Genomic DNA, 53,365 nt, shown 5'->3' on the forward strand with positions numbered 1-53,365 from the left:
CGTCGATACCAGGAACCCTCGGGACAGCGCCGATTCCGAACGGATTCCGAACGGGGCGGCCGTCAGCGGATCTCGACGCTCGCGCGCAGCGGAATGCGCGCGGGAGGGAAGCACTGCTCGTCGGTGCAGGCCTGGTAGGAGACCTCGCCCGAGAGCGCGACCGGCCCGCGTGAGTCGGGCGGCGCGAGCAGCTCCGCCTCGAACCTTACGACCCCTGCATAGACACTGAGGGGCTTGTCAGAGAAGGCGAACCGCTTCAGCTCCCCTTCCGGGTACTTCACGCGGAGTCGCTGGCCCGAAGAGGTCGTCAGCGTGACGTCGGTCGGGACGAGGAACTCCTCGAGCGGCGTGTGGCCGTTGACGTGCCACTTCGGCCCGAGCCGCAGCTCGACGAACACGGGACCCTTCTCCCCCGGAGAGAGCCGCCCGTCGACGATCCTTGCGGTGACGTCCGGCCGCTCGGCGAGGAGGGAAGCCGGGGCAACGGCGAGGGTCGCCAACATCACCAGGACCGTGCGAGCGGTCACGAAAGAGCTCTCGGTCCTCGTCGGGCTCGTCATGGGGCTTCTTCTCCTCGTGCGCGGCGCGCCCGGGCGGCACGCCGGGCCTGAGAGGCCCGGGCGCCGCCGGCGCGACCATGGGGGAAGAAGCCGAACGGACTCCGAACGGCGTGCCCGGTCCGGGCGGAGCGTCAGATCCTCAGACCTCTCCTTCCAGCATCGCCCGGAAGTACGACTGCGGGTGCGCGCAGACCGAGCAGACCTTCGGCGCCTCCAGCCCCTTCTCGATGTGCCCGCAGTTCGTGCAGTACCAGTAGACCTCTTTCCCCTTCTTGAACACGGTCCCGGACTTCAGCTCCTCGAGGCACTTTCGGAAGCGCATCTCGTGGTGCTTCTCGACCTCGGCGAGCTGCGTGAAGAAGCGGGCGACGGGGACGAACCCCTCCTCCTCGGCCTCCTTCGCCATCCTCACGTACATGTCGGTCCACTCCATGTTCTCGCCCGCGATGCACGTCTCGAGGTTCGCGTCGGTCGCGGCGAGCATGTCGAGGTACTTGAACATCCGATTGGCGTGCTCCTTCTCCTCGTTCGCCGTCGTCTCGAAGACGTTCGCGATCTCGAGCAGCCCGGCCTTGCGCGCCTCGCCCGCGAAGAAGGTGTACTTGTTGCGGGCCATCGACTCGCCCGCAAAGGCCTCCTTCAGGTTCTTCTCGGTCTTCGTTCCTGCCATCTTTCCGGCCATCGCTCTCTCCTTCGGGCCCGCGACTCGTCGCCGTCACCGGCGCCGTCGCCGGGCCAACGGGCTAGGTTAGCGCGGCCGGGACGGGCCGGCAGAACGGTGATTCCACTCACCCTCATCTCCTGCAACGTTGTCGCAAGATCGGTCCGTTCAAGGAGGTGCCGAATGTCCCGGAGCCAGGGAGTTCCCGCCGTTCTCGTGGCATCGCTGGGGCTGGGCGTCGTCCTCGGTGCCTGCGGGACGCAGAAGTCGCCCACGGAGCCGTCCGATGTCCCTGACCCGACAGCGACCTTCGCGCGTGTCCAGGCGGAGGTGTTCACCCCGTCCTGCGCCCTCTCGGGCTGCCACGCCGGGCCGAACCCGCAGCAGGGCCAGGACCTGAGCGCGGGCCGGGCCTACTCGCAGATCGTCAACGTCCGCTCCGCGGAGTCGTCCCGCCTGCGCATCGCGCCGGGCGACCCGGACGCGTCCTACCTGATTTCCAAGGTGAAGGGGGACGCCACGATCACGGGGAACCGGATGCCGCCCGGAAGCGCGCTGTCGCCGGACGAGGTGCAGCTCCTCGTCGACTGGGTTCGGCGCGGGGCCCCGAACGACTGAGGCCGCCATGATGAAGACGACGACGATCGCCCCTTTCGCCCTCGCTCTGACCCTCGTCGCGGCGTTCCCACTCGCCGCCGAGGACCCCCCTCCCGACTTCGACCCGGGCTACGGCGACCGGTTCCTCCAGACGGCCTCGCCTCTCGTCAACGACCAGGGTCTCCTCCAGGCCCTCTTCACGCACCGGTTCAACCAGCCGGTGAACGAGGCCGGCGGGAACAACCTCTTCGGCCTCGACTCCGGCGCCAACATCGGCCTCGGGCTGAGCTGGGTCCCCGTCGACCGCCTCGCGGTCGAGGCCTACCGCGCCTCGTCCGGCGGCGACTACGAGTTCGCGCTGAAGTACACGTTCCTGAAGCCGACGCGGGAGCTCCCGCTCGCCGTGGGGCTCAGGGCCGGTATGAACTGGCTCACGAAATACGAACTCGACGAGAAGGTCGGAGGTTTCGGGCAGGCCCTCATCGCCTACACCTTCGCCGAGAAGCTCACGGTCGCAGCGGCCCCGACGTACGTCTCGAACACGCCGCTCTTCACGGATGTCTGGAACGTCCCGCTCATGGCCCAGCTGAGGCTGGGGAAGGGCTTCCTGGCGACAGGGGAGTACGTCTTCGCCAACGACGATCTCCCCGACTCCGTCGGCCAGTGGTCTTTCGCCCTCGAGAAGAGCGTCTGGCGGCACCGCTTCGCCGTCTGGGTCGGGAACTCGGCGGCCACCACCGTCGACCAGATCATGGCAGCCGACTACGGCGGCGGTGTCACCGACTCGAACCTCCGGCTCGGCTTCAACATCGTCCGCCAGTTCGAGATCGGCAAGAAGCCGTGACCAGAAGGAGCTGCGGAACCACCGCGCGGGGAGACCCGGGGACGGTGACGTGACCGGAACGCCGTTCACGACGGAGGAGGTCGAGGCGCTCCTCGGCGACGCCGGGGTCGCGCTTCTCGCGGAGGCGTGCGTCCGTTCGATCGCACTTGGCGACGTGACGCCCCTGCGGGAAGCCCTTCCGGCGAGCGCGGGGAAAGGCTCGGATGCGCCGCCTCTGCGCAAGGCCGCGTTCGCCGCGGCGATCCAGGGCCTCTCTCCGCGCCTCGCCCGGCTTCCGGATGCGGCGGGGCTCCCCGGCCCGCTCGCCGGGCACCTCGCCCTCGAGGCGGTGCGGTGCGCGGAGAGGGGCCACCGGATCGTCGAGCGCCTCGCGGAGGTCCTCTCTCTCCTGTGGGCCGAGGGAATCGACGTGGTTCCCCTCAAGGGGGCGGCGCTTCTCCTCCGCGGCGAGGCGGCCCCGAGCCTGCGGCCCATGGGGGACCTCGACCTGCTCATCGCCGACCCCGCCCGGGTTCCCGACGCCGCGGCGATCCTCGCGCGCCGCACCCCGTATCGCCCCCTCCTCGACACGCCCCGCCACCTCGTCCTTGCCGAGGAGGACGAGCGCGTTCCCTCCCCGGCGGGCGAGCACCCCGGCAATCCCCTCCGGATCGAGCTCCACCGCTCGTTCCGCCTGCCGGTCCTCGGCGTCGTCCTCGACGCGACCCGGGAGCTCACGGCCGACGCGGTCGAAGTGCCGGTCGGCTTCCGCGTCCCGTCCGAGGCCGCGATGCTCCGCCATCTCTGGCACCACGCCGCGGAAGACTTTGCTGCGAAGGGGCTGCGCGGCATCCAGGCGGTCGACTTCCTCGACCGGGCGCGCGCGGGCGGGCCTCTCTGCGCAGACGCTCCCGCGCCGGACGCGCACGCGGCCGCGCCGCTCCTCTACGCCGCGGACGGCCTCGAGCGCCTCTTCCCGGGGACCTTCGAGGCGGCCTCCCTCGCGCGCCTCGCGGCCCGCGTGCCGGCGCACCTGCGGGCACGAGCCGCCACGCTTCCCGTTCTCCGCCATGCGCGGCCGGCGCGCGGCTTCTCGCGGGTCGCCCTGTCCCTCGCGCCGGGCCGGAGCGAGCGGGCGCGCCTCCTCTTCAGGAGCGCCTTCCCGACGCTCGGCGAGGTGAAGGCGAACGTGGCGCCGGAAGCGGAGGGCTTCGCGCTGAAGCTCGCCTGGCTCAAGGTCCTGGCGCGCCGGGCGGGCGGCTTCGTCCACTGAACCCGGGTTCGGGTCGCGCGACGCGGTTGTAGAGGTCCTCGAACCGGGCGGCCGTCCGGTCCGCGTCGTTCTCCCGTGCCCAGCGGAGCGCGGCGTCTCCCAGCCTCCGGCGTCGCGGCTCGTCCGAAACGAGCGCGACGATCGCGCGGGCGAGCGCGCCGGCATCCCCGACCGGGACGGCGACCGAGCGGATGCCGTCCCCCTCCGCGACGTGGCCGACCGCGGTTCCGACCGTCGGCACACCGCAGGCCGCGGCCTCGACGAGCGCGACGGGACCTGCCTCGTGGCGGGAGGAGACGACGAGGAGGTCGGCTCTGGCGAGCAGCGGGCGCACCTCGTCCGTAGGCAGCCAGCCGTGGAACGTCACGGAGCCGGCGAGGCCGAGCCGCACCGCGAGGTCCTGCATCTCGCCGCCCAGCGTGTCCTCCCCCACGACGTCGAGCCTCAGGGCCGGGTCGCTCTGGAGGGCGATCGCGAAGGAGCGCAGAAGCGTCGCCTGGTCCTTGACGCGGTTGAGGCTCCCGACGTGGAGGAGCCGCACCGGCTCACCCGCGGCGCGGGGCGCGCGCGGAACGAAGCCCGCGGACTCGACGCCGAGCGGAACGAGCTCGGCCGTGAACCCTGCCTCCCGCGCGGACCGGACGATCGGGGCGCTCGCGGCGGTGATCGCGGCCGAGCGTTGGAGCGCGAGGCGGACCTTCACCCGTTCCCTGAGGAAAAGACCGCACCCGTAGCCGATCTCGGGGACCGCCGCCAGCTCTCCCCCGGCGAGCGAGACCACGACGGGTGTGAGGGCCGGCGCGGCGGCCTGCGCGAGGAAGCCGCAGGGGCTCGCCCAGAAGGCGTGGAGCACATCGAACGGACCGTGCCGGCGGATCGTGCGGCCGAGGTGCCACGCCCGGGCGGCGATGCCGATGCCGGGGAGAGCGGCGCGGGCGGCCCGGCCGAGGTCGACGACCTTCGCGCCGAGAAGCGGCCACTCCCCGGAATGCTCCTCCTGCCCGAGGGTGAAGACGACGACCGCGTGTCGCGACGCGAGCCTCTCGACCAGCCAGAGCAGCGCGGGAATGACCCGTTCCCGTCCGCTCCGGTCGAAGCCGCCGGGGACGACGAGGCCGATCCTCACGGCGGGGCCGCGCTTAGCGGCCGAAGGCGGAAAGAGCCGACGGGCCCGGGCCGGACCGGGCCGCCAGCTCGAGCGACCCGGCTTCGCGCCAGAGCGCATCCAGCCGGCGCCGACGGGTTTCCGCCAGGTCCCCTTCGGCGGACGCCGCGACGGCCTCGTCGTGAAGCAGGTCCCGGACGTGCCGGTAGAAGGGCCCCGTGTACGTCCCCTCGAAGAGCATCGCCAGCTCGTCGCTGTCGTTCCAGTGGGTCTTGTCCCCGAGCTGGCCGCGAACGCGCTCGTAGAAGACCGTTCCCGGCAGGGGGTAGGCGACCGACACGCCGACGTCGTCCGGCCGCTCCTCGCGAATGAGGTCCCGCGTCGCGAGAATCTCGGCCCACTCCTCGCCAGGGTATCCGAGCTGGAGAAACCACGACGCGCGGATGCCGTGCGCCTTCAGAAGGCGGGTCGCGTCGCGTACCTGGGTGATCGTCGTCCCCTTGTCCATCGCGTCGAGGATCTTCTGCGCTCCTGACTCGACCCCCATCCAGACCTCCTCCGCGCCGGCACGTCGGAGTGCCTCGACGGCCGAGGGAGTCATCAGGTCGACCCGGGACTGCATCGTGAACGGAATCACGGCGTCGCGTTCGGCGAGAGCGTCGGCGAAGCGCTCGATCCAGCGGTGAGAGAGGCCGAAGATGTCGTCGGCAAACCAGACGTGGTCGGGACCGACGGCTTCCTTGAGCCGCGCCATCTCCTCCGCGACGTTCCCGGGGCTGCGCTGGGCGTAGCGGATGCCGTAGAGCGGCTTGGCGCACCAGTTACAGCGGTAAGGACAGCCCCGCGTCGTCACGACGTTCCACGAGAGGCGCCCGTGCGCCCCCGTCCACGCGGTCCGGTACTTCCCCTGGTCGACGAGGTCCCAGGCCGGGAACGGCAGGGCGTCGAGGTCGTGGACGAACGGTCGTGGAGCCGTCTTCGCCGCGGGCGCGAACGCGCCGACGGCCCGCGCCGGGAGCGCGAGGCCAGGGACGTCCGAGAGGTCGGCGAGCGCGTCGTGCTCCCACCGCTCGACCACCTCGAGGAACGTCCTGTCGGTCTCCCCGAGGATCACGGCATCGGCGCCGGCGCTGATGTAGAGATCGGGTGCGTCGGCGGCGTCGGAGCCGTTGACGGCGACGAGGGCCCCGGCGTTCTTCGCATCCCGGATCATCCGGAGCGAGGCCTCGCGCCGCCGTGTCGTGCACATCTTCGTGAGGAAGTTGAAGTTGTCCTCCAGCATCCCGACGATCGCGGGCCGCGTCGCAGAGACGACCGTGGCGAACTCGTCCTCTCCGGCGGAGAGCATCGCGTCGAAGAGCGCAACTTCCTTGCCGGCCTTCCGGAGGACGGAGGCCGTGATGAGGGTCGCGAGCGGCGGGTACGGTTTCATCTTCCGCACCTGCTTCGCGTCGTGCGCCAGGAAGTAGGGCTGCGCCAGGAGGACCGGTGTTCTTCTCATCGCGGGTTGCGATCGAGTATAGGAATCCGGCCGGCCCGACCGGCATGCCGGGACTGTGAGGTAGCTTACGGGCGCGACGCTTTCCGGGCCGGATCCGGCCCCGGAAATGGAGCCCGGCGCCGCTCGCCGTGGCATCGTGCGATATGGCGACAGGTTTCTTCGGCGTACCCGGTGACGCGATTCGGCTCGCATCGAACGACGAGCGGGTCTTTCGTCTCGCCGGGAAGCTGTGGGAGCGGACCCGCCCGGAAAGCCTGTCTCGGGACGCGATCGACATCCGGGTCACCGTCCGGCCGGGTGGCCATCCGGGGCCGGCACCGGAGAAGCGCCTCGTCTGGCAGCACGGCGCGGACGAGTACTGCGCATCGGTCGAGGGCTTTCTCGAGACGCGCATCGGACTGAGGACTGGACGGGTCGATGCGGAGGTTACGAGCGGGCTTCTCGATGAAGCGCCCTCCTTTGCGGCCCGCACGCTCCTGGAGGCTCCCGCCGCCGTCCTCCTGTCGCGTCGCGGTTTCACGGTCCTCCACGCCGGGGCGGTCGTTGGGTCGGGCGGCGCCGTCGTCGTGCGCGGGGCATCGGGGGCGGGGAAGTCGACGCTCGTCGCCGCGGCCTGGCGGGCGGGGTTCGGGATCCTGGCCGACGAGAGCCTCCTCGTCTCTCGCGAGAACGCGGACCTCCTGGCGGCCTCCGTGCGCGACCTGACCCTCCTCCCCGATTCGGAGCGCCTCCTCTGCCTCGACGGCGCGACCGAGGACGCCTTCACCGGGGGCGAGGACAAGCGGCGGGTCGACCTGTTCCGCGAGTCCGCGCCGGGCCGGCGCGTCGCCCGCAGGGCGGCCACCCTCCTCCTCGGACCGCGATCCCCGGGTCCTGCGCGTCTCGTGACCCTGGGGGGCGAGGAGTTCGTCGCCGCGTTTCGCAGCGGGGAGATCCCGCAGGAGCGGTTCGGGGGCGATCCCGACGCGGTCGCCGCGGCGTGGGCGGGGCAGCGATCCTGGCAGCTCGACGGGGCCGACGACCTCGCGGGCGCGGTCGCGATCCTCGAGGGGCTCACCGCGTGAGCTCGAACGCGTCCGCCCGTCCGGAGCCCGCGCTGCCGCCCGCGGTCCTCGCGTTCGACGCGATGGCGGCGCGATTCGACGAGCGCTTCGGGCCGTGGAAGAGCGTGGCCGCGCAAAGGGCCGCGGTGAGGCGGGAGCTTCTCGCGTCGTTCCCGGCGGGCTCCTCGCTCCTCGAGCTGGGAGGAGGGACGGGAGAGGACGCCCTCTACCTCGCGGAACGCGATTACCGCGTCTGCCTGACCGACGGAGCGCCGGCGATGGTCGAGCGCGCCCGGGCGAAGGTCGAGCGCGCGGGAGCCGGGGACCGCGTGGCGGTGGAGCGCGTCGCCCTCGAGGAGCTCGGCGCCTTCGCGGACTCCCGCGAGAGCTCCGCCGCACCCCTCTTCGAAGGGGGGTACTCGAATTTCGCCGCCTTCAACTGCGTGGAGGAGCTGCGAGAGCCTGCCCGGGCCCTGGCACGGCTCCTGGCGCCGCGGGCGCCGCTCCTCCTCGTCGTGTTCGGACCCTTCAGCCCGGGAGAGATGGTGGTGCTCGCCGCGCGCGGGGACGTCCGCGGCGCTTTCCGCCGGCTCTCGCGCTGCGGCGTGCCGGCGAAGGTCGGCGGACACGCGTTCCGGGTGGCTTACCCGTCGCCCGCCGCGTTCTCCCGCGCCTTCGAACCCTGGTTCACCCTCCGGCGCACGGTCGGGATCGGCGTCTTCGTTCCCCCCAGCTCCGCCGAGCCCTGGATCTCGCGCCACCCGCACCTCCTCGCGCTCCTCGAGCGTCTCGACCGTCTCGCCGGCAGGCCGCTCGCGCTTCTCGGCGACCACGTCCTCGTCGCCCTCGAACGGACGGGAGAGCCGATATGAGCGCGTCCAGGCTGGGACGCTTCGGCGAGGCCTACGCCCGGGTCCGGGAGATCGAGGGGAGGGGGAGCGGCGGGGAGGAGGAGCTCCTCGCCCTGCCGTATCTCGCGAGCGGCCCGCTGGCGAAGCAGTGGGGGGTACGCGCGCGGACTTTCGACGCCTTCACGTCCCGCGTCCTCGCCCCGCTCGAGCGGCAGAGGGCCAGGTCCCTTCGCGTCCTCGACCTCGGGGCCGGGAACGGCTGGCTCTCGGCGCGCCTGACCCGGCGCGGACACGCCGCGGTGGCCGTCGACCTCAGGACCGACGCGATCGACGGCCTCGGGGCGGCGGCCCCGTTCCGGCGGACCCTGCCGCGCATGTTCGCCCGCGTGGCGGCGTCCTTCGCCGGACTTCCCTTCAAGGACCGTCGTTTCGACCTCGCCCTCTTCGACGCGTCGCTCCACTATGCCGAGGACCTCCACGCCACCCTCGCCGAGGCGGTGCGAACCGTTGCCGCGGGCGGGCGCGTCGCGATCCTCGATTCCCCCTTCTACGGGCGCGCCGCCCTCGGCGAACAGATGGCCGCCGAAAAGAGGCGCGCGATCAGGACGCAGCACGCGGATCTCGCCGACGCCCTCCTCTCGATCCCGTCGATCGAGTACCTCACCCGCGAGCGCCTCGACGGCGCGGCGGCCCCTCTCGGCCTCGCCTTCCGCAGGCACCGCGTCCTCTACCCCCTCTGGTACGAAGCCCGCCCGGCCCTCGCCTTTCTCCGAAGGCAGAGGCACCCGTCCCGGTTCGACCTCTGGGAGGCGGAAGTCCCGTGATCCTCCTCGTCAATCCCCGCGTCACGAAGCCGCGAAACCGACGCTTCCCGCTCTCGGTGATGTCGGTCGGCGCGGCGCTTCCCGTCGGAGTCTCGTGGGAGATCCTGGACGGCAACCTCCCGGACGTCGACGTGTCCCGCGCGGTGAGCGAGCGGGTCGAGCGCGGGAGGGCCGGAGGGGACCCCGTGACGGCCATCGCGCTGACGGTGATGCCGGGCCCGCAGCTCGTCTCGGCCGTCCACCTGACCCGTGGGCTCCGTCAGGCGTTTCCCGAGGTCGCCATCGTCTGGGGAGGCTATTTTCCGACGCTCTATCCCGAGCCGGTCCTCCGGTCGGAAGACGTCGACTACGTCGTCCGCGGCCAGGGGGAGCAGACCTTCGTCGAGCTTCTCGAGGTCCTCGAAGGGAAGCGGGAGCCCGCGTCCGTTGCCGGACTCGGCTGGAAGGAGAACGGCGCGCCGCGGGTGAATGCCGAGCGTCCGTGGCTCGGCCCCGACACTTTCCCGACCCCGCCGTACGACCGGATCGACGTGAACGAGTACCTCCACCCGACCTTTCTCGGACGGCGCAACGGCGTCTACCAGTCTTCCATCGGCTGCGCATACTCCTGCAACTTCTGCGGCGTCATCTCCGCATACGGGAGCCTCCAGAAGTTCGAGAGCCCGGCTCGGACGGAAGCGAACCTGGCCTTCCTCGTCGAACGCCACGGGATGGACGCGCTCCACTTCTACGACAACAACTTCTTTGCGAGAGAGGCGCGGGCCGAAGAGCTGTGCGGAAGGATCACGCGGCTGAACCTGCGCTGGTGGTGCGAGGCGCGCATCGACGCCCTCCTCGGCTACTCGGAGCGGACGTGGGAGACGATCCGCCGCTCGGGCCTCGCGATGGCCTTCTTCGGCGCGGAATCGGGCTCCGACGAGCGCCTCAGGAAGATGTCGAAGAACCTCACGACCGAGCAGACGCGCGCCCTCGCGGCACGGATGCGCGGCTCCGGAATCGTCCCCGAGTACTCCTTCGTCCTCGGCGACCCGGACGATCCTGAGGACGACATCGCGACGACGCTCGACTTCATCAGGGAGCTGAAAGGGATCAACCCCGAGCTGGAGGTGATCCTCTACTTCTACACGCCGACGCCGCAGCGGCGCGGGACGTACGGAGGCGTCGACGCGGTCTCGACGACCCCCGCGACCCTCGAGGAGTGGCTCGAGCCCGAGTGGGTGGACTGGATGACCCACGAGAACCCGCGCGTCCCGTGGCTCTCGGGGGCGCTGAAGGCGAGGGTCGACGGATTCGAGACCGTCCTGAGGAGCCGCTTCCCGTCGCTCCAGGACGAGAAGACGGCCCGCTGGGGGAAGGTGCTCGGCCGGATCCTCTCCCGCCGCCGCTGGGAAACGGGCGATTTCGACGACCCGCGCCTCCTGCGCGGCGTGAGGCGCCTCGCGCGCCGGGCTCCACCCGACCGCCAGGAGTACGGCCACCTCAGGCCGCCCGTGGAGGGACGGGGATGAGCGCTGCGGCCGGCATTCCCCTGCCGCCTGGCGAGGCGTACCGCCTCTGGGCCGCCTCGTACGACGGCGAGAACGTCCTTTCGGCGTTCGACGAGCAGGCCGTCGAAGCCCTCACGGCCCCTCTCGAAGGGCTCTCGCTCCTGGATGCCGCGTGCGGCACGGCGCGCCGTCTTCGTTTCCCTGAGGGCACCGGGCCGCGCATCGCCGTCGGGGTCGACCTCGTCCTCGAGATGCTCCGCTGCGCCCGCGGCGAGCCTTCGCGGTCGCGACGGCTCGCCGCCGGCGACCTTCGCGCGCTCCCGCTTGCCGCTGGCGCCTTCGACGTCGTCTGGTGCCGGCTCGCCGCAGGGCACCTCCGGCTTCTGGCGCCCCTCTACACCGAGCTTGCGCGCGTAACGCGACCGGGCGGCGCCGTGATCCTCACGGACTTTCACGCGGAAGCCGCGCGCCGCGGTCACGTCCGGAGCTTCCGCGACGCATCGGGCGTGCAGCACCTCGTCGAGCACACCGTCCACGAGATCGACGCCCACGTGGAGGCGGCCGTCGCGTCGGGGCTGGCCGTCGAGAGGCGCCTCGAACCGGCCGTCGGGCCCGAGGTCCGGCGGCTCTACGAGAAATCCGGCCGCCTCGATCGCTACGAGAGGGACCGGGGCCTCCCACTCCTCGCGGCCTTCCGCTACCGGATGAGGGAGGGGCCATGACGCGCCTCGCCCCGCGGCCGCTCCCCGGAGGGGACGCGCACGGCGGCCCGCTTCCTCTGCCGGACCCCCTCTCGCACCTCCCCATCCTCATCCTCTTCCCGCACAACCGCTGCAACTGCCGCTGCCTCATGTGCGACATCTGGAAGGAACGCCGGACCCTGGAGATCGGTGCCGGCGAGGTCGCGCGCTGGCGGGAGGAGTGGCGGCAGCTCGGCGTCGAACGGGTCGTCCTGAGCGGGGGCGAGGCGCTCATGCACTCCGACCTCTTCTCCCTCTGCGCTCTTCTGCGGGAAGCGGGAATCGGCATCACGCTCCTGAGCTCCGGCCTGCTCCTGGCCAGGCACGCGGAGAAGATCGCCGAGTACGTCGACGACCTCGTCGTGAGCCTCGACGGCCCGCGGGACCTGCACGATGCGATCCGGAACGTCCCGAGGGCCTTCGACCGCCTCGCCGAGGGGGTCCGCGCCGTGCGCGCGGCAGGCCCGGCCGGAACGGTGACCGCCCGCTGCACCGTCCAGCGCCGCAACGCCCTCCGCCTGCGGGACACCGTGGCCGCAGCCCGCGACCTGGACCTCGACCGGATCAGCTTCCTCGCCGTCGACCTCTCTTCAACCGCATTCAACCGTCCGGAAGGGGAGGGGGCGACGCCGCGCGCCGAGCTGGCCCTTGCGAGAGAGGAGCTTCCCCTCCTCGCGGAAGAGATCGACGCGCTCGAACGCGACTGCGCGGCGGAGCTCGCATCGGGATTCGTAGCCGAGAGCGCCGCCAGGCTCCGCACGCGTCTCCTCGCCTACTTCACGGCGATCGCCGGCGACGGCCCTTTCCCGGGGAACCGCTGCAACGCCCCGTGGGTCTCGAGCGTCGTGGAGGCCGACGGCACCGTCCGCCCCTGCTTCTTTCATCCGGCGATCGGCAACCTCCGCGAGGCCGGGAGCCTCGGCGCCGTCCTCGGCTCGCCCGAGGCGCGTGCCTTCCGGGCCTCGCTCGACGTGGCAGCGGACCCGGTCTGCCAGCGCTGCGTCTGCTCGCTGGCGCTTCGATGAGGTCACCGGCCCCGGTCCCCGCCTCGATCCGGGCGAGGATCGTCGAGGAAGGGCTCGCGTCGGAGAGGACGCTCCTCCTCGCGGACGGGCTCGTCGTCGAGTGCATCGCCGCGGGCGTCCCGCGATACGCGGTCGACCTCCCGGGCCATCTCGTCTTCCCGGCTCTCGTCAACGCTCACGACCACCTCCAGCTCAACGCGTTCGCGCGCCCCGAGGGAATCGGCCCGAAGGCGAACAGCTACGACTGGATCGACGCGTTCCGTCCGCGGCTCGACGAGCCGGCGGTGAAGGCGGTGCGGAGGATCCCCTCCGCCACCCGCGCGTGGCACGGCGGACTGAAGAACCTCCTCTCCGGAACGCTCCTCGTCGCGCACCACGACCCGTGGGAGGAGGTCTTCGACGCCCCGGATTTCCCCGTCGACGTTCTCCGCGCCTTCGGCTGGAGCCACTCGCTCGGCCTCGCCGGCCATTACGGGCCGGCCGTCGCCGAGAGCCTCGCCGCGACGCCTCCGGCCGATCCCTGGTTCATCCACCTCGCCGAAGGCGTCGACGCCGTCGCCGCCACGGAGCTGTCGCGTCTCGAGGAGCTGGGTGCGTTCGGGCCGAACGGCGTCTTCGTCCACGGCCTCGGCCTCGGGCCCGCCGACGTCGCCCGCGTCGTCGAGCGAGGCGCGGGCGTCGTCTGGTGTCCGTCGAGCAACCTCTTCATGTTCGGCCGGACGCTCGACCCGGCCCTCCTCGCCACGAACGGGGCGCTCGCGCTCGGCACCGACTCCCGCCTCACGGGAGCCTTCGATCTCCTCTCGGAGCTGCGCACGGCCGCAGCGAACGGCGCGCTCTCTCCGCTCGCGGTCCTCCGCCTCGCCACCTCCGGCGCCGCGAGGCTTCTGCGGGTCCCGGGCGCCGGAGGCCTCGCGCCGTCGCAGCGCGCCGACCTCGTCGTCCTCCGCGACCCGGGCGGCGACCCGTCGGCGGCGCTCCTTTCCGCGAGTCGGGCCGATCTGCGCGCCGTCATCCGGCGTGGCGCTCCCGTTCTGGCCGACCCCGATTTCGCCGGGTGGTTCGAGGCTGCGGGGGTCCCGGTGGTCGCCATCCGTCTCGACGGTCACCCCAAGCTCTGTGCCGCCTCGGCCCTCCGGCTCCGCGAGGCCGTCGTGCTCGAGCCGGGGCTCGTCGTCGAGAGCCCCGGCTCCACGTCGTGACCGGCGTCCGGCCCGACGTGGCGCGCCGCGGGTAACATCCCCACCCGATGAGATCCCCCCAGACCCGAGGCCTCCCAGACCGCCGTGCGAGACAGCTCCTGTCGAAGACGAGACTCCACCGGAGCGTCCCCGCCCGCATAGATGTCCTGTCGGAGCTCCTCCTCGGGTCCCCCTACGAGGCGAACGGTCTCGTCGGCTCCGCGGACACGCCCGAGGCTTTCACCGCCTCTCTCGAGGGCTTCGACTGCGTGACGTACGTCGAGACGGTCCTCGCGCTGGCCCGCGCGTCCGACCCGGACGGGTTCGCCGGGGAGCTGCGCCGTGTCCGGTACGACGGCGGGCAGGTCGAGTGGGCGCGCCGGAACCACTACATGACGGACTGGGTCCGCCGGAACGCGAAGGCCGGAGTCGTAAGGCCCGTCTCCGCGGGTGCGCTCGCCACGCGGAAGGAAAGGCTCCTGAACGTCCTGCCGGGGCTCCCGGCCCGCAGGGCGCGGTTCGCCTGCGTACCGAAGGCAAAGCTCTCCTCCTTCGAGCCGCGGCTGAAGAACGGCGACATCCTCCTTTTCGCCTCGACGAAGGCGGGGCTCGACGTCTTCCACTGCGGGCTCCTCGTCCGGAAGGAGGGGAGCTGGAAGCTGAGGCACGCGTCGCGGAGCGCCGGGCGCGTCGTCGAGGGAGAGCTGGCCGCGTTCCTTCGCGCGAACCGGATGGCGGGCGTGATCGCCGTGCGGCCGCTCGAGGAGAGCGCGGCGAAAGGCAGGCCGTGAACGTCCTCCACCCGATGCCCGCCTCTTCCGACGGCCTCGCGGACCTTCTTTCCGCCGCCGGTTCCGACATCCTTTTCCTCGCCGATCCGCGTGTCACGGTGGCTCCCGGACCGAGGCTCTTCGAGCGGATGGCGCAGGTCCTCGAGGGCACCGGCGCGGGCTGGGTCTACTCGGACGCCGTGGGCCACCCGCGCATCGACTACCACCCCGGGAGCCTGCGCGACACCTTCGACTTCGGACCGGTCGTCGCGGTCTCCGTGCCGGCCGCGCGCGAGGCGGGAGTCGAACCGGGCCTGAAGTGGGGCGCCCTCTACGACCTCCGGCTCCGCCTCTCGGAGCGGCGGCCCGTCGTGAGGATCCCCGAGCCGCTCTACGCGGCGAGCCCCGCGGAGACGCGGCCGTCGAGCGAAGCCCAGTTCGACTACGTCGACCCGAGGAACCGGGACTACCAGCTGGACATGGAGCGCCTCGCCACGGAGCACCTCCGCCGGATCGGTGCGCTCCTGCCGCCCCGCTTCGCGGCGGTGCCACGGCCGGACGGGCCGTTCCCCGTCGAGGCCAGCGTCGTCATCCCGGTCCGCAACCGCGAGCGGACGATCCTCGACGCCGTCGGCAGCGCGCTCTCGCAGCAGGCGCCGTTCCCCTTCAACGTCCTCGTCGTCGACAACCACTCCACCGACGGGACGACGGAGATGCTCCGGGGCGTCCGCGACCCGCGGCTCGTCCACGTCGTCCCGGAGCGCCGCGACCTCGGCATCGGCGGCTGCTGGGACGAGGCGGTCTTCCACCCCCGCTGCGGCCGCACCGCCGTCCAGCTCGATTCCGACGACCTCTACCTCGACGAGAACGTCCTCTCGCGGATCGTCGGGGAGCTCGATCGCGGTCCGTACGCGATGGTCGTCGCGTCGTACACCATGGTCGACTTCGCGCTGAACGAGATCCCGCCCGGCCTCGTCGACCACCGCGAGTGGACGCGCGAGAACGGCCGGAACAACGCCCTGCGCGTGAACGGCTTCGGCGCGCCGCGCGCCTTCGACACCGCGGTCCTCAGGCGCGTCGGCTTCCCGAACGTCAGCTACGGCGAGGACTACGCCGTCGCCCTCCGGATGAGCCGCGAGTACGAGATCGGCCGCATCACCGAGTCGGTCTACCTCTGCCGCAGGTGGGAGGGCAACTCCGACAGCGCGCTGCCGCTCGAGACGCAGAACCGCTACGACGCCTACAAGGACTGGCTCCGGACCGTGGAGATCGCCGCACGGCAGAGAGCGCTGGGAGCCCGGCCCTGAAGGTCGACCTCACCCGGGACGTCGACGGGCTCTTCCGGCGGCAGCTCGAGGAGTGGCCGCTCCTGCAGAAGGGCGTGGCCGGACTCGCCGACGCCCTCACGCGTCCCCTCGTCGCGGACGGGTCCGAAGTCTTTCTGCGCCACATCCCCCACCGCGTCGCGAGCACGACCGCGGCGGTGGACCGCGCGTCGATCGCGAAGCGCCCCTGCTTTCTCTGCGCCGCGAACCTTCCGCCGGAGCAGCGGGGCCTTCCGTGGGGCGACGACTTCACGTTCCTCTGCAACCCGTTCCCAATCCTCGAGCGGCACCTCACCGTCGTCCACCGCGAGCACCGCCCGCAGCAGATCGAGGGTCAGGTCGGGACGATGCTCGACCTCGCGGCGGCGCTTCCCGGCACCTTCGTCGTCTACAACGGCCCGCAGTGCGGGGCCTCGGCGCCCGACCACCTGCACCTGCAGGCCGGCTCGCGGGACGGCCTTCCGATCGTGAGGGAGGCGGCCGGCACGGCAGGACCGGCGCTCGAGGCCCGCGGGATACGGGCCCTGCTCTTTCGCGGCCCGGACCGGTCGCGCGTCCTCGGCGATACGGAACGGGCGCTCGCGGTCCTCGCCTCCGTGACGGGCGGGGGGCCCGAGCCGATGTGCAACGTCGCGGTCTGGGCTGAGCCGGCGTCCGGCTTCTCGCTGGTCCTCTTCCCGCGGGGCAAGCACCGGCCCGACGCCTTCCATACCGGCGAGCTGGCGGTGAGCCCGGCCTCGATCGACATGTCGGGGATCCTCGTGGCGCCCTTCCCGAGAGACTTCGAGCGCCTCTCGGGCGAGGACGTGGCGGCCGTCTACCGCGAGGTGACGATTCCGGAGGCGCCGTTCCGGGACGTCCTGGCCCGGCTCGAGGCTTCTCGATGAACGTCGCCGTCGGTCTCGTGGAGGGCCTCCCTTCGGTCGAGGTGGAGCTGCTCGGGGAGTTCACCGACCCGGCGGGGGTCCGCATCACGCCGGGGCGTCGCCGCTTCGCGGCGGAGACGACCCTGACACCCGCCGATCCGGATGCGGCGGCGTTTGCTCTGGACGAGGTGACGATCGGCATCGGCTTCCACTGGGAGCGGAAGGAGCGGCAGGTCTTCCGCGGCGCGTTCCGCGTCCTGAGGCGACCCGCGGGGCTGACGGTCGTCAACGACGTGCCGCTCGAGGAGTACGTTGCGAGCGTCATCTCCTCGGAGATGAGCGCGACGTGCCCCGTCGAGCTCCTGAAGGCCCACGCCGTCATCTCGCGCAGCTGGCTGAAGGGACCGGCCGCGGCCGGCGTCGCTGGGTGCGGCCCCGAGCAGCCGGGCGAGATCCGCCGCTGGTACGGCCGCGAGGCGCACCCCGATTTCGAGGTCTGTGCCGACGACCACTGCCAGCGCTACCAGGGAATCACGAAGGCGGTCTCGCCTGCCGTCGCCCACGCCGTCCGCGCCACCGCGGGCGAGATGCTCTTCTTCGGCGGGGCGATCTGCGACACCCGCTTCTCCAAGTGCTGCGGCGGCCGGACGGAGCGCTACGACACCGCGTGGGACGACCAGGAGGTCCCCTACCTCGTGTCGTTCCCCGACGGCCTGACGGCGCCCGCCCCGCGTGACCTCGAGCAGTTCATCCGTTCCAGCCCGACGGCGTTCTGCAACACGGCGGACGCCACGCTCCTCGCCCGCATCCTCCCGGGCTTCGACCAGGAGACGCGCGATTTCTTCCGCTGGACCGTCGCGTACGCCCCGGACGAGCTGGGCGCGCTCGTGGCCGCGCGCCTCGGCGTCGACCTCGGGCCGATCGTGGCGCTCGAGCCGCTCGCGCGCGGCCCGTCGGGGCGGATCTTCCGCCTCCGCATCACGGGCGAGCGCGGAACGCTCGTCGTCGGCAAGGAGCTCGAGATCCGCCGGGCCCTCTCCCGCTCGCACCTCTACAGCTCGGCGTTCGTCGTGGATCGGGATGCGTCCGGCCGCTTCGTCCTGACCGGCGCCGGATGGGGGCACGGCGTCGGCCTCTGCCAGATCGGGGCGGCGGTGATGGCAGAGAGTGGCCTCGCCTACGGGGAGATCCTCGCGCACTACTACCCGGGGACGACGGTCCGGCGTATGGCCTGACCGTCTCCCCGGGGAGCGCGGAGCGCGGGATTACTGGACGCCTTCGCGGAGAGCCTTGTCGAGGTCTTCCCAGTTCTTCCGGAGGAACTTCTCCTCGTCCTTCGTCAGGATGCGGAAGGGCACGTGCACCTCGCTCGTCGCGAACTTCGTCACGAGCCAGTGCTGCCCGGTCTGGATGCCGCCCGGCACCTTGAAGAAGAGGCGGCCGAGGCAGGCCCGGTTGTCCGTCAGGTCGACCTGGTCGAACGCCGGGGGAGCCCCCGGCCTGCCGAGGTCGGAGAAGAAGAGGAGGGCGCAGGCCTTGTTCACCTCGGGCGGGAAGTAGTTCAGGTTGTCGCGGGTGACCTGGGCCCGCTTGGTCAGGGCGGGGAGGTAGAGCGCCGCGGCGTACTCCTTCTGCGTGGCGAGCGGGATCATCTTGCCGTCGGGCGTCTTGAGCGAGATCGCCTCGCGCTTCAGGTCGTACGACTTCACGCCGTCACGGACGGTGAAGCCCGCGTCGAGCAGCATCCACTCGTCCCCGGCCGAGGCGTTCGCGACGCGGTACCCGAGGGTCACGAAGCCCTCGTTGTTGTAGGCGACGCGGACGAACTCGCCCTGGAGCGAGAAGATCTGCGCCACGGGGGCCACGGGGGCCTTCACGTCGGAGATGGACGTGGGCGCCTGGGCGACCGCGGCAGCCGGTGCGAGGCAGGCCGCAAGGGCCAGCAGGGAAAGACAGACGATCGGTGCGATGCGCTTCATGGGAAAGGTCCCTCCTTCACTTCGGTCGGCGTTGGGGACCGGGAGGAGACGCCGGCTCCGGCCTCTTCTCGTCGACGCGCGTGAGGGGGAATTCTGTCACGGACCCGCGTGCCCCAACGGGGAGACGACGGACTTGCCGGATTTCGATCTCCCGAACGACCGGCTACCGGAACCTCTCGACGTACATCAGCTCGGTCGCGTCGACGTCGAAGCTCGAGAAGAGGACGCAGCTGTCGTCGGGGCAGGCCGCGACGCCGAAGCCGGGCCGCTTCTCGAGGGTGAGCAGGAGCGTGTCGCTCCCATCCGCGAACCGGTGGAGCCGGAGCTCGGCGCCGCGGGACTCTGTCGTGACGTAGTAGACGCCGGTGGCCGTCACGTCGAAGTACCACTGGCGCGCGATGCGGTGGATGAGCTCGGTCTCCTCCCCTCCGCCGGACGGCATCTGCCAGATCGACCAGATGCCTTCGCGAAGCGGCTTCGTGAAGTAGAGGGTCCTGCCGTCGGCGGACTCGCGTGCCCCGTGACCGCCCTCGCGGGTGACGCGCACGGGGACCGCCTCCGGATCGGGCTTCATCTTCCAGACCTGGTAGTCGTCCTCCCGGTTCGAGCCGAAGTAGACCCACGCGCCGTCCCGCGACCAGCTCGGTGCGCTGTCGTGAGCCGGGCTCGAGGTGAGCCGCAGCGGCTGCCGGCCGTTCGGCGTCGTCAGGAAGACGTCCATCTGTCCCTCGGGATTCGAGACGATGGCGAGCCGTTCGCCGTCGGGGGAAAAGCTCCCCCCCGAGGTGTTTCCCGCGACCATCGAGGTCAGCTGGACCTGACGGGACCCGTCGGCCTGGCAGAGCCAGACCTGGCTCGTTCCCGAACGGTCCGAGGTGAAGGCGATCCTCTGCCCGTCGCTGGAGAATCGCGGTCCGCCGTCGGTTCTCGTGGAGGCGACGAGCCGGGTGGGACGCCCGGGCCGTCCTCCGTCGAGCGGAAGGCGCCAGATGTTCAGATCGGTGATGGGGTGAGCGAAGACGAGACTTCCGGTCCGGGAGAACGTCGGGAACTCCCCGCCTTCCCCCCCGATGACGAGCCGGGCCTTCTCGCCGGGAGCGCCGGACGCCGGGATCACCATCAGGGCGGGGTTCGCGGTCCAGCCGTAGCCGCCGACGGAGAAGACGATCCGCTTCCCGTCCGGCGTCCACGCGGGCCGGGTGGCGATCCCGATGTCCGACGTCAGCCCGACCGACTCGTCGGCCGGCGCAAAGTCCTCGGTGAGCGCGAGGACGCGGAGCTCGCTGTTGATCAGGCTCCGGGCGCGGCAATACGCGAGAGTCCGGCCGTCCGGAGAGAGGGCGGGCGACTCGTCGCGCAGGCCCGGGACGTCCGCGGGCGGCCAGGTGAGCTGCGTCATCTCGCCCGTGCCCAGAGACACGCGGAACAGGGCAACCGTGCGGTCGGCCGAGTCGCGACGGGCCGCCACGAGCCACTTCCCGTCCGGCGACCACGAAATCCCCGAGCCGAAGGACGTGGCCTCGGCAACGATCCGCTCGCTCCCGCCGAGTGCCGGTATCACGGCGAGGACCGAGCGTCCCGGCGCCAGGTTCCTGACGAACGCGATCTGGCGGCCGTCGGGCGACCACGCCGGCGAGCTCTCCATGTTCGGCTCGTTCGTCAGTCGGACCGGCGCCCCCGGCCCCACCAGCTTCACGTAGAGGTCGAAGGACTCCTGCGCCTCGCCGTTCCAGGCAAACGCGACCTGGTTCCCGTCGGGTGAGAGTGCGGGCCAGAGGATCCGCCCGCCGAAGCTCGTCAGCGGGAGAGGCCGCGTCGGCTCGACGTCGTCCGTCATCCGGCGGCGGACGAGCCAGGCCCCCGCGACGGCCGCGACGAGAAGGACCGCGGCGGTGGCGCCGATCACGGCCCGCCACGCCGATCCGACCCCGACACCGCGCGTCGTCGACTCCGAGCCCGGCCCATCCAGCAGCTCTTCGAGGGTGACCTTGAGGTCGGCCATCGACTGGAACCGTCTTGCCGGATCCTTGCGAAGGCAGCGGGAGATGACACGGTCCAGCTCCGGCGGAATCTCGCCGGAGACCTCGCGGGCGGGCTTCGGCTCGTCGCGCAGGACCGCGGCGATCGTGGCGGAGGGAGATGCGCGGGCGAACGCCTTCTGCCCCGTCACCATCTCGTAGAGGACGGCCCCGAACGAGAAGATGTCGGACCGTGGGTCGACCCCGCGCCCCTCCGCCTGCTCGGGAGACATGTAGGCGCACGTGCCGAGGACCGCGCCCTCGCGCGTCAGGATCTCCTTCGTCTCCTCTCCGTCGACAAGAGGGGCGGGGTCGACGAACCGCGCGAGGCCGAAGTCGAGGATCTTGACGAGGCCCGAGTCGGTCACCATGACGTTCGCGGGCTTCAGGTCGCGGTGAATGATGCCGGCGGCGTGCGTCGCAGCGAGGGCGTCAGCGATCGGGACGGCGTAACGGAGGGCCTGAAGCGGCGGGAGACCTTTCAGCGGAAGGAGTCGGGCGAGCGTCTGACCCGCGACGTACTCGGTGACGATGAAGTCGACGCCCGCCTCCACGCCGATCTCGTGGACGGTGAGGATGTTCGGGTGGTTCAGAGCGGACGCGGCCTTCGCCTCCTGCACGAACCGCTGGCGGCGCTCGGGGTCCGAGGCCTTGCCGGGCGGGAGGACCTTCACCGCGACGAATCGGCCGAGCCGGGCGTCCCTCGCCTTGTAGACGACGCCCATGCCCCCCTCGCCGAGCCGCTCCAGGAGCTCGTAGTGCGACAGCCGCTCGCCGGTCACCGGAACCTCTCGACGTACATCAGCTCGGTCGTGTCCACGTCGTAGGTCGTGTAGAGGACGCAGCTGTCGTCGGGGCAGGCCGCTAGGCCGAAGCCGGACCTCTTCTCGAGCGTGAGGAGGGGCGTGTCGCTTCCGTCCGCGAAGCGGTGATACCGGAGCTGGCCTCCCGGGAGCGCCGACGTGAGGTAGTAGATGCCGGTCGCCGTCACGTCGACGAACCAGTGCGAGGCGAGATCGGTCACGATCTCGGTCCCCTCCCCGCCGTCGACGGGCATCTTCCAGACCGACCAGGCGTCGCGGCCGCGCTGCCGGACGACGTACAAGGACCGGCCATCGGCGGACTCGTAGGCGCCCCAGGCGTCTCCGCAGGACGTGACGCGCACGGGGACGGCGTCAGCGTCGGGCGTCATCCTCCAGACCTGACGACTGTCTTCCCGGTTCGAGCTGAAGTAGATCCACGCGCCGTCCCGGGACCAGGTCGGATGCGTGTCGTGGGCGGGGCTGAACGTGAGCCGACGGGGCTCGAGGCCGCCGGGGGTCGTGAGGCAGATGTCGAGGTTCCCGTCGGGGTTCGAGAGAAACAGGATCGACTTTCCGTCGGGAGACCAGCTGCTCCCGGAAACGTGCTCCGCGGCCATCGTCGTGAGCTGGACCGGGCGGGATCCGTCGGCCTCGCAGAGCCAGAGCTTCTTGCTCCCCGAGCGGTCCGAGCTGAAGGTGATCCGCTTCCCGTCCGGCGAGAAGTTCGGTCCGCCGTCCTGGCGTGTCGAGGCGACGAGCCGTGCGGGGAGTCCGGGGCGCCCGTTCTCGAGCGGGAGGCGCCAGATGTTCAGGTCGTTGATCGGGCGAACGAAGGCGAGGCTCCCTTTCGCCGAGAACGTCGGCGACTCGCCCCACTCGCCCCCGAGGAGGCGTCGCGCCTTCTCGCCCGGAGCCGGGGAGGCGGGGATCACCATGAGTCCGGGATTCGAGGACCACCCCTGGCCGCCCACGGAGAAGACGATCCGCTTCCCGTCGGGGGTCCAGGTCGGTTGCGCGACGGTCCAGCCCTCGTGCGTCACCTGGACGGGCTCGCCGGCCGGCTCGAGGTCCTTGGCGAGCGGCAGGACCCAGATGTCGTTGGCGTAAACGTTGGACGAGCTGACGAACGCGAGCGATCGGCCGTCCGGCGACACGGTCGGCCAGATGACGTCCAGCACCGCCCCGGCCGGCGGGAGGAGGAGTCGCGTCACCCGGCCTGTGGCGGCCGAGACGATGAGGAGCGTCGGCCGCGTTTCCTCCGTCGTGCGACCCGACACGACGAGCGACTCCCCATCGGGCGACCAGGAGACCCCGGAATAGAAGGCCGGGGCCTCGGCAACGGCCTTCTCGTCGCCTCCGAGCGCCGGGATCACGGCGAGGACCGACCGCTTCCCCTTCGGGTGGCGGAGGAACGCGATCCGGCGGCCGTCGGGAGACCAGGCGGGACAGCTCTTCCGGTCCGGGTCGTTCGTCAGTCGCACGGGCGTCCCGGCGCTCACGAGCTTGACGTAGAGGTCGTAGGAGCCCGGGGGATCGCCGTTCCAGAGAAACGCGACCTGGTTTCCGTCGGGCGAGAGGGCGGGCCAGAGGATCCGCCCGCCGAAGCTCGTCAGGGGGACCGGCTTCGAGGGCTGGGCTTCGATCGGGTCGGAGCGGCGGGCGAGCCAGATCCCCGCGGACGCAACGACGAGGACAGCCGCGACGCCGAAAGCGGTCCGCCGTAGCGGTCCCGCCGCACGGACGCGGGAGGACGCAGCGGAGTCCGATTCCTCCTGGATCTCCTCGAGGGCGACCCTCAGGTCGGCCATCGACTGGAAGCGCTTCGCCGGATCCTTGCGGAGGCAGCGGTGGATGACGCGGTCCAGCTCGGGCGGGACGTTGCCGGAGATCTCGCATGCCGGCTTCGGGTCGTCGCGCAGGACGGCGGCGATCGTGGCGGAGGGCGACTCGCGGGCGAAGGCCTTCGTCCCGGTCACCATCTCGTAGAGGACGGCGCCGAAGGAAAAGACGTCCGAGCGCGAGTCGACCTCGTGCCCCTCGGCCTGCTCCGGCGACATGTAGGCGCAGGTGCCGAGGACGGCCCCATCCTTCGTCAGAATCTCCTGCGTCTCCTCCCCCTCCGTCACGGGCGCGGGGTCGACGAACCGGGCGAGGCCGAAGTCGAGGATCTTGACGAGGCCCGCGTCGGTGACCATGACGTTGGCGGGCTTCAGGTCGCGGTGGATGACGCCGGCGGCGTGGGTCGCCGCGAGGGCGTCGGCGATCGGGACGGCGTAACGGAGAGCCTCGCGCGGCGGGAGGCCCTGCTTCGGAATGAGCTGCGCGAGAGTCTTCCCCGGGAGGTACTCGGTGACGATGAAGTCGACGCCGTCCTCGCACCCGATTTCGTGGACGGTCAGGACGTTCGGGTGGTCGAGGGCGGAGGCGGCCCGCGCCTCCTTGATGAAGCGGGCACGGCGCTCGGGATCGGACGCCTTCCCGGGCGCGAGGACCTTCACCGCGACGAAGCGGCCGAGGCGGATGTCGCGCGCCTTGTAGACGACGCCCATGCCACCTTCGCCGAGCTGCTCCACGAGCTCGTAGTGAGACAGTTTTTCCATGACGGACCGTGGCGATTCCGGGCCGCGGCCGCTACCGGAAGCTCTCGACATACATCAGCTCCGTCGCGTCCAGGTCGTAGCTCGTGAACAGAACGCAACTGTCGTCCGGACAGGCCGCCAGCCCGAAGTGGGACCTCTTCCCGAGCGTGAGGAGCAGCGTGTCGCTCCCGTCGTCGAAACGGCGGAGCCGGAGCTGGGCCCCTGGCAGCGCGGAGGTTGTGTAGTAGAGACCGGTGCCGGTCACGTCGAATCCCCCCCAGTTCGGGATCCCGGAAACGAGCTGGGCCTCCTCTCCTCCGCCGGACGGCATGCTCCAGACGGACCAGATTCCGGGAGCCACCAGCTTCGCGAAGTAGAGGGTCCTTCCGTCGGCAGACTCGAGCGCCGCGAAGCCACCGCCTCGGGTGACGCGCACGGGGAGCGCCGTCGGGTCGGGCCTCATCTTCCAGACCTGGAAGTCGTCCTCCCGGTCCGAGGCGAAGTAGAGCCAGGCGCCGTCCCGCGACCAGCTCGGGGCGGAGTCGTGCGCCGGGCTCGACGTGAGCCGCTCCGGCCGACGGCCGTTCGGCGTGGTCAGGAAGACGTCCATGTGGCCGTCGGGATTGGAGAGGAATGCGATCCGTTCGCCGTCTGGAGACCAGCGGGCTCCCGAGGTGATCCCCGCGACGATCGAGGTCAGCTGGACCGGCTTCGTTCCGTCGGCTTCGGAGAGCCAGACCTGGGTCGTGCCCGAGCGGTCCGAGGTGAACGCGATCCGCGTGCCGTCCGCGGAGAATCGCGGTTCCAGATCCCCCCTCGTGGAGACGACGAGAGCAGACGGGTGCCCGGGCCGTCCCCGGTCCAGCGGGAGGCGCCAGATGTTCACGTCGGTGAGCGAGCGGGCGAATACGAGGCTCCCGGTCCGGGAGAACGTCGGGTAAACCCCGTCTTCCCCTCCGGGGAGATTCCGTGCCTTCCCGTCGGGGCCGGCGGAGGCCGGGATGATCTTCAGCGCGGGGCTCGCGTTCCACCCGTAGCCGCCGACGGAGAAGACGATCCGCTTCCCGTCCGGGGTCCACGCGGGCTGTGCGGAGCTCGTGTTGTCCGAGGTCAACCGGACCGGATCGCCGGCCGGCTCGAGGTCCTTCGTGAGCGGGAGGACGTGGATCTCGCTGTTGGGCATGCTCAGGGCGCGGGCGAACGCGAGGCTCCGGCCGTCCGGCGAAAGGCTCGGCGAGAGGTCCCCGACTCCCGGGAACTCGGCGGGTGGCCGGGTGAGTTGCCTCGTCTCGCCGGTGGCCAGCGAAATGCCGAACAGGGCGAAGGAGCGTTCGGCCGACCCGCGCCGGGAGACGACGAGCGTCTGCCCGTCCGGCGACCACGAGATTCCCCAGAAGGAGGACGCCTCGGCGACGATCCTCTCGTTTCCGCCGAGCGCCGGCATCACGGCGAGAATCGTGCGTCCCGGCGCCAGTTTCCGGAGGAACGCGATCTGACGGCCGTCGGGCGACCACGCGGGGGACGACTCCGTACCCGGGTCGCTCGTCAGGCGTATCGGAACTCCCGGACCGACGAGCTTTACGTAGAGGTCGAACGAGTCCTGGGACTCGCCGGTCCAGACGAACGCGACGTGGTTCCCGTCGGGCGAGAGGGCGGGCCAGAGGATCCGGCCGGTGAAGCTCGTCAGCGGGACCGGCCGCCCCGACCCGGCGTCTTCCGCGGTGTGGCGGAGGGCGCGCCAGGTCCCTCCGAGCGCAGTGAGAACCAGGAGGCTGGCGGCGACGCCGGTCGCGGCGCGCCTTCCCGGCCTCGGCGGAAGACCGGTCGCAGGCGGGCCCGGGTTCGACTCCTCCCGCATCTCCTCCAGAGCCACCCTGAGGTCCGCCATGGACTGGAACCGTTTTGCCGGATCCTTGCGAAGGCAGCGATGGATGACCCTTTCCAGCTCCGGGGAAACGGCGTCGGCGATCCGTCGCGGCGGCTCCGGCTCGTCCCGGAGCACCGCGGCGAGCGTCGCCGATGCGCTCTCTCGCGCGAAGGCCTTCCGGCCGGTGACCATCTCGTAGAGGACCGCGCCGAACGAGAAGACGTCCGACCGCGGGTCGACCGAGCGTCCTTCCGCCTGCTCCGGGGACATGTAGGCGCACGTGCCGAGGACTGTCCCTTTTCGCGTCAGGATCGAGAACGTCTCCTCCCCCTCGGACACGATCGCGGGATCCAGCAGTTTCGCGATGCCGAAGTCGAGGATCTTGACGAGGCCCGAGTCGGTCACCATGACGTTTGCGGGCTTCAGGTCGCGGTGAACGATGCCGGCGGCGTGAGTGGCCGCGAGCGCATCGGCGATCTGAACGGCGTAGCGGAGAGCTTCCCGGGGCGGCAGGCCCTGGCGCCGGATGAGCTGCGCGAGCGTCCTTCCCGGAACGTACTCGGTGACGATGAAGTCGACGCCCGCCTCCACGCCGATCTCGTGGACGGTGAGGATGTTCGGGTGGTTGAGCGCAGAGGCGGCTTTCGCCTCCTGGACGAAGCGCTGGCGCCGCTCGGGGTCGGATGCCTTTGCGGGCGGGAGAACCTTCAGCGCGACGAAGCGGCCGAGGTGGACGTCCCTCGCCTTGTAGACGACGCCCATGCCACCTTCACCGAGCTGCTCCACGAGCTCGTAGTGCGACAGTCTTTCCATGACGGACTGTGGGGATTCTAGGCCGCGGCGGGCTACCGGAACTTCTCGACGTACATAAGCTCGGTCGCGTCGACGTCGTAGACGGTGTAGAGGACGGCGCTGTCGTCGGACGCGGCCGCGAGACCGAAGCCGGAACGCTTGTCGAGCGCGAGGAGGAGCGTGTCGCTCCCGTCCGAGAAGCGACGGAAGCGGAGCTCGCCGCCGGGGAGCTCGGAGGTGAGGTAGTAGATGCCCCGGGCCGTCACCTCGAAGAACCACGGCTGAGCGAGCCGGGGAATCAGCAGGGTCTCCTCGCCTCCGCCCGCCGGCATCTTCCAGACGGACCAGCGTCCGTTGCCGTGTCCGCTGCCCATCTGCCGGGCGACGTAGAGCGTCCGGCCATCGGCCGACTCGCGTAACGTGTAGCCCCCGCCGCGGGTCACGCGCACCGGTAGGGCGCCGGGCTCGGGCTTCATCTTCCAGACATAGAAGCCGTCCTCCCGGTTCGAGCCGAAGTAGACCCAGGCGCCGTCGCGCGACCAGCTCGGCGACGTGTCGTGCGAGGGACCCCGGGTGAGCCGCAGGGGCTCCCGGCCGTTCGGCGTCGTCAGGAAGACGTCCCTGTTCCCTTCGGGATTCGAGGTGAAGACGAGCCGGCTGCCGTCGGGAGACCACCGGCCTCCCGAGGTATTCGTCGCGACGATCGACGTGAGCTGGACGGGGTGGGAGCCGTCGGCGCTCGCGAGCCAGAGCTGCATCGAACCCCCGCGGTCGGAGGTGAATACGAGCCTCAGGCCGTCCGCCGAGAGGGCGGGCGCCCCGTCCATCCGCGTCGAGGAGAGGAGCGGCTCGGGACGTCCGGGCCGGCCCTCCTTCAGCGGCAGGCGCCACAGGTTGAGGTCGTTGATCGGGCGGGCGAAGACGAGACTCCCGTTGCGGGAGAGGGACGGAAACTCCCCGCCCTCTCCTCCGAGAACGCGCCGCGCCTTCTGCCCCCCGGAGGGGGAAGCGGGGATCACCATCAGGTTCGGGCTCGAGCTCCACCCGAAGCCGTCCTCCGTGTAGACGATTCGCTTTCCGTCGGGCGCCCAGGCGGGCTGCGACGATGCGGTCAGGTCCGACGTCAGCGGGACGGGCTCGCCCTCCGGCCCGAGCTCCGCCGTGACGCGGAGCACGTGGAGCGAGCTCGAGACGACGGTCCGGGCGCGGGCGAACGCGAGGGTCCGGCCGTCCGGCGAGAGGGCCGGCGAGAAGTCCCCCAGCCCGAGGAGCTCCGGAGGCGGCCGGACCAGCGCCTTCACTTCTCCCGTGGCGATCAACACCCTGCAGAGGGCCGACACCCGGTCCCCCGTACCCCGGTGCGCCACGACGAGCGAACGCCCGTCCGCCGACCACGCGATGCCCTGGTGGAACACGGGAGCCTCGGCGACGATCCTCTCGGGTCCGCCGAGCGCAGGGATGACCGCGAGGATCCACTCTCCCGACGGCAGGTGCCTGAGGAACGCGATCTGCCGGCCGTCGGGCGACCAGGCGGGGGAGTACTCCGTGCCCGGGTCGGTCGTCAGGCGGACCGGGGACCCGGGGCCGACGAGCTTGACGTAGAGGTCGAAGGAGGCCTGCGTCTCCCCGTTCCAGACGAAGGCGACCTGGTTGCCGTCGGGTGAGAGGGCGGGCCAGAGGATCCGCCCGCCGAAGCTCGTCAGAGGTATCGGCCGGGTCGACTCGACGGCCTCGGGCGCCGGACGGCGGGCGAGCCATCCCCCCGCGCCGGCCGCGACGAGGACGACGGCGGCGGCGGCGAGTACGGCACGCCGTCGCGGCCGCGCCGCTCGAGCCCGCGCCGGCGCGCCGCTCTCCGACTCATCCCGCAGCTCCTCGAGCGCGACCTTCAGGTCGGCCATCGACTGGTATCGCTTCGCCGGCTCCTTGCGCAGGCAGCGGTGGATCACGCGCTCCAGCTCGGGCGGGAGGCCGGGGGAGACCATTCCGGCGGGCTCGGGCTCGTCGCGCAGGACGGCGGCGATCGTGGCGGAGGCGGAGTCGCGCGCGAAGGCCCTGCGGCCCGTCACCATCTCGTAGAGGACGGTCCCGAGAGAGAAGATGTCCGAGCGGGCGTCCACCTCGCGCCCCTCGGCCTGCTCGGGCGACATGTAGGCGCAGGTGCCGAAGACGGTCCCTTCGCGCGTCAGCACGGCTTCCGTCTCGTCTCCTTCCGCCATCGGCCCGGGGTCGATGAACCGCGCGAGGCCGAAGTCGAGAATTTTGACGAGGCCGGCGTCGGTCATCATCACGTTCGCGGGTTTCAGGTCGCGGTGGATGACTCCCGCGGCGTGCGTCGCGGCGAGGGCGTCGGCGATCGGGACGGCCCACCGGAACACCTCGCGCACCGGCAGACCCCGGGGCGGGATGAGCTGTGCGAGCGTCTTCCCGGGGACGTACTCGGTGACGATGAAGTCGACACCGTCCTCGCTCCCGATCTCGTGGACGGTGAGGACGTTCGGGTGCGCGAGGGCCGAGGCGGCCCGCGCCTCTCGCGCGAAACGCTGGCGCCGGTCCGGATCGGAGGCCTTCCCGGGGGCGAGGACCTTCACGGCGACGAAGCGTCCGAGACGGGTATCCCGCGCCTTGTAGACGACGCCCATTCCTCCCTCGCCGAGCTGCTCGACGAGCTCGTAGTGCAACAGCCTGTTCATATCGGGTCCGGTTCCATTCTAGGGTGCCGGCGCGCGGCGTACGATTCCCCGGAATGGACCCGGGTACGACGGACCCGAGGGCGGGCTCAGAAGCACCGCTCGAGCACGCGCTCCGTGATCGCCACGGAGGAGGGGTGGTCGTCCCTCAGGCCGAGCGTGTGGAGCACCTCGTGGAGGACGATGGCGGTCAGCAGCCGCGGCTGGTTCTGGATCCGCAACAGGTCTTCGCGGCAGAGATAGACGACGGTGCTCGCCGGCATCGTGAACGCGAAGACCCTCCTTCCGGCGAACGGGCGGAGGCGCGACGCGCCCCGGAACCAGAGCGATTCGACGTGCTCCGAGGCGGTCCGCCCCGTCGCCGCGAGGCTCTCGGCAAGCGTGAGACCTGTCTGGCTGTCCTGGAAGTCCGAGAGGACGAGGGCGCAGGACGGCGCCTCGAGGCGGCGCGCGGCGTCGGCGACCGCTGCGGCCACGCGCGGTCCGAAGGACGGGTCGACCCTCACGGCGGGGCCGGGCTCGAGGGCGGCGGCTTCGCGCGAGGACGATGCGACGAGGAGGGCGGCGGAGAGCGTCGCGAGAAGAGCGGACGGGCAGCGGTGAAGCATGGGAGCCTCCTCTCGAACCGTTTGGAGATCGGGATCTGTCTGACCCTCAATCTCGGCCCGGTGCGCTGCCATGTCCCAGCGGACTTCTGACGTTCCTCTGAAGGCGGGGCCGACGCTGCGCTTCGGCGACGTCACGTTCGACCCGGGCGCCGCCTCGTCCTGCGCGGCCCGAGCCCGGTCCACCTGGAGCCCCGCGCCTACCGCCTCCTCGAGCTCCTCCTCTCCTGCCGGCCGAAGGCGCTCTCGAAGGCCGAGATCCTCGAGGCCGTCTGGCCCGACGCGTTCGTGACGGAAGGGAGCCTCAGCGCCCTCGTGAAGGACCTCAGGAAGGCGCTCGGCGAGGACGCGCGCTCACCGACGTACGTCCGGACGGTCTTCGGCTACGGCTACGCCTTCGAGGGGACCGTGCACGAGGTCGCGCCGACGTCGCCGTCGTCGGAGCGGCACGTCCTCGTCTGGGGCGGGAACGAGATCCGTCTCGCCGAAGGGCCGAACCTGATCGGGCGGGAGCCTCCGGCCGGGATCGTGATCGCCCACCCGTCGGTCTCGCGCGAGCACGCGAGGATCGAGGTCGCCGGGGAACGCGCCCTTCTCGAGGACCTCGGGAGCAAGAACGGGACGTGGCGCGGCGAGACGCGGATCTCCGGGAGGATCTCGCTCGCGGACGGAGACGAGCTGAGGGTCGGCGTCGTCCGCCTGACGTATCGGGGCCCGGCGTCCTGCCGTCCGGGCGAAACGGCCACGTACGGCTGAGGCGGGCACCGCTCCCGCGGCCGTCAGTCCTCGTCGCGCGCGATGTCCACCGGCTGGCCCGCCGCCCAGCCGATTGCAGCCGGAATCGACGCCGGGTCGAGGCCTCTCCAGTAGACGGTCCAGCCAGGGATCCGCATCAGCCCGTCGCAGAGCTTGGCGTACCACTCGCTGATCGGGTTCGTCCGGCGCGCGCGCCAGAAGACGACGGGCGTCTCGACCACGAGCGCCTCCCAGAGGTCGCGCGCGATCCCCTCTCCCTGGGCCTCGGCCGAGACCGCGAACTTCGTCAGGTAGGCGCCCAGGGGCGCCTCCGAGAGGATCGCGCAGCCGCGGTAGCGCTCCTCGAGGTAGACGCGGTCGGGCGTCCGCGCGAAGAAGGCGTCGGACGGGGCACGTCCGAAGCTCGACGCGAGAAGCTCGCGGACGCGCGGCACGTCGACGCCGTCCCATCCGTCGTGCCGTGCGATGCGTGCGCCGCGGCGGAGGAGGGTGCCGGCGCCCTTCACCGTGAAGAGCTCGCGGAGGACGTTGAGGGGGAGGTGACGGCGACCGTGAAGGAGGGCGGCGCCTCCTCGCAGAGGCGCCGCGCGCCGTCGAGGATGAGGGCCTCCTTCCGCGAAAGCTCGCCGCTCGCGAGAAGGCCGGGAACGTCGGTCGTGAGGTTCACGATCGGGACGAGGACGCCCCCCTGGCGGAGGCCGCCGGGGCGGTGGAGGAAGAGGAGCTTGCGGGCCTCGAGCTCGCCCAGGAGCGCCCCGGGCGGTCGAGCCGATCGCCGGCCTGATCGTCCCCGCTCGGCTCGAAGACGACGATCGGCACGGCGCCGCTGCGGGCGCAGGCGGTGACGCGGGCGGCGAGGCTGCGGCGTCTCGCGCGGAGAACCTCCACCCGGACCCCCTCGTCCTCGAGGTGCCGCCGAAGGGAGCGGGCGTGGAGCACCGCCTCGGCCGGCTGGAAGATTCCGAGGACGACGGTCGGGAAGAGGTCGAGAGCCGCGAGGAACCGGAGGTCCTGGACGACGGCGCCGGCGGCGTCGGCCATGACGTTGGCGTCGATGGCGATCGCCGCGAACTGCTCGCGGGGATGCGCGCGGAAGAGGTCGAGGTAGAGCCGCGCCTCGGAGGGCCGGCCGGTGCTTTCCAGGAACCGCAGGACGACGTCCTGGGGGGCGAGCTCCCCGGGTGAGGCGGGAGCGGGGGGATCGGCGCTCATGGGGGTGGAAGGATACGGACTTTCCCCGCCGCACGCAGTCAGGGCGGGGCCGCTGGGGACGACCCGACGCTACGGTGCTCCGTCGGCGACGGGCATACGGACGGACGCGTCCCGATCTCTTGCGGTACCGTTCCCGCGCCGGGACGCCGGACCCCGGGGTCCGGGGCGCGCGACGTTGCGACGACGCAGGAGGTTCCCACATGGCGGATGGAATCCCGTACGCGGACCTCGTCGGCGCCGCCGACCCGATCGAGCTTCTCGGATCGACCCCGCGCCGCATCGCCGGCCTCGTGAGCGGCTGGTCCTCGGCGCGGTGGTCGCTCAGCTATGCCGAGGGGAAGTGGACCGCCGCGCAGATCGTCCTGCACCTCGCCCAGGACGAGGTCGTCTTTGGGTGCCGTGCCCGTCTCGCGCTGACGGAGCCGGGATACGTCCCTCAGACCTTCGACGGGGACGACTGGGTCGCGCTCGAGTCGCCGTCGGAGCCCGTCGTCGCGCTTGCAGCATTCCTCGCCCTGCGGGCGCTCAACATCCGGCTCTACCGGAAGCTCACGGACGAGCAGCTCGCCCGTCCGATACCCCATCCGGATCTCGGCACCATCTACGTCGGGTGGATCATTCGCGTCCTCGCAGGGCACGACCTTCACCACCTCGGCCACCTCGAGACGATCGCGGGGCGTTGAAGGCCGGCGGCACCGGAACCCGCAACCAGCGCGCGCCGGCTATGCGGCCGCCAGCGCCTCCGTGACGAGCGCCCGCGCCTCTTCCTGGATGCGACGCAGGTGGTCGAGCCCGCAGAAGCTCTCCGCGTAGATCTTGTAGACGTCCTCGGTGCCCGACGGGCGTGCCGCGAACCAGCCGTCGGCCGTCGTCACCTTGAGCCCGCCGATCGCGGCGGCGTTCCCGGGGGCCTTCGTCAGGACGGCGGTGATCGGGGCGCCCGCCAGCTCCTTCGCCTTCACGTCCTGGGGTGAGAGCTTGCCGAGCCGCGATTTCTGCGCCGGGGTGGCCGGGGCGTCGATCCGCTCGTAGACCGGCTCGCCGTAGCGGGCCGTCAGCTCGCGGTAGACGACGCCGGGGTCCTTTCCGAGGACGGCGGTGATCTCCGCCGCGAGGAGGCCGAGGATCATCCCGTCCTTGTCCGTCGTCCAGACCGTCCCGTCGCGGCGGAGGAACGAGGCGCCCGCGCTTTCCTCGCCGCCGAAGCCGAGGTCTCCGTAGAGAAGCCCGGGGACGAACCACTTGAAGCCGACCGGCACCTCGACGAGCGTGCGGCCGAGGCCCGCGGCGACGCGGTCGATGAGGCTCGAGCTGACGAGCGTCTTGCCGATGCCGGCGTCCTTCCGCCAGCCGTCGCGCGCCCCGAAGAGGTAGTGGATGGCCACGGCGAGGTAGTGGTTGGGGTTCATGAGGCCCGCGGGTGTGACGATCCCGTGGCGGTCGGCGTCCGTGTCGTTCCCGACGGCGACCTGGTAGCGGTCGCGGATGGCGATCATCGAGGCCATCGCCGACGGGGAGGAGCAGTCCATCCGGATGCGGCCGTCCCAGTCGAGCGTCATGAAGCCGAAGGCGGGATCGACGCGCGGGTTCACGACGGTGAGGTCGAGACCCCAGCGCTCGGCGATCCGCTGCCAGAAGTCGACGGCGGCTCCGCCGAGCGGATCGACGCCGATGCGGACTCCGGCCGAGCGGATCGCCTCGAGGTCGACGACGGAGGCGAGGTCGTCGACGTAAGCCGTGAGGTAGTCGTGCGCCCGGGTCGTGGCGGCCTTCCTTGCGCGGGCGAAGGGGATCCTCTGCACGCCCTCGAGCGAAGCTGCGAGGAGCGCGTTCGCGCGATCCTCGATCGCCTTCGTCGCGTCGGTGTCGGCCGGCCCGCCGTGCGGCGGGTTGTACTTGAAGCCGCCGTCCTCGGGAGGGTTGTGGGAAGGCGAGATGACGATGCCGTCGGCGCGGGGGCCCTCGTGGTCGCGGTTCCAGGCGAGGACGGCGTGCGAGATGACGGGGGTCGGCGTGAACCGATCCGCCGCGTCGACGCGCGCCTCCACGCCATTCGCCGCGAGCACCTCGAGGGCCGTGCGGAACGCGGGCTCGGAGAGGGCGTGGGTGTCTTGCCCGAGGAAGAGCGGCCCCGATACGCCGTTCGCCCGCCGGACCTCGCAGATTGCCTGCGTCGTCGCGAGGATGTGCGCCTCGTTGAAGCTCGCCTTCAGCGACGAGCCCCGGTGCCCCGAGGTTCCGAACGCCACGCGCTGCCCGCGTTCGGCGGGGTCCGGCCGCTCGGTGTAGTAGGCGGCGAGGAGGCGGGGAACGTTGACGAGGTCAGCAGCCTCGGCGGGCAGGCCGGCGCGCGGATGGCTCATGGGTCCCTCCGGCCGGATACCGTAGGCGCCTCTCCCGGGGGAGTCAACGAGAGCGGATTCTCCCCCCGTTCATTTGAAGGCCTGCCACAGGGTGACGGCCCCCGAGGCGAAGAAGATCACCGACGCGCCGAGCTTGATCGCCCGCTCGGGCAACCTCTTGCCCAGTACGCTCGCGACACCGATGGCGAGGCCGTCCGCCGCGACCATCCCGAGGGTGCTCCCGATCCAGACGCCGACGAACGACGGGTACTGGGTCGCCACGCTGATGGTGGCGAGCATCGTCTTGTCTCCGAGCTCGGCGAGAAAGAAGGCGATCGCCACTGTCAGGAAAGGTCCGAAGCGGGCGGTCTTCTTCGTGTCCTCGTCCGAGATCTCGTCGCCCCGGAGCGTCCAGAGCCCGAAGGCGATGAAGGAAGCTCCGGCGAGCAGCTTGATCCAGAAATCGGGGAGGATCGTCCCGGCGGCTCCTCCCAGGAAGACGGAGAGGAGGTGGACGAGCAGCGTCGCCACGAAGACGGCAGCGAGGACCAGCTTCGCCGAATAGCGCGTCGCGAACGCCATGGCGACCAGCTGGGTCTTGTCTCCCAGCTCGGCGACGAACACGATGAAGAGCGAAACCCAGAAGGCGGTCAAACCGGACTCCCCGCGATGCGTTGCGCCTGGCCGAGGTGTCCGACGCCGGTTTGCGACGAGACTTCGGCCGGGCTTCTGCCCGTTCCGAAGGTCTCGTTCGCCCCGATCGGGGTGGGGGACCGGGTCCGCGAGGACCGGTGTGTCGATCTCCCCTCGGCCGCCACGGGCGGCCGGAACTACTCCCCTTACCGGCCGGCGAGTCTAGCACCGCGATGGCGCGCGGCGGTCCGTCGGCGCGAGGAGGTCGTAATCTGAAGCCGTTTCGACACCCCTCGTCGCGCCTTCCGGGAGATTCCATGACCGACCGTAACTTCGACGTGACCGACATCCCGGGCGGCGTCCCGGTGAAGAGCTGGACGCGGGGCGTCCCGTTCGAGCCCGAGGCGAAGAAGCAGCTCGCGAACATCGCCCGCCTCCCGTTCATCCACAAGTGGGTGGCGGCGATGCCCGACGTCCACCTCGGGATCGGGGCGACGGTCGGGAGCGTCGTCCCGACGCTCGGCGCGATCATCCCGGCCGCGGTCGGCGTCGACATCGGCTGCGGGATGATGGCGCTGAAGACCGACCTTTCGGCGAGCGACCTCCCGGACGACCTCCACGCGGTGAGGACCGCGATCGAGAGCGCCGTGCCGCACGGCCGGACCGACAACGGCGGCCGGAACGACCGGGGCGCCTGGGCCGACCCGCCCGAAGCCGTCCTCGAGGCGTGGGTGCCTCTCGAGCCGCGCCTCGCGGCGCTGGAGGAGAAGCATCCGGCCCTCCGCAAGGCGAACCACCTCGAGCACCTGGCGACACTCGGGACGGGGAACCACTTCATCGAGGTCTGCCTCGACGAGGAGGATTCCGTCTGGCTCATGCTCCACAGCGGGTCGCGCGGCATCGGGAACAAGATCGGCACCTACTTCATCGAGCTCGCCAGGGAGGACATGCGCCGGCACTTCATCAACCTGCCGGACGCCGACCTCGCCTACCTGCCCGAGGGTACGAAGCACTTCGCCGACTACGTCCAGGGCGTCAGCTGGGCCCAGGAGTACGCCATGACGAACCGGCGGCTGATGATGGCGAACGTCCTCGCCGCGCTCCGCACGCTTCCAGGCCTCCCGCCGTTCACGGCGGGGATCGTCGCCGTCAACTGCCACCACAACTACGTCGAGAGGGAGCACCACTACGGCAAGAACGTCTTCGTCACGCGGAAGGGGGCGGTGCGGGCGCGGAAGGGAGACCTCGGCGTGATCCCCGGCAGCATGGGGACCCGCTCGTACATCGTGCGCGGCCTCGGCAACCCCGAGAGCTTCGACTCGTGCAGCCACGGCGCGGGGCGGTCGATGTCGCGCGGCGAGGCGCGGCGCCGCTTCACCGTGGCCGACCACGTCAAGGCGACGGAAGGGATCGAGTGCAGGAAGGACGAGGGCGTCCTCGACGAGACGCCGGCGGCCTACAAGCCGATCGACGCGGTCATGGAAGCGCAGAAGGACCTCGTGGAGGTGCTCCACACGCTCCACCAGGTCGTCTGCGTGAAAGGATGACGTCGCTCGTTCGGCTCGACGGCTCCGTGGGAGAAGGCGGTGGTCAGGTCCTGGTTCCTCAGGCGAGCGCGACGACCGCAGCCGCCCGCGCGTGGAGCGCGGCGGTGTCGAAGAGCGGTACCGGGAACGGCTCGTCGCCGAGCAAAAGGCCGATCTCCGTGCAGGCGAGCACGATTCCTTCAGCACCGCGTGCGACGAGGTCCTGCATCACCTCCGTGTAGGCGTTTCGGGACGTCGCGAGGAGCTGACCGCGGCACAGCTCCTGGAAAATGACGCGGTCCACCAGCGCGCGCGCATCGGCCGGCGGCGTGAGCACGTCGATTCCGAGTCGAGCGAGGCGTGCCGCGTAGAAGTCCTCTTCCATCGTGAACCGCGTTCCCAGGAGCCCCACGTGCGTGAGGCCGGCGGCGCGAACGGCCGCTCCCGTCACGTCCGCGATATGGAGGAGCGGGATCCGGACCGCCGCTTCGAGCGTCTCCGCGACCTTGTGCATCGTGTTGGTGCAGAGGACGAGGACCCCCGCCCCGGCCTCCTCGAGGACGATGGCCTCATGAGCGAGCAGCCTTCCGATCTCCTCCCAGTCACCCGCGCGCATCAGGGCCTCGAGCGGCGCGAAGTCGACGCTCGACAGGAGGATCTTCGCGGAGTGCAGGCCCCCGAGCCGCTCGGACACCAGGCGGTTCAAGGTGGTGTAGTACGGCACCGTCGATTCCCAGCTCATCCCGCCGAGGAGCCCTATCGTCTTCATATGCGGAGTGTCACAGATCGCGGGCACGGTGGCGCGACTCCGGCGGATGTACTCGGAGCCTTCGCCGTCTCACGACGGCGGGCACCCCTCCGCTGCCATTGCAGGTCCCTTTCCGCGACCGGAACGCCGCGACGCCGCCGCGCCTGTCGACCTCGATCTCGCAGCAGCGGAGCAGAAGGTCGCGTATGCGGGCTCGCCCTCGCTGGGTCCGGGACTTCATTCCGGAGATGGAGATCCCGAGACGCTTCGCAGCCTCGACCTGGGAGAGTCCCTCGAACGTCGTGAGCGCGACGGCCTCGCGGTGCGCCGCCGGGAGCTGGTCGAGCATCGGCGACAGGCAGGCGGCGAGCTCGCGCTCGTCTCGCGCTTCGTCCTCCGGGACGACGGGCTCCGCGGCCTCGTCGAGCGATCCGCCCGCGTGACGCACCCGGACGTCGCGGGAGCGGTAGTGGTCGGTCAGGGCGTTACGCGTGACCTGGTAGAGCCACGCGGGGAGGCGGTCGGTCCGGTCCAGCGTCCCGCCCGAGCGGTGGACCCGCAGGAAGACCTCCTGAAGGAGATCGTCCGCATCCGCGGGGTCGCGAACGCGGCTGGCGATGAACGCCCGGAGCCGGCCGCTGAACTCGGACCAGACCGCCTCGGCTGACATGAGGTTACGCGGTTACGGTACCGCAACCGCAGCCCGCGGCGTTCGGGGTGGTCTTCGCGGGCGCGACGACGGTCCCGCAGCACGACGCGTCGTCAGGGGCGGCGGGGCAGCACGGCCCGCCCGCCATGGTCGCCTTCGCGTCGAAGAAGCGGAGGAGGTTCTCGGGGACTCCCGGGTACGGCTCCGGCTCCGCCGCCGGGGTCGGCGGAGCGTAGGCCGCGCTGAGGATCGCGTCGACGAGGAGGGCTTCCGGGGCTTCGGTGTACTCGCCGCCCTCGTAGACCCAGACCCGGCAGTCGGTCGCCTGACCAGCGATGTCGCCGCAAGATCCGCAGCGGCTCTCCTTCGTCCCGAGGGCCGCGTCACGGCCGTTCACGCGGATCGTGGGAGAGCTCAGGAAACGGTGTGCGCGGGCCTTCTCCTCGGAGTCGACGAGCACCTTCTTCAGGTTCACGGTCCTGCCCGTGGCGGAGAGAACCGAGCGGACGGCGTCGAGGCCGCGGGCGAGGTTCTCGTCCGTCCCCCGACACCGGGTGCAGGTCGTCAGGTCGATGTAGAGGAACTCGATGTCGATGGTCTTCGTGGCGGTCGTCATGGGCGATCTCTCCTGACGAGCCACCCTCGGGCGGCTCGTCATAGGAGACGGACGATCCTCGAAAAGGACGCAGCGCCGCCACAACGGTCTGGCCGGATCAGGATCCCGGAGGCTGGCCACGAGCGCCGGTCCGAGTGGTTCGCGGGACATCTGGCGGGCCTCATCGTTCACTGGAACGAGAACCCGACGCCCGTCGTCTGGACGAAGCCCTCCGGAGGGGAGACACTCGCGGGATGCTCGACTCCCTCAAGCGGTTCTTTCAGGAACGCATGGCCGGCCGCCCCGCGGAGGCCGCGGGCGACCCGGGCCAGCGCCTCCGCCTCACGGCCGCGACGCTCCTCGTCGAGGTGATGCGCGCCGACCCCGAGGTCCGGGACGAGGAGCGGACGGTCGTCCGCACCGCCCTCCAGGGGACGTTCGGCCTCTCGCTCGCCGACACCGAGGAGCTCGTCCGCCTCGCCGAGGCCGAGGCGGACGCCGCGACCTCGCTCTACGAGTTCACGAGCCTCGTCGACAAGGGGTTCTCGCTCGAGGAGAAGAAGCGCATCGTCGAGCTGATGTGGCTCGTCGCCTACGCCGACGCCGAGAAGCACCCCCTCGAGGAGCACCTCATCCGCCGCGTCGCCGGCCTCCTCAACGTCCCCCACCCCGACTTCATCGACGCGAAGTCCCGGGCGCGGGGGCAGAGCGGGGGGTAGGGGCGCCCCTCGCGCGACAAGCGGCCCCGAAACCTACACGGCTCGGGCCGCCTTCTCCCACTGCTTCAACCTGCCGGCCAGCAGCTCCTGTTCCCGCAGGTTCTTCGTCATCGCGATGGCGCGTTGGATCTCCTCACGTGCCTCGGAGAGCCTGCCCAGCTTCATCAGCAGGTCCCCGCGAACAGTGGGAAAGAGATGGTAGCCGGCGAGCGCAGAGTCGGCGAGGGTGGCGGCCGCGTCGAGCGCTTCGAGTCCTGCGGCTGGTCCCTGGGCCATGCCGACGGCAACTGCGCGATTGAGTGCCACGACCGGCGAAGGATTGATCTGGAGCAAGGCGTCGTAGAGAAGAACGATACGGTCCCAGTCCGTCTCTTCGGCGGTGCGGGCGCGCGCATGACATGCGGCAATGGCGGCCTGCAACGCGTAGGGCTTCGCGCCACCGCCCAGTCTTTGCGCGCGTTCGAGCGCGGCCATTCCTCGCTGGATCTGCGCGTGGTCCCACAGGGAGCGGTCCTGATCCGGGAGCAGGACGGCCTCCCCGTTCCTGCCCCGGCGCGCTGCGCTGCGCGAGGCCTGCAGCTCCATCAGCGCCACGAGTGCCTGGACTTCCGTCTCGGCGGGAAGAAGCGGACCCAGCATGCGCCCCAGGCGCAGCGCCTCTTCCGAGAGAGCCTCCCGCATCCATTCCTCGCCCGAGGTTGCGGTGTAGCCCTCGTTGAAGATCAGGTAGACCACCATGAGCACGGACTCGACCCGGAGGCGCAGTTCGTCCCCGCTCGGCGTCTCGAAGGGAACCTGGGCCTCCGAGAGGGTCTTCTTGGCGCGAGAGATCCGCTGGCCCAGCGTCTTCTCCGGCACGAGGAACGCACGCGCGATCTCCGCCGTGGTGAGGCCGCCGATCAGGCGCAACGTGAGCGCGATGCGTCCTTCCACCGCGAGCACGGGATGGCACGCGGTGAAGACGAGCCGCAGCACGTCGTCGTCGATCACCTGATCCAGCGCGTGATCCAAAGCGTCTCCAAGCCGCTGCTCCTGCCCCTCCAGCTCGCGGGCAATCTCCTCATGCTTCTGTACGAGCATGCGACCGCGCCGCAACGTATCGATCGCGCGCCGCTTCGCCGCCGTCATCAGCCATGCCCCGGGCTTCTCGGGGATGCCTTCCTCGGGCCACACTTCGAGGGCCGTCACGAGCGCGTCCTGCGCCAGCTCCTCGGCGGTGCCGACATCGTGGGTGACGCGAGCGATCGCCGCGATGAGGCGTGTGGACTCGATCTTCCACACGGCCTCGACCGTCTTGTGGACTTCGCTCAGGCGCCTGCCTCAGATGCTAGTCGGCCGCGGGATTGAAGAAGATCTCCCGCACCTCGACCTGCCCCCGGGTGGCGGCAACGCCTTTGCGCGCCCACGCCACCGCCTCGTCCATGTCGGCGCATTCCAGTATCCAGAAGCCGCCGATGTGTTCCTTGGACTCGAGGTACGGCCCGTCGGTAACGAGGACTCCGCCGTCGGCCTGAGGTCTCAGCGACTTTGTGGATCCGAGGCCGCAGGCGAACTTCCTGACGCCGGCGGCAATCATCTCCTTGTTGAGCGCGTGGATCTCGCGGCCCACCGCTTCGTCCATTGTGGACGGGTCGAAATCGTCGGGGAGGTAACCGGCAACCAGGAACTGCGGCATGGTCTTCTCCTGTCCTTCGGGCGGGGCTCTCTGCCCGGCCTTCACTCCTACGACGATCGGCGAGGCCGGAATTCTACAAGCCGTCGAAGTGACTCCATTCCTGCCGGATAAGGAGATTCCCAGGAGCCCCTGGTCTCGTACCCGAAAACCCGGCAGGGCCGCCGGATCTCCTCCACGACGGCCCGCTCCTTGTTCCTGCGCCGCGCGAAGAAGAGGTCCGACGGTCCAGGCGAACTCGGGGCCGGTTCGGGGGACGACGACGACCGGAAGGCCGTTGATCGAGCGGAGGGAGGTCAGGCGCGGCTCTCGTCCTCCTCGAACCGCGAGATCGAGCGCAGGAAGCCGGCGGCGGCGTTCAGGCTGTCGCCTGCGAGGTCCCGCATCAGGCGCTGCACGAAAGGCGAGCGCCCCATCCGGGCGGCATAGCGCCTCGAGATCCATACGGCCAGGAGGATCACCAGAACACCGAAGAGGAGGTTGGCGATCAGGAAGCCAGCGCCGCAAGTCTCATATGCGTCGACGCCGAAGAGACCCTTCAGCGCCACGATCAGGAGAGGCGTCCAGAGGAGCGGGGAGCACAGCAGCGTCCACTTCGTGGCTCGAATCCGCTCGACGCGGAGCGATTCCAGCCGCTTCTGAATCACGACGATCGGCGCGTCGTAGTCCAGCGTTCCGATCGCCACCAGCTGGCGAATGGATGCGACGAGGAGAGCGATCACGCTCAGGTGGAGGCCCGCAGCCGGAATCACGAACCGTGCCTCGGAGATGTGGTTCGCCAGGAACGAGCCCGTGAGCAGGGCGGCTGCGAAGTTCATCACGAGCCCGAGCCAGAGCAGCCGGGACAGCCTCTTGGTGGCCGTATCGGCCTTGGCGAGAACGGAGTCGTGCAGAAGACGCGCGTTCAGACGGAGGCTGGCGTCCAGCTTCCTGTCCTGGTCTTCCCATGGGCGCTTCAGGTCGTCGAGTTCCATGTTCCGTCCCTCCGTTCAGGCAGTCTTCGTCAGGTCGCGCCGGAGCCTCTGCTTGATCCGGCTGATCTTCGTACCGACGTTGGTTTCCGATATCCCGAGAATCTCGGCGATCGTGCCGTAGCGGTTTCCGTCGAGGTAGAGGACGACGAGCGCCCTGTCGAGCTCGTCGAGTTGCTCGATGAAGTGCCGCAAGAGTCGGAGGTCGTCGTCCTGCGTGGCGGATCCGGGTGCCTCCGCTGGGATCTCCTGGAGGGTGTCCTCGGCCGGCACGTTGAATCGTGCCCTTCGGGCTTCACTCCGATAGAAGGAGATGGCCACGTTCAGGGCGATCCGGTACATCCAGGTGGAGAAGCGGTAGCGCTCGTCGTAGCGGCCGAAGGATCGCCAGAGCTGAACGACCATCTCCTGGACCAGGTCCTGCCGGTCCGTCGCGTTCCGGCAGTACGAGCTGGCGATCTTGTAGAGGATCTTCTTGTGCTCGTCGAGCAGGACCAGGAATCCGTCCTGCCGCGCTGGTTTCGTCATCGGGTTCCTTCCCCTGGTCGCGGCGCTGACGATGCCGCCTTCACACCATGATTCGCTCCAGGCACCGAAAGATCACATCGGCGATCGGAGAGGTCCAGCCGAGCGGGCGTGAATCCTGCATCCCGGCCGGCCCCGCCGCCGCCTGCTTAGCGTCAAGTAGAATACGGCGATGGATGTGGGAGCGATGGCCCGTGCGATGGGGCGGCGCGGAGGACGTGCCCGGGCGAGCCGTCTGTCCCCCGAACGGCGTCGTCAGATCGCATCGCTCGGCGGACAGGCGCGCCAGCGCTCACTCCTCGCGGCGCGGCGCCTCGTCGAGAACCTCCTCTACGCCGCGGCGGTCGAGGAGCTGCGCGGGGAAGCGCCGGAGGTCCTTCGCATGAAGTCATTCAACGGGCGGCTGCCAGGCCTCTACGACCGCAAGAGCTGACATGAAGGAGCCGACTGCGCATCTCGACGCCGTCGGAAGCGTGGTCGAGGCGCTCGCCGAGCTCGCCCTCCCGCCCGTCCTCGTCGGTGGCATGGCCCTCGTCATGCTGGGGTCGCGACGGGTCACGCGGGACTTCGACTTTCTGATCGCCCGTCCCGGCGAAGCGCTCGGCCCGCTGGTCGACGCCTTCTACGACCGGGGCTTCGAGCTCGCTTCCGGGGTCAGCGCCGAGGGCGAAGTGACGGCCACCATCTCCAACCGGCGAGTGGCCGCCGCCCGGCTTCGCCTGGACGCGCCCGCGAGCGCGTACTTCCTCGCGCCCGAAACGGGGCTGCGCGTGGACCTTCTCTTCGATTTCCCGCTGCCCGCGGCAGAACTCGCCCGGCGAGCGACCACCTTCAAGGTCCGAACGAAAGCCTGGCGCGTTGCTTCGGAAGCGGATCTCCTGCGGCTGAAGAAGCTCGCGCAGGCGAGCCGATCCTCGCCGGGCGACGCAGAGGACATCGCCTTCCTCGAGGCTCGCCGGGCGAAGAGCCGGCAGTGAGCCCCGGGGCCGCGCTCGAGAGGACGCGGAGCGGGCACGTCTGGAGCGTCCCGAAAACGAAGAACCCGGCTAGAACTTGCGACCTTCTGGTAATGACCAGAACCAAAGGAAACGCCGGGGCCGGCCGCTCGTACCACCTTCTTGACACGGTATGATGTGCATCATATACTCATAGGAAGGATGCGACGGTCCGCCCCCAGCCGCAAGGAAGCGACGCACGAGCGCATCGTCGAGGCCGCCGCGCGCGCGATCCGGCGCAGCGGCTACGACGGTACCGGCATCGCCGACGTCATGAAAGACGCCGGCCTCACGCACGGGGGCTTCTACGCCCACTTTCCCTCGCGCGAGGCGATGCTCGCCGAGGCTGCGGATCGCGCCGGCGCCGAAGCCGTCGCCGCGTCGGCGCGCATCGCGGCCGCCGCTTCGCCGCCGCAGGCGCTCCGGGTCCTGCTCGAAGCGTACCTGTCGAAGGCTCACGTCCAGAACGCCGAGACGGGCTGCCCGGTCGTCGCCCTCGGCTCGGAGATGCCGCGCCAGGCCCCCGAGGTGCGCCGCGCCTCCACGCGGCGCATCAAGGAGATGATCGACCTCGTCGCGCGCCAATCGCCCGACTGGGGCCAGCCGGGCGCGCACGAGCGTGCCCTCGCAACCGTCGCCACGATGGTGGGCGCCGTGCTCCTGGCACGCGCTGTCGACGACCCAAAGCTCTCGGACGCTCTGCGGAGGGCGGCGCTCGAACACCTCGCCCCGACCGGCGCCTGATCTCGCGTTCGCACATGAAGAGGGTTTCGCTGGAATCAAAATATGATGCTCGTCATATCTTCGGAATCACGACAGCCGCCAACGTGCGGCCGGCGCGGGAGGAATTCGATCAACCCGGGAGCTGCACGGAAAGGAACGACGAGATGAATGCCAGGAGCAAGACAGCGATCGTGACCGGCGCCTCGTCAGGCATCGGCCAGGCCACGGCCGAGCGGCTGACGAAGGCGGGCTACAGGGTCTACGGCACCAGCAGGCGGGGAGCGACGGCGGGACAGCGACCGTTCGAGATGCTGCCCCTCGACGTGACCAGCGATGAATCGGTCAAAGCCGCCGTCAGAGACGTGATCCGGCGTTCCGGACGAATTGACGTCCTCGTGAACAATGCCGGCTTCAGTGTCGCCCCCGCGGGAGCGGAAGAGAGCTCGATCGAACAGGCCTGCTCGATCTTCGATACAAACTTCTTCGGGATCGTACGGATGACGCGCGCGGTGGTGCCACACATGCGGCAGCAAGGGGGCGGTCGGATCATCAACATTGGCTCCGTGCTCGGCTTCTTGCCCGCACCGTACATGGCGCTCTACGCCGCAACCAAGCACGCCGTCGAAGGCTATTCGGAATCGCTGGACCACGAGCTGCGGACGCGGGGCATTCGTGTCTCGGTCATCGAGCCTGCATACACGAAGACGGCCCTGGACACGAACGCGCTGGAACCCGACTCGAAGCTCGAAGAATACCGTGAGGTGCGCGCGGCCCTGGGCCATCAAATCAGCGCGATCATGGCGACGTCGGACGAGCCCGGTGTCGTGGCCGACGTCGTTCTTCGAGCGGCCCTCGCCGCACGCCCGAAGCTCCGATACACCGCCGGCAGCTTCGCGAACCGGCTGCGATGGCTCCGTAGGTTTGCGCCCGAAGGCCTCATGGACGCGGGGATTCGAAAGAACCTCGGCCTCGACACACCCGCAGTGACCTCGTTGCGCGACTCCCCGGTCCCGGAAAGCCCGCGAGTGGAGCGCGGATGAGAGCGCTCGCCATTCGTCGTTACAAGGCGCCGATGGAGATGATGGACCTGCCGCGGCCCGAGCCGGGACCGGGCGACCTTCTCGTCCGGGTACGCGCCGCGGGCGTCAACCCGCTCGACTACAAGATCCGCGACGGCGTCGTGAAGGTGCTGACCCCCTACACGTTTCCGCTGATCCTCGGCACCGATCTCGCCGGCGACGTGGAAGCGATCGGTCCGGGCGTGACGAGATTCAAGGTGGGCGACGCCATCTATGCGCGCCTCGACAAGGAGCGCATCGGCGCCATCGCCGAGTACGCTCTCGTGCGCGAAGGCGCCGCGGCGAAGAAGCCCGCGCGCCTCGACTACGTGCAGGCGGCATCGCTCCCGCTCGTGGGACTCACCGCCTGGCAGGCCCTTGTCGAAGTCGCACGGTTGCAGGCGGGACAGAAGATCCTCATCCACGCCGGCTCGGGCGGTGTCGGCACCTTCGCCATCCAGCTGGCCAAACACCTGGGTGCAAAGGTCGCGACCACGGCCGGCGCCCGGAACCACGCCCTGGTGAAGTCGCTCGGCGCGGACCTGGCGATCGACTACAGGACGACCCGCTTCGAAGACGTGGCCAGGGACCAGGACGTGGTCCTCGACTCCCAGGCGGGCGACACGCTGCTCCGCTCGTTCGAGGCGGTCAGGCCGGGCGGCGTCGTCGTGACGATCGGCGGCCGGCCCGACGGCAAGTTCGCACGCGCGTGGGGCCTGAGCCTGCCGCTCGTCTGGATCCTCGGGTTCCTGAATCGCAAGGTCGATCGCCTGGCCAGGGAGAAAGGCGTGCGCTTCGAGTACCTGTTCATGCGAGCGAGCGGCGAGCAGCTGGAAGAGATAGGCGCGCTGGTCGACCAGGGTGTCATCAAGCCGGTCCTGGACAGGACGTTTCCCCTGGAAGCCGCGGCCGATGCCATTTCCTACGTGGAGTCCGGCCACGCCGTGGGAAAGGTCGTCATTCGCGTCGGCGAGTAGCTATCCCGAACCTGTCCCGAGCTCAAAACGAAGAACCCGGCGTTTCCGCCGGGCCTTGTAACCGCTTTCATCTCGCGGACTTATGTATGGTTGCGGGGGCAAGATTTGAACTTGCGACCTTTGGGTTATGAGGCCCGGGCGGCGACGCTACCAGAGCCGCCGCGATCCGTAGGCATCGAAGACAGCGTCCCGGCTCACGAGCGGAAGGCCCTCGGCGATCGCCTGGGCCGCCAGCAGGCGATCGAACGGGTCGCGGTGATGGAACGGGAGCGAGACGACCCGCTGGAGATGTGCGGGCAGAATCGGGAGGATTCGAATCTCGTTCGCGTCCAGCTGCGCGGGGAAGGCCTCCTCGAACGGGACGGACATCCCGAGCTTTCCGAGACTGAGCTTGATCGCGATCTCCCAGAGGCTCCCGGCGCTCACGAGGACCTCGTTCCCGTCGTCCTCGACGAGGGCTCTTGCCACCCCGCTCAGCTTCTCGTCTCCCGCGAGGAACCAGAGGAGCGCGTGCGTGTCGAGGAGCAGCCTCAAGCGCGGTACTCGTCGAAGTCGGCGAGCGGCGCGTCGAAGCTCTCGGGAATCTCGAACACCCCTCGGGCGCTTCCGAAGACGCGTTTGCGGTGCGGCTTCACCGGCACGAGCTCGACGGACCCGGCGTCCTCGGTGATCACGACCCGCTCCCCTTTGAGGGCCGCCTCGAGCAGGCTCTTGAGCTGTTCGGCTGCTGCCGCCACGTCGATCTCGTGCACCCGTGGCCTCCGTCGCGATTATGCCTCGCGGGGCGCCGAGGGCATCGAGCGCGCCGGGGCGGTCCTGCCGTCCTGCTCTTTGGGCCTCAGCCTCGAGAGGAGGAACGCGATCGGTGCCTTCGGCCAATCCCGTGTCGGCCGGTGGCTCGGAAATCGTCGGGTCACTCGTGCGCCGGCGAGATCTCGAGCCGGCTGGCGAATCTGCCGTCGCGCCGCGCGTCGCGAACCGTTCCGAGCGCCTTCTCGAAGGCGGCGAGGGTCTGTGCGAGCGCGTTGTCGTCGTGGGCCAGACTCGGCATCAGGAGTCCCTGGTTCGAGAGGACGCCGTGTCGCATCAGCTCCTGCTGGAGCAGCGTCCGGGTGAGGCGGCGACGGACCGGATCGTCGTCGTCGAACGAGACGACCATCCGGAACGGAGGGCCGCTCGTCCGGGCCGGGAGGTCGAGTGCGCCGCAAATCCGGTCGATCCCGGCGGCGAGCGCCCCGGAGAATCGGGCGAGGTGCGCCGGCACGTCGACCTCCCGGTAGACGGCGAGCGCTTCCCGCGCCGCGGCGAGAGAGGCTCCCTCTCCCTGGTACGTCGGGCCGTAGGCGATCCGGCCGATCGATCGGTCGAAGATCTCCCGACGTCCGCCGAGCGCCGAGAGCGGCATTCCTGCGGCCAGCCCTTTGCCGAGGCAGGTAAGGTCCGGCACGACCCCGGTGGCACGCTGCACGCTCCCGTCGCGGTAGCGGAATCCGGTGACGACCTCGTCGAAGACGAGAAGCGCACCTTCGCGGTGCGTGAGCGCGGCGAGGCTCGCGAGGAACTCCGGGTCGGCGTCCCGGAGCGGCTCGCCGTACCGCTCGATCGGCGCGGCCGGTTCCACCATCACCGCCGCGACGCGCCCCTTGTGCCGCGCGAAGAGCCGCTCGACCTCCTCGAGGTCGCCGTAGCGGAACCGCTCGACGAGCGGCTCGGCGTGTTCGGGGACGCCGGTCCCTTCGAAGCCGAGCCGCTCCACGAACCAGTCCTGCCAGCCGTGATAGCCGCAGAAGAGGACGACCGGCCGGAGGGTATGGACGCGGGCGAGCCGCACCGCCGCCGTGCAGGCATCCGAGCCGTTCTTCCCGAAGAGCACCCGCTCTGCGCCCGGGATCACCGCGCGGATTCGTTCAGCGACCTCGACCTCCAGCTCGTTCGTCAGCGAGAGGACCGCGGCGGAAGAGAGCGACTCTGCGACGGCGCGGGCGATCCGCTCGTTCGCGTAGCCGAGGAGAGCGCAGCCGTGCCCCATGACGAAGTCGACGAAGTCCCGTCCCTCGACGTCGGTGATCCGGCACCCGTTCGCGGAGCGGGCGATGACCGGATAGCCGGGGCCGCGCCGGCTCCAGGAGACGCCGATGCCGGTCCACCAGGCCAGAGCGAGTGCATCCTCGCTCCGGTCGAGGAGGCGGGCCGATGCCGTCGGCGCCTCTGCGGTAACCTCGACCGCGACGCGCAGCGGCTCGGCCCCGCGTTCCGCGAACCAGGTGACGTGATGGTGGACCATCTCGACGGTGTACTCGTATCGACCCGGGCGTTCCGGCGCGCGAAACCACCCGTGGAGCGTGACGCTCTCTCCGGGAGGAACGGCGTGTGGCATCGGGAAGCTCCCGGCGAGATCGCCGTTTCGGCGCATTACCGCCTCGAACGGGCCGGTCCCGTCCGTGGCTATCCCGGCTTCCCAGGCCCGGCTCCCGCGATTCGCGAGGGTCAGCCAGCCGACGAAGCGCGTCCCGGCCGGGATCCGCTCCGGGAGGTTGTGGTCGTACCCCACGGCGTATTCGGGCGGCGCGCCGCCGTCTCCTCGCGGAAGCCCGAGGAACGTTCCGAGTCTCGCGAGCAGACTCATCGAATGAACCGCATCGCCCGGATCATCACTCCGAGGAATCTAGCGCACGTCGATCGCGATCCGCCGTTCGCGGCGACCGGACGAGGGTGACGTGGATCCGTTCCGGTTCCTCCGGAGAGAGCGTGGGGAAGCAGCGCCGGCTCCGCGACCGATCGTCCTCCCTGTGGCCCGACCCGGAAACCGCCCGATTCCTCCGCCAGTGCCGCGAGGTCCGGAGCACGACGGGCTCGCGCCGATGGTCTGCCGCCCGGTGTTCGAGGAGCTCACCGTCCTCGCGAACGGCGACATCGTCTGCTCGAGCAGCGACGTCGACGGGCAGCGCGTCTACGGCAACGTCCACGTCGACCGGATCGCAGACGTCTGGGCGGGACCGCTCTACCGGGAGATCCGGGACTGGCAGTTGCGTACCGCGCCCGGCACCTTCTGCCCCGCGACCGACGAGGAATGCCCGCGCCGCGTCGTTCGGGCAACCCCGTTCGACCGCCCGGACGGCATGCGCGTCCGCCTCCTGAAGCTGGAGCCGACCACCCATTGCAACCTCGCCTGCCCGCAGTGTCCCGTCGTCAAGAACTTCCCCGCCAAGCCGCATCTCGACGAGTACCGGGCCAGGAAGACGCTCTCCGTGGAGACCATGCTCGACGTCGTCGACCAGCTCCCCGACCTCGAGCGGATCCTCTACTTCAATTACGGCGAGCCGTTTCTCCACCGCGGCACCGTCCCCTTCCTCCGCGAGCTGAAGCGCCGTCGGCCCGACGTCTGGGTCGGCACGAACACCCACGGTCTCGCGCTGACGCCAGACGTCGTCGAGGCGCTCGCCGGAGAGGTGCTGATCGACAAGTTCGTCGTCTCGATCGACGGCGCCTTCCCGGAGAGCTACGCCGAGTACCGGGTCGGCGGAGACCTCGACCGAGTGCTCCGGAACCTCCGCGCCCTCGTCGAGGCGAGAAAGCGCGCGGGAACCGAAGAGCGCTTCGAGATCGTCTGGCAGTACATCTTCTTCGAGTGGAACGATTCGGACGAGGAGCTCGCCCGCGCGAAGGAGCTCGCCGAGGACATCGGCGTGCCGATCCAGTGGGTCATGACCTGTACCGACGGAGGATCGGAGCGGCTGCGGCACCGCTCGGCCGAGTTCGACCGGCTCACCGGCGGCGGAGATTCCTACGCCGCGATGCACCGACCACTCCAGCTACGCACGATTCTCGCGAACGGCGGCGTCGCGGAGGGTCGCTACCTCGCGGAGATCGCGGCGGAGCGGATCGAGGCCGAGCCGCCGGTGCCTCGGCGTTCCGACGGGTTTGAGACGCCGGACGTGCCGTCGGTCGCCGCCCAGCCCGGCGCGACGGTCTCCCTGTCGCTCCGCGTTCGGAATCTCGCAGAAAGGTACTGGATCTCGAGCACGAAGGAGGCCTGCTTCCGGATGGGGGTGCTGCTTCAGTCGGCTTCCGGACGCCCCCTCTCCGAGCTGCCGATCCTTCACGACGCCGACGGTCGGTATCCGTACCTCCCCGAGGAGGCCCGGCCTCCGGGCGGCGACGCGAGGTTCGTGATCCGCTTCACCGCGCCCGACGTTCCGGGTCCCTACCGCCTTCTGGTCGACATCGTGGAGCAGGGGGTCTGCTGGTTTCACGAACGGGGATCGCAACCGCTCGTCCTGACGCTCGACGTGGTCTGAGGCGGGCCCGTCGCAGGCCGCGGCCGTGGCGGGCTCCGCTCTCGTCGGACCCCCCGCGTGACGAGGCACTCCCCCCGTACCGCCGACGAGTTCTTCCCCTCCCCGGCCTCTCTCTCCTTGGCCCCGAGGCTGCGGCGACCTCGGGTTCCGCGGGAGGCGGAGAGGTCCGACCCGACCTAGAAACCGCCTAGAAATCCCGCCTGAAAAAAAGCCCGACCTCCCGGGCGCCGGGTCGTCGTAACCGCTTGCATCTCGCGGACTTATGTATGGTTGCGGGGGCAAGATCTGAACTTGCGACCTTTGGGTTATGAGCTTTCCCGTCAAGCTGGGTCTAGAGCGGTCGAGACCTTTCGCAAGGCCCGAGTCCCCGAAGCTGAATCCGCCTCAGCCAGGAAGACCGCGATGTTTCCTCACGTTCAGCGCCTTCCACGCCAAGGCCGGGTGCGCCGCGATGATGCCCCGCAGGCGTTCGTCATCCGTGAGGAGCGCGGGGACGATCTCCCCTCGGTCGTTGACTGCATCGAGGAAGGCTCGCTCGTTCTCGCGGAGCGGGAGCACGACACCGAGGAGGCGTTGGCAGTCCGCCACGAGAGATGTGGTCCACGCCGCGACGTCAGGCTTGGCGGGCACGAGGTCACTTCCGGAGCATCGGGAGGAGCCGCTCCGTCACGTCCGCCGATGAAGTCGTGACCGCCTCGACGCCGACGGTGCGCCAGTCGACACGATTCGCAGCGCCGTAGACTACGAACGCGAGGCGGAGCTTCCCCGTATCGAGCGTCCCGGAGCGCAGGATCTCTCGCGCGTCGAAGAGGTCGCGGCTCGCGCCGCGTGCGAGGAGCGCGGCGAGCTTTCCCGCGGCGAGTTCGTGCGCGTCGAGTATCGGGAACTTGCCGCGCGTCGGGATTCCGGGGAGCGCGGAGGATGACCGGATCTCCGTGGGCCAGAGCGGGGAACGGAGCATGGTTCACGTCGAGCTCGAGCGTCCCTGTCCCGCCCGCTCCGGCAACGAAAGAGAGCCGCCACTTCCCGCCAGCGTGGTCGGTCGGGACGCGTTTCACTGTGAGGCTGCTTCGTTCGCACGCAGCGTGGAGCCCTCGCTCGACGTCCGGACGCTCGGTCTGCATCGTGGCCCGATCGACGGCGCCGACGTAGTTCAAGTCGATGTCGACAGAGAGGCGGGGGACGCCGAGGGCGAAGAGATTGAGGGCGGTGCCGCCTTTGAGGGCGACGCGTGGTCCAGTGTAAGGGTGCGCGCGAATCGCGTCGAGGAGGCCGAGGAGGAGCAGCACCTTCTCGATCGTCTCGGCCCGGAACCCCATCGCTCCGGCGAGCCGTTGGAGGTCTGCGAGGGACATCGTCATGGCACCTCCGCCCAACGGCGTTCAAGGACGACTTTCGGCACGACGAGGTTCCAGGACGCCACGAGATGCCCAGGGCTTCGTCGCGCATCGAGGTACGTCGGCTGCTTCGGCCGACGTGCCCGCAGCGGCGCGAGGTGCCGCTCCTCGACCTGGAGCGTGTCGCGATGCTGCTCGAGGAAGAAGCCGACGCGGACCGCACTGATGGCGGTGTCGCGGGCGAGGGCCTCTGCGACGACCGAGTCGAGGTCGAAGAACTCGACCATCTCGAGAGACCTCCAGACCTCTTCCCATCCCCCGCCGACATCGGGCGCGTCGACGAGATCGACGAGCGTTCTCTCGAAGGTCGTGACGCGGACTGTCCCTCCGGCGTGGAGCTCCTCGACGACGCCCGCGCTCGGGGCCGGCACGCGAGCACGCGGACGAAACGGAACGAAGGTGCTCCCGCGGAACGTGAACGCGGTGACCTTCGCCCTCGTCGCCACGTGGAACCGGTTCCAGATGGAGTACGTCCGGCCCCGATACTGAAGCGCGGCGTGAAGTGCGACGGCGGCATCGGGGGCCAGCCGGGTCGCGACGAGGTACGGGTCGGGCGCGAACGATTCGGCGTCCACCCCGCGTGGCACGACCGCGTAGAGGCCACGGCGCACGCGCACCAGGCGTCCCTCGCGAAGGTAGTACGTCAGGAGATTCGTCCCGGTCCGCGTCGCGGCCTGGTCCCGAACCGTCCCGAACTCGGTTAGGGTGAAGACAGGGTGGGTGGCGAAAAAGTCGAGTGGCTTCACTTGCGTCTATGGAGGAAAGGCACAATAAATTTAGTCCTTTCGATCCGATGACGCAAGTAACGGCCACTGTTCCGGGTTCCGGACGGGAGCGCCGGACACAGAAACAACGAGGGGCGGCGACGCGATCTTGTGGCCCCGCAGGCGAATCCTGCCCTATCTCCGCTCGACCATCGGCGGCAGAGTGCCGTCCGAGGTCACGTTGTCGTTCACCACGCCGTACGCGACGAACCGGCCCGGAGTCGCCCACGAGCCGCACTTCGGCCCGGCGTCGCCTCCGTAGCCGATCTCCGAGTGGCCGGTCCCACTGAAAACGCCGGCCGGGCGGGAGCGTCACGGAGGGAAGGGTCCCGATGATCGCCCCGTCGGAGGCCTGGTGAAGCGTCACCTCGAGACTCACGTCCGGCCCTCCGTCGGGCTCCGGATTCGCGACGGCGACGTTCGAGCGGAACCCGGCGTCCTCGCGCAGGCCCGGGACGACCGCCCGCTCGTCGGCCCACCGCACCTCGTTCGCGACCGGAACGCTGACTCCGTAGTCGCCCGATGCGCCGGTGCCCCGCGCCTGGACGATCGCGGTGACGAGGAGATCGGCGGCCCCTTCCGGCCGGTCCGACGCGAACGTGAGCGTTCCTGCGAAATCGTCCGAGGAAGGTGAGCCCCTTTTCCGGCAGCCCCCACCGCTCCCGACGTCCGAGCGTCAACTCGGTCCGGTACCGCCCGTGTTCCGACGTCACGCCGACGACGGCCGGGAGGAATCGCGTGTGCCGGCCTCGAAGGACGTCCGGCTCCTCGAACGGCACGACCGTCCCGTCGTTCGTCGCACTGTCGTTCCTCACGAAGTAGCCGAGGAGGTCGTTGCGC

Annotated in this window: 51 protein-coding genes; 24 read left to right on the forward strand and 27 right to left on the reverse strand. The window is 70.3% G+C overall.

All coding sequences use genetic code 11. The features are described from left to right. Positions 1-62: 62 nt before the first annotated feature. A complete protein-coding gene (locus IPN03_09345) occupies positions 63-560 on the reverse strand; it encodes a hypothetical protein (GenBank protein ID MBK9373917.1) in 498 nt (165 codons plus the stop codon). Between the two features lie 139 nt (positions 561-699). After that, positions 700-1,242 carry a rubrerythrin family protein gene (locus IPN03_09350; GenBank protein ID MBK9373918.1) on the reverse strand — a complete coding sequence of 181 codons (543 nt, stop codon included), beginning with the start codon at positions 1,240-1,242 and terminating at the stop codon, positions 700-702. Between the two features lie 162 nt (positions 1,243-1,404). Here IPN03_09350 and IPN03_09355 point away from each other — a divergent pair, with 162 nt between their 5' ends. Genes IPN03_09355 through IPN03_09365 form a run of 3 tightly spaced genes read left to right on the forward strand, consistent with a single transcriptional unit; the run spans position 1,405 to position 3,914 of the window. Continuing rightward, positions 1,405-1,839, forward strand: coding sequence for a hypothetical protein (locus IPN03_09355; GenBank protein ID MBK9373919.1), 435 nt, complete (start codon positions 1,405-1,407; stop codon positions 1,837-1,839). A 10-nt stretch (positions 1,840-1,849) separates the two neighbouring features. Then, positions 1,850-2,662, forward strand: a complete 813-nt coding sequence (locus IPN03_09360; GenBank protein MBK9373920.1) for a hypothetical protein — start codon at positions 1,850-1,852, stop codon at positions 2,660-2,662. A gap of 49 nt (positions 2,663-2,711) precedes the next feature. After that, positions 2,712-3,914: a nucleotidyltransferase family protein gene (locus tag IPN03_09365; GenBank protein ID MBK9373921.1), complete on the forward strand. Its 1,203-nt coding sequence runs from the start codon at positions 2,712-2,714 to the stop codon at positions 3,912-3,914. Here the strand turns inward: IPN03_09365 and IPN03_09370 are convergent. Together IPN03_09370 and IPN03_09375 are read right to left on the reverse strand one after the other, a co-directional pair. After that, positions 3,874-5,040, reverse strand: a complete 1,167-nt coding sequence (locus IPN03_09370; protein MBK9373922.1) for a glycosyltransferase family 4 protein — start codon at positions 5,038-5,040, stop codon at positions 3,874-3,876. The genes IPN03_09365 and IPN03_09370 overlap by 41 nt on opposite strands. A gap of 13 nt (positions 5,041-5,053) precedes the next feature. Continuing rightward, positions 5,054-6,520, reverse strand: a complete 1,467-nt coding sequence (locus IPN03_09375; GenBank protein ID MBK9373923.1) for a B12-binding domain-containing radical SAM protein — start codon at positions 6,518-6,520, stop codon at positions 5,054-5,056. Positions 6,521-6,663: 143 nt separating this feature from the next. Between IPN03_09375 and IPN03_09380 the strand changes: the two genes are divergently transcribed. From IPN03_09380 to IPN03_09430, 11 genes are all read left to right on the forward strand, one after another. Beyond that, complete coding sequence (locus tag IPN03_09380; GenBank protein ID MBK9373924.1) at positions 6,664-7,584, forward strand: hypothetical protein; 921 nt, start codon at positions 6,664-6,666, stop codon at positions 7,582-7,584. Beyond that, complete coding sequence (locus IPN03_09385) at positions 7,581-8,435, forward strand: class I SAM-dependent methyltransferase (protein MBK9373925.1); 855 nt, start codon at positions 7,581-7,583, stop codon at positions 8,433-8,435. Before IPN03_09380 ends, IPN03_09385 begins: the two co-directional genes overlap by 4 nt. Then, complete coding sequence (locus IPN03_09390; GenBank protein ID MBK9373926.1) at positions 8,432-9,238, forward strand: class I SAM-dependent methyltransferase; 807 nt, start codon at positions 8,432-8,434, stop codon at positions 9,236-9,238. Before IPN03_09385 ends, IPN03_09390 begins: the two co-directional genes overlap by 4 nt. Then, the gene (locus IPN03_09395) at positions 9,235-10,746 is read left to right on the forward strand and encodes a B12-binding domain-containing radical SAM protein (protein MBK9373927.1); all 1,512 of its coding nucleotides are present in this window, start codon (positions 9,235-9,237) and stop codon (positions 10,744-10,746) included. Before IPN03_09390 ends, IPN03_09395 begins: the two co-directional genes overlap by 4 nt. Continuing rightward, a complete protein-coding gene (locus tag IPN03_09400) occupies positions 10,743-11,447 on the forward strand; it encodes a class I SAM-dependent methyltransferase (GenBank protein ID MBK9373928.1) in 705 nt (234 codons plus the stop codon). The genes IPN03_09395 and IPN03_09400 overlap by 4 nt, the downstream gene beginning before the upstream one ends. After that, the gene (locus tag IPN03_09405; GenBank protein MBK9373929.1) at positions 11,444-12,490 is read left to right on the forward strand and encodes a radical SAM protein; all 1,047 of its coding nucleotides are present in this window, start codon (positions 11,444-11,446) and stop codon (positions 12,488-12,490) included. The genes IPN03_09400 and IPN03_09405 overlap by 4 nt, the downstream gene beginning before the upstream one ends. After that, positions 12,487-13,692: an amidohydrolase family protein gene (locus tag IPN03_09410; protein MBK9373930.1), complete on the forward strand. Its 1,206-nt coding sequence runs from the start codon at positions 12,487-12,489 to the stop codon at positions 13,690-13,692. Before IPN03_09405 ends, IPN03_09410 begins: the two co-directional genes overlap by 4 nt. A gap of 47 nt (positions 13,693-13,739) precedes the next feature. After that, positions 13,740-14,462, forward strand: a complete 723-nt coding sequence (locus tag IPN03_09415; GenBank protein MBK9373931.1) for a DUF1460 domain-containing protein — start codon at positions 13,740-13,742, stop codon at positions 14,460-14,462. Next, positions 14,459-15,748 carry a glycosyltransferase family 2 protein gene (locus IPN03_09420; protein MBK9373932.1) on the forward strand — a complete coding sequence of 430 codons (1,290 nt, stop codon included), beginning with the start codon at positions 14,459-14,461 and terminating at the stop codon, positions 15,746-15,748. The genes IPN03_09415 and IPN03_09420 overlap by 4 nt, the downstream gene beginning before the upstream one ends. Positions 15,749-15,822: 74 nt before the next feature. Continuing rightward, positions 15,823-16,653: a DUF4922 domain-containing protein gene (locus IPN03_09425; protein ID MBK9373933.1), complete on the forward strand. Its 831-nt coding sequence runs from the start codon at positions 15,823-15,825 to the stop codon at positions 16,651-16,653. Next, positions 16,650-17,867: a SpoIID/LytB domain-containing protein gene (locus tag IPN03_09430; protein MBK9373934.1), complete on the forward strand. Its 1,218-nt coding sequence runs from the start codon at positions 16,650-16,652 to the stop codon at positions 17,865-17,867. Before IPN03_09425 ends, IPN03_09430 begins: the two co-directional genes overlap by 4 nt. A gap of 30 nt (positions 17,868-17,897) precedes the next feature. Here IPN03_09430 and IPN03_09435 read toward each other — a convergent pair whose 3' ends face one another. The 6 genes from IPN03_09435 to IPN03_09460 all read right to left on the reverse strand — a co-directional run bounded on the left by IPN03_09435 (position 17,898) and on the right by IPN03_09460 (position 29,968). Further along, entirely contained in the window at positions 17,898-18,611 is a 714-nt protein-coding gene (locus IPN03_09435) for a hypothetical protein (GenBank protein MBK9373935.1), read from the reverse strand. 163 nt (positions 18,612-18,774) lie between these two features. Beyond that, on the reverse strand, positions 18,775-21,411 hold the full coding sequence (locus IPN03_09440; GenBank protein MBK9373936.1) for a PD40 domain-containing protein: 2,637 nt from the start codon (positions 21,409-21,411) through the stop codon (positions 18,775-18,777). Continuing rightward, positions 21,408-24,032, reverse strand: a complete 2,625-nt coding sequence (locus tag IPN03_09445; GenBank protein MBK9373937.1) for a PD40 domain-containing protein — start codon at positions 24,030-24,032, stop codon at positions 21,408-21,410. Before IPN03_09445 ends, IPN03_09440 begins: the two co-directional genes overlap by 4 nt. 31 nt (positions 24,033-24,063) lie before the next feature. After that, a complete protein-coding gene (locus tag IPN03_09450) occupies positions 24,064-26,691 on the reverse strand; it encodes a PD40 domain-containing protein (protein MBK9373938.1) in 2,628 nt (875 codons plus the stop codon). Between the two features lie 32 nt (positions 26,692-26,723). After that, positions 26,724-29,363 (reverse strand): PD40 domain-containing protein, encoded by a 2,640-nt coding sequence (locus IPN03_09455; GenBank protein MBK9373939.1) that lies wholly within the window; start codon positions 29,361-29,363, stop codon positions 26,724-26,726. A gap of 86 nt (positions 29,364-29,449) precedes the next feature. Continuing rightward, the gene (locus IPN03_09460; protein ID MBK9373940.1) at positions 29,450-29,968 is read right to left on the reverse strand and encodes a hypothetical protein; all 519 of its coding nucleotides are present in this window, start codon (positions 29,966-29,968) and stop codon (positions 29,450-29,452) included. A 285-nt stretch (positions 29,969-30,253) separates the two neighbouring features. Between IPN03_09460 and IPN03_09465 the strand changes: the two genes are divergently transcribed. Next, a complete protein-coding gene (locus IPN03_09465) occupies positions 30,254-30,721 on the forward strand; it encodes an FHA domain-containing protein (protein ID MBK9373941.1) in 468 nt (155 codons plus the stop codon). A 23-nt stretch (positions 30,722-30,744) separates the two neighbouring features. Here IPN03_09465 and IPN03_09470 read toward each other — a convergent pair whose 3' ends face one another. From IPN03_09470 to IPN03_09480, 3 genes are read right to left on the reverse strand one after another with little or no spacing between them, the layout of a single operon-like run. Next, positions 30,745-31,227 carry a hypothetical protein gene (locus tag IPN03_09470; protein ID MBK9373942.1) on the reverse strand — a complete coding sequence of 161 codons (483 nt, stop codon included), beginning with the start codon at positions 31,225-31,227 and terminating at the stop codon, positions 30,745-30,747. Beyond that, entirely contained in the window at positions 31,224-31,388 is a 165-nt protein-coding gene (locus tag IPN03_09475; protein ID MBK9373943.1) for a hypothetical protein, read from the reverse strand. Before IPN03_09475 ends, IPN03_09470 begins: the two co-directional genes overlap by 4 nt. After that, positions 31,385-31,933, reverse strand: coding sequence for a hypothetical protein (locus IPN03_09480; GenBank protein ID MBK9373944.1), 549 nt, complete (start codon positions 31,931-31,933; stop codon positions 31,385-31,387). Before IPN03_09480 ends, IPN03_09475 begins: the two co-directional genes overlap by 4 nt. A 200-nt stretch (positions 31,934-32,133) precedes the next feature. Here IPN03_09480 and IPN03_09485 point away from each other — a divergent pair, with 200 nt between their 5' ends. Beyond that, positions 32,134-32,616: a DinB family protein gene (locus IPN03_09485; GenBank protein ID MBK9373945.1), complete on the forward strand. Its 483-nt coding sequence runs from the start codon at positions 32,134-32,136 to the stop codon at positions 32,614-32,616. Positions 32,617-32,655: 39 nt separating this feature from the next. Here IPN03_09485 and IPN03_09490 read toward each other — a convergent pair whose 3' ends face one another. Continuing rightward, positions 32,656-34,296, reverse strand: coding sequence for an alpha-D-glucose phosphate-specific phosphoglucomutase (locus tag IPN03_09490; protein ID MBK9373946.1), 1,641 nt, complete (start codon positions 34,294-34,296; stop codon positions 32,656-32,658). A 69-nt stretch (positions 34,297-34,365) separates the two neighbouring features. Continuing rightward, positions 34,366-34,929, reverse strand: coding sequence for a TMEM165/GDT1 family protein (locus tag IPN03_09495; GenBank protein MBK9373947.1), 564 nt, complete (start codon positions 34,927-34,929; stop codon positions 34,366-34,368). A 296-nt stretch (positions 34,930-35,225) separates the two neighbouring features. Here IPN03_09495 and IPN03_09500 point away from each other — a divergent pair, with 296 nt between their 5' ends. Next, on the forward strand, positions 35,226-36,455 hold the full coding sequence (locus IPN03_09500; protein ID MBK9373948.1) for an RtcB family protein: 1,230 nt from the start codon (positions 35,226-35,228) through the stop codon (positions 36,453-36,455). Between the two features lie 58 nt (positions 36,456-36,513). Here IPN03_09500 and IPN03_09505 read toward each other — a convergent pair whose 3' ends face one another. The 3 genes from IPN03_09505 to IPN03_09515 are packed head-to-tail and all read right to left on the reverse strand — an operon-like array spanning position 36,514 to position 38,447. Further along, a complete protein-coding gene (locus IPN03_09505; GenBank protein MBK9373949.1) occupies positions 36,514-37,203 on the reverse strand; it encodes an aspartate/glutamate racemase family protein in 690 nt (229 codons plus the stop codon). Positions 37,204-37,213: 10 nt separating this feature from the next. Beyond that, complete coding sequence (gene sigZ, locus IPN03_09510; GenBank protein MBK9373950.1) at positions 37,214-37,852, reverse strand: RNA polymerase sigma factor SigZ; 639 nt, start codon at positions 37,850-37,852, stop codon at positions 37,214-37,216. 4 nt (positions 37,853-37,856) lie between these two features. Continuing rightward, on the reverse strand, positions 37,857-38,447 hold the full coding sequence (locus tag IPN03_09515) for a DUF2703 domain-containing protein (GenBank protein MBK9373951.1): 591 nt from the start codon (positions 38,445-38,447) through the stop codon (positions 37,857-37,859). A gap of 233 nt (positions 38,448-38,680) precedes the next feature. Between IPN03_09515 and IPN03_09520 the strand changes: the two genes are divergently transcribed. Beyond that, positions 38,681-39,145, forward strand: coding sequence for a TerB family tellurite resistance protein (locus IPN03_09520; protein MBK9373952.1), 465 nt, complete (start codon positions 38,681-38,683; stop codon positions 39,143-39,145). Between the two features lie 33 nt (positions 39,146-39,178). Here the strand turns inward: IPN03_09520 and IPN03_09525 are convergent, their stop codons facing one another. The 4 genes from IPN03_09525 to IPN03_09540 all read right to left on the reverse strand — a co-directional run bounded on the left by IPN03_09525 (position 39,179) and on the right by IPN03_09540 (position 42,316). Then, complete coding sequence (locus IPN03_09525; protein MBK9373953.1) at positions 39,179-40,456, reverse strand: RNA polymerase sigma factor; 1,278 nt, start codon at positions 40,454-40,456, stop codon at positions 39,179-39,181. A gap of 16 nt (positions 40,457-40,472) precedes the next feature. Beyond that, complete coding sequence (locus tag IPN03_09530) at positions 40,473-40,820, reverse strand: hypothetical protein (GenBank protein MBK9373954.1); 348 nt, start codon at positions 40,818-40,820, stop codon at positions 40,473-40,475. A gap of 293 nt (positions 40,821-41,113) precedes the next feature. Beyond that, complete coding sequence (locus tag IPN03_09535; protein ID MBK9373955.1) at positions 41,114-41,791, reverse strand: hypothetical protein; 678 nt, start codon at positions 41,789-41,791, stop codon at positions 41,114-41,116. Between the two features lie 15 nt (positions 41,792-41,806). Further along, on the reverse strand, positions 41,807-42,316 hold the full coding sequence (locus tag IPN03_09540; GenBank protein ID MBK9373956.1) for an RNA polymerase sigma factor: 510 nt from the start codon (positions 42,314-42,316) through the stop codon (positions 41,807-41,809). A gap of 169 nt (positions 42,317-42,485) precedes the next feature. On the opposite strand from IPN03_09540, the gene IPN03_09545 reads away from it, so the two are divergent. The 5 genes from IPN03_09545 (at position 42,486) to IPN03_09565 (ending at position 46,066) form a co-directional block, all read left to right on the forward strand. Further along, positions 42,486-42,746, forward strand: coding sequence for a hypothetical protein (locus tag IPN03_09545; GenBank protein MBK9373957.1), 261 nt, complete (start codon positions 42,486-42,488; stop codon positions 42,744-42,746). Position 42,747: 1 nt separating this feature from the next. Next, positions 42,748-43,290, forward strand: a complete 543-nt coding sequence (locus IPN03_09550) for a hypothetical protein (GenBank protein ID MBK9373958.1) — start codon at positions 42,748-42,750, stop codon at positions 43,288-43,290. Between the two features lie 180 nt (positions 43,291-43,470). Then, on the forward strand, positions 43,471-44,052 hold the full coding sequence (locus IPN03_09555) for a TetR/AcrR family transcriptional regulator (protein MBK9373959.1): 582 nt from the start codon (positions 43,471-43,473) through the stop codon (positions 44,050-44,052). A gap of 143 nt (positions 44,053-44,195) precedes the next feature. Then, positions 44,196-45,071 (forward strand): oxidoreductase, encoded by an 876-nt coding sequence (locus IPN03_09560; protein ID MBK9373960.1) that lies wholly within the window; start codon positions 44,196-44,198, stop codon positions 45,069-45,071. Then, entirely contained in the window at positions 45,068-46,066 is a 999-nt protein-coding gene (locus IPN03_09565; GenBank protein ID MBK9373961.1) for an NADP-dependent oxidoreductase, read from the forward strand. The genes IPN03_09560 and IPN03_09565 overlap by 4 nt, the downstream gene beginning before the upstream one ends. A gap of 147 nt (positions 46,067-46,213) precedes the next feature. On the opposite strand, the gene IPN03_09570 is transcribed toward IPN03_09565, so the two are convergent. From IPN03_09570 to IPN03_09580, 3 genes are all read right to left on the reverse strand, one after another. Then, on the reverse strand, positions 46,214-46,600 hold the full coding sequence (locus IPN03_09570; GenBank protein MBK9373962.1) for a type II toxin-antitoxin system VapC family toxin: 387 nt from the start codon (positions 46,598-46,600) through the stop codon (positions 46,214-46,216). After that, the gene (locus IPN03_09575) at positions 46,597-46,818 is read right to left on the reverse strand and encodes a type II toxin-antitoxin system prevent-host-death family antitoxin (protein ID MBK9373963.1); all 222 of its coding nucleotides are present in this window, start codon (positions 46,816-46,818) and stop codon (positions 46,597-46,599) included. Before IPN03_09575 ends, IPN03_09570 begins: the two co-directional genes overlap by 4 nt. Positions 46,819-46,979: 161 nt before the next feature. Continuing rightward, positions 46,980-48,692, reverse strand: coding sequence for an aminotransferase class III-fold pyridoxal phosphate-dependent enzyme (locus IPN03_09580; GenBank protein ID MBK9373964.1), 1,713 nt, complete (start codon positions 48,690-48,692; stop codon positions 46,980-46,982). Between the two features lie 199 nt (positions 48,693-48,891). On the opposite strand from IPN03_09580, the gene IPN03_09585 reads away from it, so the two are divergent. After that, on the forward strand, positions 48,892-50,364 hold the full coding sequence (locus IPN03_09585; GenBank protein ID MBK9373965.1) for a radical SAM protein: 1,473 nt from the start codon (positions 48,892-48,894) through the stop codon (positions 50,362-50,364). A 416-nt stretch (positions 50,365-50,780) separates the two neighbouring features. On the opposite strand, the gene IPN03_09590 is transcribed toward IPN03_09585, so the two are convergent. Beyond that, the gene (locus tag IPN03_09590; GenBank protein MBK9373966.1) at positions 50,781-51,719 is read right to left on the reverse strand and encodes a nucleotidyl transferase AbiEii/AbiGii toxin family protein; all 939 of its coding nucleotides are present in this window, start codon (positions 51,717-51,719) and stop codon (positions 50,781-50,783) included. A 2-nt stretch (positions 51,720-51,721) separates the two neighbouring features. Further along, positions 51,722-52,507 (reverse strand): transcriptional regulator, encoded by a 786-nt coding sequence (locus tag IPN03_09595; GenBank protein MBK9373967.1) that lies wholly within the window; start codon positions 52,505-52,507, stop codon positions 51,722-51,724. Positions 52,508-53,365: the final 858 nt, after the last annotated feature.

It is taken from the genome of Holophagales bacterium (assembly GCA_016719485.1).
Taxonomy (GTDB): domain Bacteria; phylum Acidobacteriota; class Thermoanaerobaculia; order UBA5066; family UBA5066; genus UBA5066.

Bases quoted from the DNA above. Each gene is read 5' to 3' on its own strand.
- IPN03_09345 (MBK9373917.1), bottom strand. From the start codon at position 560: ATGACGAGCCCGACGAGGACCGAGAGCTCTTTCGTGACCGCTCGCACG.
- IPN03_09350 (MBK9373918.1), bottom strand. From the start codon at position 1,242: ATGGCCGGAAAGATGGCAGGAACGAAGACCGAGAAGAACCTGAAGGAG.
- IPN03_09355 (MBK9373919.1), top strand. From the start codon at position 1,405: ATGTCCCGGAGCCAGGGAGTTCCCGCCGTTCTCGTGGCATCGCTGGGG.
- IPN03_09360 (MBK9373920.1), top strand. From the start codon at position 1,850: ATGAAGACGACGACGATCGCCCCTTTCGCCCTCGCTCTGACCCTCGTC.
- IPN03_09375 (MBK9373923.1), bottom strand. From the start codon at position 6,520: ATGAGAAGAACACCGGTCCTCCTGGCGCAGCCCTACTTCCTGGCGCAC.
- IPN03_09380 (MBK9373924.1), top strand. From the start codon at position 6,664: ATGGCGACAGGTTTCTTCGGCGTACCCGGTGACGCGATTCGGCTCGCA.
- IPN03_09390 (MBK9373926.1), top strand. From the start codon at position 8,432: ATGAGCGCGTCCAGGCTGGGACGCTTCGGCGAGGCCTACGCCCGGGTC.
- IPN03_09400 (MBK9373928.1), top strand. From the start codon at position 10,743: ATGAGCGCTGCGGCCGGCATTCCCCTGCCGCCTGGCGAGGCGTACCGC.
- IPN03_09405 (MBK9373929.1), top strand. From the start codon at position 11,444: ATGACGCGCCTCGCCCCGCGGCCGCTCCCCGGAGGGGACGCGCACGGC.
- IPN03_09410 (MBK9373930.1), top strand. From the start codon at position 12,487: ATGAGGTCACCGGCCCCGGTCCCCGCCTCGATCCGGGCGAGGATCGTC.
- IPN03_09415 (MBK9373931.1), top strand. From the start codon at position 13,740: ATGAGATCCCCCCAGACCCGAGGCCTCCCAGACCGCCGTGCGAGACAG.
- IPN03_09430 (MBK9373934.1), top strand. From the start codon at position 16,650: ATGAACGTCGCCGTCGGTCTCGTGGAGGGCCTCCCTTCGGTCGAGGTG.
- IPN03_09435 (MBK9373935.1), bottom strand. From the start codon at position 18,611: ATGAAGCGCATCGCACCGATCGTCTGTCTTTCCCTGCTGGCCCTTGCG.
- IPN03_09445 (MBK9373937.1), bottom strand. From the start codon at position 24,032: ATGGAAAAACTGTCTCACTACGAGCTCGTGGAGCAGCTCGGCGAAGGT.
- IPN03_09450 (MBK9373938.1), bottom strand. From the start codon at position 26,691: ATGGAAAGACTGTCGCACTACGAGCTCGTGGAGCAGCTCGGTGAAGGT.
- IPN03_09455 (MBK9373939.1), bottom strand. From the start codon at position 29,363: ATGAACAGGCTGTTGCACTACGAGCTCGTCGAGCAGCTCGGCGAGGGA.
- IPN03_09460 (MBK9373940.1), bottom strand. From the start codon at position 29,968: ATGCTTCACCGCTGCCCGTCCGCTCTTCTCGCGACGCTCTCCGCCGCC.
- IPN03_09480 (MBK9373944.1), bottom strand. From the start codon at position 31,933: ATGAGCGCCGATCCCCCCGCTCCCGCCTCACCCGGGGAGCTCGCCCCC.
- IPN03_09485 (MBK9373945.1), top strand. From the start codon at position 32,134: ATGGCGGATGGAATCCCGTACGCGGACCTCGTCGGCGCCGCCGACCCG.
- IPN03_09490 (MBK9373946.1), bottom strand. From the start codon at position 34,296: ATGAGCCATCCGCGCGCCGGCCTGCCCGCCGAGGCTGCTGACCTCGTC.
- IPN03_09500 (MBK9373948.1), top strand. From the start codon at position 35,226: ATGACCGACCGTAACTTCGACGTGACCGACATCCCGGGCGGCGTCCCG.
- IPN03_09505 (MBK9373949.1), bottom strand. From the start codon at position 37,203: ATGAAGACGATAGGGCTCCTCGGCGGGATGAGCTGGGAATCGACGGTG.
- sigZ (MBK9373950.1), bottom strand. From the start codon at position 37,852: ATGTCAGCCGAGGCGGTCTGGTCCGAGTTCAGCGGCCGGCTCCGGGCG.
- IPN03_09515 (MBK9373951.1), bottom strand. From the start codon at position 38,447: ATGACGACCGCCACGAAGACCATCGACATCGAGTTCCTCTACATCGAC.
- IPN03_09520 (MBK9373952.1), top strand. From the start codon at position 38,681: ATGCTCGACTCCCTCAAGCGGTTCTTTCAGGAACGCATGGCCGGCCGC.
- IPN03_09530 (MBK9373954.1), bottom strand. From the start codon at position 40,820: ATGCCGCAGTTCCTGGTTGCCGGTTACCTCCCCGACGATTTCGACCCG.
- IPN03_09535 (MBK9373955.1), bottom strand. From the start codon at position 41,791: ATGGAACTCGACGACCTGAAGCGCCCATGGGAAGACCAGGACAGGAAG.
- IPN03_09540 (MBK9373956.1), bottom strand. From the start codon at position 42,316: ATGACGAAACCAGCGCGGCAGGACGGATTCCTGGTCCTGCTCGACGAG.
- IPN03_09545 (MBK9373957.1), top strand. From the start codon at position 42,486: ATGGATGTGGGAGCGATGGCCCGTGCGATGGGGCGGCGCGGAGGACGT.
- IPN03_09550 (MBK9373958.1), top strand. From the start codon at position 42,748: ATGAAGGAGCCGACTGCGCATCTCGACGCCGTCGGAAGCGTGGTCGAG.
- IPN03_09555 (MBK9373959.1), top strand. From the start codon at position 43,471: ATGCGACGGTCCGCCCCCAGCCGCAAGGAAGCGACGCACGAGCGCATC.
- IPN03_09560 (MBK9373960.1), top strand. From the start codon at position 44,196: ATGAATGCCAGGAGCAAGACAGCGATCGTGACCGGCGCCTCGTCAGGC.
- IPN03_09565 (MBK9373961.1), top strand. From the start codon at position 45,068: ATGAGAGCGCTCGCCATTCGTCGTTACAAGGCGCCGATGGAGATGATG.
- IPN03_09580 (MBK9373964.1), bottom strand. From the start codon at position 48,692: ATGAGTCTGCTCGCGAGACTCGGAACGTTCCTCGGGCTTCCGCGAGGA.
- IPN03_09590 (MBK9373966.1), bottom strand. From the start codon at position 51,719: ATGTCCCTCGCAGACCTCCAACGGCTCGCCGGAGCGATGGGGTTCCGG.